Source organism: Leptospira barantonii (assembly GCF_002811925.1).
GTDB lineage: Bacteria > Spirochaetota > Leptospiria > Leptospirales > Leptospiraceae > Leptospira > Leptospira barantonii.
The window spans coordinates 57,672-115,342 of sequence record NZ_NPDS01000007.1 but is presented as its reverse complement, the minus strand read 5'-3'; the positions used below and the strand labels follow the sequence as shown (position 1 = coordinate 115,342).

46 protein-coding genes (2 of these 46 cut by a window edge) are annotated in these 57,671 nt (G+C 42.8%); 30 read left to right on the top strand and 16 right to left on the bottom strand.

The annotated features are described in order from the left end of the window. The 7 genes from acs to mtnP all read left to right on the top strand — a co-directional run. Positions 1–457, top strand: the 3' portion of a protein-coding gene (acs, locus tag CH367_RS15540; RefSeq protein ID WP_100763419.1) for an acetate--CoA ligase. Its footprint begins 1,508 nt before the window's first position; 457 of the gene's 1,965 nt are visible here — the last part of the coding sequence; its start codon lies off the left edge, out of view; it ends in the stop codon at positions 455–457. A 17-nt stretch (positions 458–474) separates the two neighbouring features. Then, positions 475–1,248, top strand: a complete 774-nt coding sequence (locus CH367_RS15535) for a cobalamin-binding protein (RefSeq protein WP_100763418.1) — start codon at positions 475–477, stop codon at positions 1,246–1,248. A 185-nt stretch (positions 1,249–1,433) separates the two neighbouring features. Then, complete coding sequence (locus CH367_RS15530) at positions 1,434–2,282, top strand: bifunctional helix-turn-helix domain-containing protein/methylated-DNA--[protein]-cysteine S-methyltransferase (protein ID WP_100763417.1); 849 nt, start codon at positions 1,434–1,436, stop codon at positions 2,280–2,282. Positions 2,283–2,296: 14 nt separating this feature from the next. Beyond that, on the top strand, positions 2,297–3,439 hold the full coding sequence (locus CH367_RS15525) for an alpha/beta hydrolase (protein ID WP_244284595.1): 1,143 nt from the start codon (positions 2,297–2,299) through the stop codon (positions 3,437–3,439). Positions 3,440–3,574: 135 nt separating this feature from the next. Beyond that, positions 3,575–5,143, top strand: coding sequence for a methyl-accepting chemotaxis protein (locus CH367_RS15520; RefSeq protein ID WP_100763416.1), 1,569 nt, complete (start codon positions 3,575–3,577; stop codon positions 5,141–5,143). A 141-nt stretch (positions 5,144–5,284) separates the two neighbouring features. Continuing rightward, positions 5,285–6,853 carry a methyl-accepting chemotaxis protein gene (locus CH367_RS15515; protein WP_100763415.1) on the top strand — a complete coding sequence of 523 codons (1,569 nt, stop codon included), beginning with the start codon at positions 5,285–5,287 and terminating at the stop codon, positions 6,851–6,853. Positions 6,854–6,948: 95 nt separating this feature from the next. Then, a complete protein-coding gene (gene mtnP, locus CH367_RS15510) occupies positions 6,949–7,812 on the top strand; it encodes an S-methyl-5'-thioadenosine phosphorylase (protein WP_010573223.1) in 864 nt (287 codons plus the stop codon). A 128-nt stretch (positions 7,813–7,940) separates the two neighbouring features. Here mtnP and CH367_RS15505 read toward each other — a convergent pair whose 3' ends face one another. The 4 genes from CH367_RS15505 to CH367_RS15490 all read right to left on the bottom strand — a co-directional run bounded on the left by CH367_RS15505 (position 7,941) and on the right by CH367_RS15490 (position 12,654). Continuing rightward, entirely contained in the window at positions 7,941–8,765 is an 825-nt protein-coding gene (locus tag CH367_RS15505; protein WP_165783310.1) for an alpha/beta hydrolase, read from the bottom strand. A gap of 3 nt (positions 8,766–8,768) precedes the next feature. Then, complete coding sequence (locus CH367_RS15500) at positions 8,769–10,097, bottom strand: alkaline phosphatase D family protein (RefSeq protein ID WP_100763414.1); 1,329 nt, start codon at positions 10,095–10,097, stop codon at positions 8,769–8,771. A gap of 105 nt (positions 10,098–10,202) precedes the next feature. Beyond that, positions 10,203–11,240 (bottom strand): alpha/beta hydrolase, encoded by a 1,038-nt coding sequence (locus tag CH367_RS15495; RefSeq protein ID WP_100763413.1) that lies wholly within the window; start codon positions 11,238–11,240, stop codon positions 10,203–10,205. After that, positions 11,221–12,654, bottom strand: a complete 1,434-nt coding sequence (locus tag CH367_RS15490; RefSeq protein WP_100763412.1) for a flavin-containing monooxygenase — start codon at positions 12,652–12,654, stop codon at positions 11,221–11,223. The genes CH367_RS15495 and CH367_RS15490 overlap by 20 nt, the downstream gene beginning before the upstream one ends. Before the next feature lie 119 nt (positions 12,655–12,773). On the opposite strand from CH367_RS15490, the gene CH367_RS15485 reads away from it, so the two are divergent. The 3 genes from CH367_RS15485 (at position 12,774) to CH367_RS15475 (ending at position 19,404) form a co-directional block, all read left to right on the top strand. After that, the gene (locus tag CH367_RS15485; protein WP_100763411.1) at positions 12,774–14,579 is read left to right on the top strand and encodes a GMC family oxidoreductase; all 1,806 of its coding nucleotides are present in this window, start codon (positions 12,774–12,776) and stop codon (positions 14,577–14,579) included. A 60-nt stretch (positions 14,580–14,639) separates the two neighbouring features. Then, positions 14,640–16,100, top strand: a complete 1,461-nt coding sequence (locus CH367_RS15480; RefSeq protein WP_100763410.1) for an NAD-dependent succinate-semialdehyde dehydrogenase — start codon at positions 14,640–14,642, stop codon at positions 16,098–16,100. Between the two features lie 133 nt (positions 16,101–16,233). Further along, positions 16,234–19,404 (top strand): SpoIIE family protein phosphatase, encoded by a 3,171-nt coding sequence (locus tag CH367_RS15475; RefSeq protein WP_100763598.1) that lies wholly within the window; start codon positions 16,234–16,236, stop codon positions 19,402–19,404. 15 nt (positions 19,405–19,419) lie between these two features. Here the strand turns inward: CH367_RS15475 and CH367_RS15470 are convergent, their stop codons facing one another. Then, positions 19,420–19,872, bottom strand: coding sequence for an OsmC family protein (locus CH367_RS15470; RefSeq protein WP_100763409.1), 453 nt, complete (start codon positions 19,870–19,872; stop codon positions 19,420–19,422). A 257-nt stretch (positions 19,873–20,129) separates the two neighbouring features. Here CH367_RS15470 and CH367_RS15465 point away from each other — a divergent pair, with 257 nt between their 5' ends. The 4 genes from CH367_RS15465 to CH367_RS15450 all read left to right on the top strand — a co-directional run bounded on the left by CH367_RS15465 (position 20,130) and on the right by CH367_RS15450 (position 25,989). Next, positions 20,130–21,719: a methyl-accepting chemotaxis protein gene (locus tag CH367_RS15465; protein WP_100763408.1), complete on the top strand. Its 1,590-nt coding sequence runs from the start codon at positions 20,130–20,132 to the stop codon at positions 21,717–21,719. Between the two features lie 107 nt (positions 21,720–21,826). After that, positions 21,827–22,828 carry a ketol-acid reductoisomerase gene (gene ilvC / locus CH367_RS15460; RefSeq protein ID WP_100763407.1) on the top strand — a complete coding sequence of 334 codons (1,002 nt, stop codon included), beginning with the start codon at positions 21,827–21,829 and terminating at the stop codon, positions 22,826–22,828. A gap of 409 nt (positions 22,829–23,237) precedes the next feature. Then, positions 23,238–24,134 carry a porin OmpL1 gene (locus CH367_RS15455; protein ID WP_100763406.1) on the top strand — a complete coding sequence of 299 codons (897 nt, stop codon included), beginning with the start codon at positions 23,238–23,240 and terminating at the stop codon, positions 24,132–24,134. A 232-nt stretch (positions 24,135–24,366) separates the two neighbouring features. Next, positions 24,367–25,989, top strand: coding sequence for a caspase family protein (locus CH367_RS15450; protein WP_100763405.1), 1,623 nt, complete (start codon positions 24,367–24,369; stop codon positions 25,987–25,989). 135 nt (positions 25,990–26,124) lie between these two features. Here the strand turns inward: CH367_RS15450 and CH367_RS15445 are convergent, their stop codons facing one another. Then, positions 26,125–26,331: a hypothetical protein gene (locus CH367_RS15445; RefSeq protein ID WP_100763404.1), complete on the bottom strand. Its 207-nt coding sequence runs from the start codon at positions 26,329–26,331 to the stop codon at positions 26,125–26,127. A 177-nt stretch (positions 26,332–26,508) separates the two neighbouring features. On the opposite strand from CH367_RS15445, the gene CH367_RS15440 reads away from it, so the two are divergent. Together CH367_RS15440 and CH367_RS15435 are read left to right on the top strand one after the other, a co-directional pair. Then, positions 26,509–26,745 (top strand): hypothetical protein, encoded by a 237-nt coding sequence (locus tag CH367_RS15440; protein WP_100763403.1) that lies wholly within the window; start codon positions 26,509–26,511, stop codon positions 26,743–26,745. Next, positions 26,742–28,580, top strand: a complete 1,839-nt coding sequence (locus tag CH367_RS15435) for a MutS family DNA mismatch repair protein (RefSeq protein WP_100763402.1) — start codon at positions 26,742–26,744, stop codon at positions 28,578–28,580. The genes CH367_RS15440 and CH367_RS15435 overlap by 4 nt, the downstream gene beginning before the upstream one ends. Before the next feature lie 214 nt (positions 28,581–28,794). Here the strand turns inward: CH367_RS15435 and CH367_RS15430 are convergent, their stop codons facing one another. The 7 genes from CH367_RS15430 to CH367_RS15400 all read right to left on the bottom strand — a co-directional run bounded on the left by CH367_RS15430 (position 28,795) and on the right by CH367_RS15400 (position 36,520). After that, on the bottom strand, positions 28,795–29,217 hold the full coding sequence (locus CH367_RS15430; RefSeq protein ID WP_100763597.1) for an LIC_13387 family protein: 423 nt from the start codon (positions 29,215–29,217) through the stop codon (positions 28,795–28,797). Between the two features lie 22 nt (positions 29,218–29,239). Beyond that, entirely contained in the window at positions 29,240–31,282 is a 2,043-nt protein-coding gene (locus CH367_RS15425) for an AsmA family protein (protein WP_100763401.1), read from the bottom strand. Positions 31,283–31,284: 2 nt separating this feature from the next. After that, on the bottom strand, positions 31,285–32,241 hold the full coding sequence (locus CH367_RS15420) for an ABC transporter ATP-binding protein (protein WP_100763400.1): 957 nt from the start codon (positions 32,239–32,241) through the stop codon (positions 31,285–31,287). 6 nt (positions 32,242–32,247) lie between these two features. After that, the gene (locus CH367_RS15415) at positions 32,248–33,243 is read right to left on the bottom strand and encodes an ABC transporter ATP-binding protein (RefSeq protein WP_100763399.1); all 996 of its coding nucleotides are present in this window, start codon (positions 33,241–33,243) and stop codon (positions 32,248–32,250) included. Further along, complete coding sequence (locus tag CH367_RS15410) at positions 33,240–34,283, bottom strand: ABC transporter permease (protein WP_100763398.1); 1,044 nt, start codon at positions 34,281–34,283, stop codon at positions 33,240–33,242. Before CH367_RS15410 ends, CH367_RS15415 begins: the two co-directional genes overlap by 4 nt. Next, positions 34,280–35,290 (bottom strand): ABC transporter permease subunit, encoded by a 1,011-nt coding sequence (locus CH367_RS15405; protein ID WP_100763397.1) that lies wholly within the window; start codon positions 35,288–35,290, stop codon positions 34,280–34,282. Before CH367_RS15405 ends, CH367_RS15410 begins: the two co-directional genes overlap by 4 nt. 111 nt (positions 35,291–35,401) lie before the next feature. Further along, the gene (locus CH367_RS15400; RefSeq protein WP_100763396.1) at positions 35,402–36,520 is read right to left on the bottom strand and encodes a lipocalin-like domain-containing protein; all 1,119 of its coding nucleotides are present in this window, start codon (positions 36,518–36,520) and stop codon (positions 35,402–35,404) included. Between CH367_RS15400 and CH367_RS15395 the strand changes: the two genes are divergently transcribed. Continuing rightward, a complete protein-coding gene (locus tag CH367_RS15395; RefSeq protein ID WP_100763395.1) occupies positions 36,519–38,459 on the top strand; it encodes a hypothetical protein in 1,941 nt (646 codons plus the stop codon). The two genes, CH367_RS15400 and CH367_RS15395, sit on opposite strands and share 2 nt — an antisense overlap. Positions 38,460–38,474: 15 nt before the next feature. Here the strand turns inward: CH367_RS15395 and CH367_RS15390 are convergent, their stop codons facing one another. Continuing rightward, positions 38,475–39,386 (bottom strand): CPBP family intramembrane glutamic endopeptidase, encoded by a 912-nt coding sequence (locus tag CH367_RS15390; RefSeq protein WP_100763596.1) that lies wholly within the window; start codon positions 39,384–39,386, stop codon positions 38,475–38,477. A 423-nt stretch (positions 39,387–39,809) separates the two neighbouring features. Between CH367_RS15390 and CH367_RS15385 the strand changes: the two genes are divergently transcribed. The 6 genes from CH367_RS15385 to CH367_RS15360 are packed head-to-tail and all read left to right on the top strand — an operon-like array spanning position 39,810 to position 45,845. Next, positions 39,810–40,547 (top strand): phosphoadenylyl-sulfate reductase, encoded by a 738-nt coding sequence (locus tag CH367_RS15385; protein ID WP_100763394.1) that lies wholly within the window; start codon positions 39,810–39,812, stop codon positions 40,545–40,547. 8 nt (positions 40,548–40,555) lie between these two features. After that, complete coding sequence (gene cysD, locus CH367_RS15380) at positions 40,556–41,461, top strand: sulfate adenylyltransferase subunit CysD (RefSeq protein WP_165783309.1); 906 nt, start codon at positions 40,556–40,558, stop codon at positions 41,459–41,461. Further along, positions 41,461–42,711 (top strand): sulfate adenylyltransferase subunit 1, encoded by a 1,251-nt coding sequence (locus CH367_RS15375; protein ID WP_100763392.1) that lies wholly within the window; start codon positions 41,461–41,463, stop codon positions 42,709–42,711. The genes cysD and CH367_RS15375 overlap by 1 nt, the downstream gene beginning before the upstream one ends. 3 nt (positions 42,712–42,714) lie before the next feature. Continuing rightward, complete coding sequence (cobA, locus tag CH367_RS15370; RefSeq protein WP_100763391.1) at positions 42,715–43,509, top strand: uroporphyrinogen-III C-methyltransferase; 795 nt, start codon at positions 42,715–42,717, stop codon at positions 43,507–43,509. After that, a complete protein-coding gene (locus CH367_RS15365; protein ID WP_100763390.1) occupies positions 43,506–44,117 on the top strand; it encodes a precorrin-2 dehydrogenase/sirohydrochlorin ferrochelatase family protein in 612 nt (203 codons plus the stop codon). The genes cobA and CH367_RS15365 overlap by 4 nt, the downstream gene beginning before the upstream one ends. Before the next feature lie 42 nt (positions 44,118–44,159). After that, positions 44,160–45,845, top strand: coding sequence for an NADPH-dependent assimilatory sulfite reductase hemoprotein subunit (locus CH367_RS15360; RefSeq protein ID WP_100763389.1), 1,686 nt, complete (start codon positions 44,160–44,162; stop codon positions 45,843–45,845). Positions 45,846–45,897: 52 nt separating this feature from the next. Here the strand turns inward: CH367_RS15360 and CH367_RS15355 are convergent, their stop codons facing one another. Both CH367_RS15355 and CH367_RS15350 read right to left on the bottom strand, forming a co-directional pair. Beyond that, the gene (locus CH367_RS15355; RefSeq protein ID WP_100763388.1) at positions 45,898–46,977 is read right to left on the bottom strand and encodes an SMP-30/gluconolactonase/LRE family protein; all 1,080 of its coding nucleotides are present in this window, start codon (positions 46,975–46,977) and stop codon (positions 45,898–45,900) included. Then, complete coding sequence (locus CH367_RS15350) at positions 46,970–47,890, bottom strand: LysM peptidoglycan-binding domain-containing M23 family metallopeptidase (RefSeq protein ID WP_100763387.1); 921 nt, start codon at positions 47,888–47,890, stop codon at positions 46,970–46,972. The genes CH367_RS15355 and CH367_RS15350 overlap by 8 nt, the downstream gene beginning before the upstream one ends. A 62-nt stretch (positions 47,891–47,952) precedes the next feature. Here CH367_RS15350 and CH367_RS15345 point away from each other — a divergent pair, with 62 nt between their 5' ends. The 7 genes from CH367_RS15345 to CH367_RS15315 all read left to right on the top strand — a co-directional run. Further along, positions 47,953–48,864: a CPBP family intramembrane glutamic endopeptidase gene (locus CH367_RS15345; protein WP_100763386.1), complete on the top strand. Its 912-nt coding sequence runs from the start codon at positions 47,953–47,955 to the stop codon at positions 48,862–48,864. Between the two features lie 41 nt (positions 48,865–48,905). Beyond that, positions 48,906–49,637, top strand: a complete 732-nt coding sequence (locus CH367_RS15340; protein ID WP_100763595.1) for a hypothetical protein — start codon at positions 48,906–48,908, stop codon at positions 49,635–49,637. A gap of 68 nt (positions 49,638–49,705) precedes the next feature. Then, the gene (locus CH367_RS15335; RefSeq protein WP_100763385.1) at positions 49,706–51,586 is read left to right on the top strand and encodes a chloride channel protein; all 1,881 of its coding nucleotides are present in this window, start codon (positions 49,706–49,708) and stop codon (positions 51,584–51,586) included. A 243-nt stretch (positions 51,587–51,829) separates the two neighbouring features. Further along, the gene (locus CH367_RS15330) at positions 51,830–53,275 is read left to right on the top strand and encodes an OmpP1/FadL family transporter (RefSeq protein ID WP_244284599.1); all 1,446 of its coding nucleotides are present in this window, start codon (positions 51,830–51,832) and stop codon (positions 53,273–53,275) included. Between the two features lie 214 nt (positions 53,276–53,489). After that, a complete protein-coding gene (locus CH367_RS15325; RefSeq protein WP_100763594.1) occupies positions 53,490–54,791 on the top strand; it encodes a sterol desaturase family protein in 1,302 nt (433 codons plus the stop codon). A 98-nt stretch (positions 54,792–54,889) separates the two neighbouring features. Further along, the gene (locus CH367_RS15320) at positions 54,890–57,022 is read left to right on the top strand and encodes a DUF4139 domain-containing protein (RefSeq protein WP_100763383.1); all 2,133 of its coding nucleotides are present in this window, start codon (positions 54,890–54,892) and stop codon (positions 57,020–57,022) included. 1 nt (position 57,023) lies between these two features. Further along, on the top strand, positions 57,024–57,671 hold the 5' portion of the coding sequence (locus CH367_RS15315) for a mucoidy inhibitor MuiA family protein (protein WP_244284593.1). It continues 990 nt past the right edge of the window; 648 of the gene's 1,638 nt are visible here — the first part of the coding sequence; it begins with the start codon at positions 57,024–57,026; the stop codon falls past the right edge of the window.

Sequence of the window (57,671 nt, the reverse complement as noted above, 5' to 3'; positions counted from 1 at the left end):
CGATGGCGCTCGAAGAGATAAGGACGGTTATTTTTGGATTACAGGTCGTGTCGACGATGTGATTAACGTTTCCGGTCATAGAATCGGAAGCGCCGAAGTGGAAAGCGCTCTTGTGGAAAACAAATCAGTAGCCGAGGCGGCCGTTGTCGGATTTCCGCACGACATCAAGGGTCAGGGAATCTATGCGTATGTCACCGTGAAAGAAGGCGTAACTACAAACGACGCGCTGAAGAAAGAATTGATTGCAACCGTTGAAAAGGTGATCGGCAAGATCGCAAGACCGGATGTGATTCATTGGGCGCCGGGTCTTCCGAAAACACGTTCGGGTAAAATCATGAGAAGAATTTTGAGAAAGATCGCTTCGGGAGAATTCGAAGGTCTCGGCGATACTTCCACGCTTGCCGATCCTTCCGTGGTTCAGAAACTGATCGATGATAAAAAGGAATTCCATAGCTGAGAATTTGAGGTAAGAATTTGATCGGTCCGAAAAGAATCATTTGTCTCACCGAGGAAACGACGGAACTTTTTTACTTATTGGGTGAAGAAGAACGGATCGTAGGAATTTCAGCGTATACGGTCCGACCTCTCAAAGCCAAAGAAGAAAAACCGAAAGTCTCCGCGTTTATCAACGGAAACGTAAAACGAATTAAAGAATTACAACCCGATCTTGTGATCGGGTTTTCGGACATTCAAGCGAACCTCGCCAAGGATCTGATCGCCGAAGGGTTGAACGTTCTTGTAACGAATCAAAGAACAATTCCCGAAATTTTCGAGACATTGCTTCTTTTAGGAAGTATCGTCGGAAGGGGAAACGAAACACAAACCCTGATCGACGGTTGGAAAAGAAAGTTAGACGAAATCGGAACGAAACATTCTTCAGGAAGTAGGCCTTCCGTTTTTTTCCAAGAATGGGACGAACCGATCATCACTGGAATCTCTTGGGTTTCGGAATTGATCGATCTCGCGGGCGGAAAAGATTGTTTTGATCATCTCAAAACAAAGTCTTTGGCGAAGGACAGAATCATTACTGCGAACGATGTTGCGGCGGCCAACCCGGACGTTTATATCGGATCTTGGTGTGGAAAACCGATGAATTTTGAATGGGTGCAAAAACATCCGGATTGGCAAAAGACCGGTGCGATTCAAAACGGAAAGGTTTATGAGTTGGATCCTTCGATCATTCTCCAGCCCGGACCGGCGCTTTTTGTGGAAGGAATCGATCAACTCGCGAAATTGATTCATTCTTAAGGATTTTTACGGAATTTTGAGAGAACTGGAAATTTTGTTTTGAAAAACAAGTTTTGTAGGAACTCATACAAATCAAAGTTTCACTCTAATTTTACGGATCAAAACAAAACAAAATTCTTCCAAAAAATGGGAAAATAGCAAGGATCGGGTTTTAAAAAAATAAAGATTCGATTAGCATTTCTGATATGGATCACTACAAAAAAATCGCCAACGCAATTCAATTCATACAACAACATGCGTTGTCCCAACCCGAATTGGATGAAATTGCGCAATCCGTTAACCTTAGCCCGTTTCACTTTCAAAGACTTTTTACGGAATGGGCCGGAGTCAGCCCGAAACAATTTCTTCAATACTTAACCTTACAAAGCGCAAAAGCGATTTTGAATAAACCCGAAGCGACGTTGTTCGACGCCGCGTATGAAACCGGACTTTCCGGAACTGGCCGTTTGCACGATTTATTCGTAAAGATCGAAGGAATGACTCCGGGAGAATTTAAGAACGGCGGAGAAAAACTCAAAATTCGATACAGCTTTCAAAAAAGTGTTTTCGGAGATTATTTGATCGCATCAACAGAAAAAGGAATTTGTAATTTATTCTTTTATGATATTTCAAAAGAACGAATCGTTTCCGAACTGAAGGAACAATGGAATCAAGCGGAACTCGTTTTGCAACTCGATGAGAATCAAGAACGCGTCGTGAAATTCTTCGATCAAACTTCTACAAAAAAGGAAAAGATCAGACTTCATCTTAAGGGAACCGATTTTCAGATTAAGGTTTGGGAAGCGCTCTTGAAAATTCCCGAAGGAAGATTGTTTTCCTATTTGGATATCGCCGATTCCATCGGACAGGAAAGCGCTTCGAGGGCGGTCGGAACTGCGATCGGTAAAAATCCGATCGGTTATCTGATTCCTTGTCATCGTGTGATCAAAAGTACGGGCGGTATTGGAGAATACCGTTGGGGCTCAGAAAGAAAGATTGCGATGATCGGTTGGGAAGCGAGCAGAAACGATCAATTAGTTTTGGACAAAGGATAAACACCGGATAAAGATTGACCGAAGGTAAGAATTCTTCGGGGGATTTTATGAAACGTATTTTGATCTTATTACTCGTTCTTACGATTGCGTTTTGTAAAACGGACTCGAAGGACAATCAGAAAGACGTCGTCGAACCCTTGGTCGAAACACTTCTGATTTTAAGTTATCCTTATTTGATCAATACGTGCGCGATCACACCCGTCGCTTACTACGGACCGATTGCTCCGATTTCACAAGGTTATGGAACCAGAGGTTCCCGTTCCGTTGCAGTCACTGCATTGCAAAATCCGAGTGCGCCTAGAAACGTTTGTGTTTATTACCCGAGCGATTTAACAACAAAGGCTCCCGTTCTATTTTTGATTCACGGATTCAGTTCTCCCTCTGCGGAAGCGTATTATCCTTTGATCGACTTCTATGTTTCAAAAGGATATGTGGTCGTGTTTCCGATTTATATCTCCGATACACGCAACCCGACGGAGAATTATAAATATATGTTGGATGGAATCAACTTTGCGGTGAGTCAGTTTTCAACGATCATCGATACTACTCGAGTCGGTTATATGGGACATTCTTACGGAGGAGGGGCGACTCCGTACTTGGCGCATCAAGGAATCGTTCAAAAAGGCTGGGGAGGAAACGGATCTTTTATCTTTCTCGTCGCACCTTGGTATTCTTTCTCGATTACAAACGCTCAGCTTGCACAATTTACGAACGCAACTAAGATGATCGCACAGATTTACGATAACGACGAAGTGGTCGATAACAGAATGGCCATCGACATTTTCAATCAGATCGGAATCGGAACTGCGGAAAAAGATTTTGAAATCGTATATTCCGAAACATACAACGGAAACGTTCTCAACGCGGATCATTATACTCCGATCAAAAACACCGTAATCGGCTTGGGCGCGTTAGACGTTTTGGACTACTTTGGAATTTGGAGACAACTCGACGCGCTTACGGATTATTCTTACACAGGTTCCGCAACGGCAAAGGATGTTGCTTTGGGAAACGGATCTACCAATCAAAAGAATATGGGCGTATATCCTGACGGACGTGCAGTGAAAACGATGACCGTGACCGATTCTCCATCACCATTACATCCTGAAAGTTTTTTCTCCCAACCGTTTTCTAACGCAAACAACCCAAGATTTTAAACAAACATTTCGAATGAATGTAAAAATTTCATTCTTCTGAAATAGCAAGCTGTCCTTTTATAATACGGCGATTGGATTTCAGTAAGAGATCCTACTTTTCATTTACTTAAATCAAAATCTGTACACGTTTGGTCTATGTCCAAGCAGTCAATAGAATCCATTCGTAAGAAAGGAGAAGCGCTCACTTATTATTCCAGAATGGGAATTATGATCCTGATGTTGCTTTCTCTGATAACGAGCTTTAAGACCCTTCATCCGGAAATTAAGATCATCCACTCGTCAGCCGCGATATTTATGCTTTTCTACACGGTTTTCGGATTTATACTTTATTATAAATACAATATGAAACCGTGGGTGCATCACGTATTTATTATATTCGACTCTCTTTTACTAAGCTCTACGATCTTTTTGGATAGTATGGTTTCCGCCGAAATGATCGCACCCGTCCTTAAAAACGCGATTCTTTATTCGGTATACTTTTTTATCATCGCCTATTCCGGTCTGCTTGGAAGACCCAATTTCGTGCTCGCGACCGGCTTGTGTTGTTCCATCGGATACGGCATCGGATTGACCAACGCATCGTTACACGGTCTTAAATTCTCCGAAGACAATTTGATCAACATGACTCCGGGTTATCTCAAGCTGAGCGCAGAGATCACTAAGATTATCTTTATGACGGGTGTGAGTTTTATTCTTTATCGTTTGATGAATCTATTTGATAGTCTTTATAAGGAAGCTTCTTCTTACTTTCAGGAAAATAAGAATTTTTTAAATAAGTTGGAGAGTAACAGAAAGGTGATTCATACTTCCGCGGAAACTTTGGAGGTATCGGTTACGAACTTTTCCGAGTTTACCAGTTTGACCAGTGCGAAGATGGAATCACAAGCCGCTTCCTTGGAAGAGGTGAACGCAGTGATCACTTCTCTTTCCCAATCCTCCGAAAACAACGTAAACTCGATTCGAATTCAAAACGAGAACCTGATCGAGTTGAATCAGAAAGCTCAGATTCTTTTGGACGTGATTCAAAAAATCTCCGAACATTCGAGAGGTTTGGATATCAATGCGAAAGAAAGTAGAATGGAAATGGAAGTCGTAAAGGAATCCGTTGAAAAGACGAGCGGGTATTTGAAGAACATTTCGAATTCATTTCAAAGAGTGGATGAAATCAATCGTATCTTAGGCGAGATCGCTGATAAAACCAATCTTCTTTCCCTGAACGCTTCGATCGAAGCCGCGCGTGCGGGAGCGGCAGGAAGAGGATTCGCCGTGGTCGCGCAAGAAGTGAGTAAACTCGCGGAATTCACCGCCACAAACGCGAAGATGATCTCCAAGGTTGTGGAAGAATCGCTCGAGTTTATCAAAGAAGCCAATTACGCTTCGACCGGGACAAGCCAATTGACCGAAAGTCAAGGAATCAAGATCAACGCGACCGTGTTTAAGATCGAGGAAATGAATCGTCTTTACGAACGAGGAACCGCGATCATAAACGATTTTGTGAAAAATCTTGAAAAAGTAAAAAGATTATCGGACGAGTTATTCTACTCCACGGAAGAACAGATGACCGGGCAAAAAGAAATGATGAAAGCAATGTTCGAACTGGAAAAGGAAGTCAACGAAATCACTCAGGAATCCGGAAAGATCCAAGACGGTGTATTACAAATCAAAACTCAGTCCAGAGATTTGAAGGCCTTAAGTATCGTTTAAAAGAGTATAAGAAATTCATTGTAAAGGAGAACGTTGTATCGTTTTACTTTGTGTCTTCCTGAAACAAATTTGATATACTAAAACTTATTTCCTAAATCGGTTTTTGTTTGAAAAACGAACTTTCAGACTTCTGATAGGAATATGAGTCAATCTTCCTTGGAACTAATTCAAAAGAATGGTGCGGTTCTAATCAATCGCATTCGTTTGGGTCTGGTCATCCTATTTACGCTTTCCATTCTCGGGGCTTATAAAACGTTCAATCCCGCGCAATTGATCATTCATTCCGGCGGAACGTTTGCGATGGCGGTTTATTGCACCGCTATCTTTATCTGGAATCGTTTCAGCGAAGTTCCGAAATGGGCTCATAAAACTTCGGTAATATTAGATTCTTTGATTTTAAGTTCCACATTGATTTTCGATGCGATGATTTCTCCCACGGTCGCGTCCGGCGTATTGAAGAACGTGATTCTATTCTTCATTTATTTTTACATAAACATCTACTCCGGTCTTTTGGGAGAAAAGAGATTCGTCATCTTCATCGGATTTTTGGGGGCCTTGGGTTCCGCGACCGCACTTTTTGTTGCGGTTCAATTCGGAGTGGTGTTAACCGAAGATCCCAATATCGCGAATAAACCGGGACTTTTAACCACAAGCGTTGAAGTGATCAAAATCATATTCGTTTTTACTGCGGGAATCATTCTCGCGCAATTGATGAATCTTTTTATGAAACTCGCCGATCAAGCCGGAAAACTTTCGGAAGAAAGCAAACGGTTTTTGGAAAAATTGGAAACGAATCAAAAGGCGATCCACGTATCCGCCGAAAGTTTGGAAGAGTCGATTCAAAACTTCGCCGAGTTCATCAACACGACCGGTGAAAAGATGGAATCACAAGCGGCCTCCTTGGAAGAAGTGAACGCGGTCATTGAAGAATTGTCCGCCGCTTCTCAAAGTACTGCGAGTTCGATCGAAACGCAAAATCGCAGTTTGGTGGATCTGGATGAGAAATCCAAAAGTCTCGGAGATATCGTGGAAAGTATCGCGCAATTTTCAAAAGACCTCGGGTCATACGCGAACGAAAATAGAAACGATATGGAGAATGTGACCGAGGCCGCAGGCAAGACGAATCACTTTCTTCAGAACATATCAAATTCTTTTAATAGAGTCGACGAGATCAATCAGATCATGGGAGAGATCGCGGATAAAACGAACCTACTTGCGCTCAACGCTTCGATCGAAGCGGCTCGCGCGGGAGCCGCGGGTCGAGGATTTGCGGTTGTGGCAAACGAGGTCAGTAAACTCGCCGAATTCACTTCCGAAAACGCGAAGAATATTTCCGATATCGTGAAACAGTCCAGGTCGTTTATCGAAGAAGCAAACAAAGCTTCCACGGATACGGGAGATCTTACAAGCAGACAAAAACATAAGATTTCCGAAACCGTAAATCGAATCGAAGAGATGGGAAAACTCTATCAGGAACAAAGGGGAATCATTCGCGATTTCGTTTCGGAAGTGGGAAGAATCAAACAGCTATCGAGCGAAATTTTCGAATCCACCAAAGAGCAGATGGTCGGTCAGGAAGAGATGGTCAAGACAATGGTCCATTTGGAAAAAGAAATCAACATCATCAATCAGGAATCCGGCAAACTCCAACACGAGGTGGAAAAAATCAGAACCCAATCCTCGGAGTTGAAAAATTTGAGCGTAGCTTAAATCGTTCCGTTTGAAACACTTCCGATTTACAATTTAGATCCGTTTTCCAAAACTGTCCTTGAAGAATTTAGATTTTCTTTTAGGAGAACGGAATCATGTCTCATAATGTAAAAGCGGCGATCATCGGAGGAACGGGCCTCTACAGCTTGGATGGAATGGAGCTGATCGAAGAAATTTATCCCGATACTCCTTGGGGAAAACCCTCCGATAAAATCAAAATCGGAAAGTATAAGGGAAAGTTAATCGCATTCTTACCAAGACACGGAATCGGACATTTTCTTTCTCCTCCCGAAGTTCCGAATCACGCGAACATCTGCGCGTTGAAACAACTCGGAGTGGAAGAAATCGTTGCGTTTAGTTCCGTTGGAAGTTTAAGAGAAGAAATCAAACCTCTCGATTTCGTTTTACCTTCTCAGATCATCGATCGTACTCGTTTTAGAAATTCAACATATTTCGGAAACGGAGTAGTCGCACACGCACCTTTCGCGGAACCTTTTTCTCATAACCTAGCGAAACGAATCGAACAAACCGCGAAGAAGATCGGTTTGGAAATTCACGTGGGCAAAACCCTTGTTTGTATGGAAGGTCCTTTGTTTTCCACAAAAGCGGAATCGCATTTGTATCGTTCTTGGGGCGCGGACATCATCAACATGACCGTTCTTCCCGAAGCGAAACTTGCGCGTGAAGCCGAGATCGCATATCAAATGATCTGTATGTCAACCGATTACGATTGTTGGAGAGAAGGGGAAGAATCCGTTACCGTCGAAATGGTGATCGCAAATCTTTCCAAGAATGCCGAAACCGCTAAAAAACTTCTTTCGGAACTCATTCACGTGATCGGAAACGGAGACGACGTTAGTTTGAAAAACAGCACGAAGTATTCTTTGATTACCGCTCCTGAAAAAAGAAATCCCGAGACGGTAAAAAAACTGAAGGTCCTTTTTCCCGAATATTTCTAATCATTAGAAACAAAGCGGGGTTAGAATTTTTTTTCAGCCCCGGCTTTTACTGTGAGTTTTCGTTTTCCATTCTTTCCATTTCTCAAAACTCGCACTTCGATTCTTGCAATTCGGTTTCACACGATATCTTATCGAATTTCATCCAAACTTTTTTTCAAAGCCTGATGATACTCGGGATAAGCCGTTAAATTGTTATGCGAACCGTTCGAAATCGTATAAAGAACCGCGTCTTTGTTGGCTTCTTTCAGTTTTCTGAATATACTTTGCGAGTGGAAATACGGAATGATTTCGTCGTCCGTTCCGTGAAAAATTCTGATCTTAGAATTCGTGTTTTCCAGTTTATCCGAATTCGGAAACCGAAACCGGAGCATCCAGGGCTTTAGAAAAGGATAATATTCTTTTGCGAGAGAGGGAAGATCGGTAAAAGGAGTTTCCAAAAATAGATTCAGATCGGGGTTTTTGGACGAAAGATCGCAAGCAACTCCGGTTCCGATCGAACGCCCGTAAATCACGATTCGATTTCTTGGAATCTTCAGTTTGTTTAAAACATGATCAAGCCACAACGACGCGTCCGCATTCATGGATTTTTCGGAAAGATTTCCCGAGTTTTTTCCGTAACCTCTGTAATCGGTCACAAGAATGTTCCAGCCCAAAGGAAGAAAGTCTTCGTAGATTCCTCCCCAGGTTCTTAAACTTCCCGCGTTTCCATGAAAGTATAAAATCGTTTTTTGAGATTCGTTTCCTTTCGCTTGAAAGTAAAGACCGTAAGCGGTTTCTCCGTCCGGTGTTTCCAATTTGATTTCCTGGAATTCATTCGGAAAATCGAATATAAAGTTTTCTGAAAGTTTCTCTGGGAAAAAAATCAATTTCTCCTGATTCCACCAAGCGAGAAATAAAATAAAAAGAACAAATGAAATAAGAAATGCAAGAATCAAGTTTATAAGCCTCTTCATAGTTTAAGGTACGGGAAGAATTTCCTTCTTCCAAACTTCTTTACCGTTTACGTCGAAAATTTGTAAGATGAGTTTTCTTTCTCCTCGTTTTCCACTTACCGAAACCATTCCGAAATTTCTTTTATCGACGAGAGTTCCTTCCACCCGCAAAGAATTTTTTTCGGTGATCGGAGAATAATAACCCGAGGTCAGCGGAGAAACGGTAAAGTCGTAGATCGGTTCGGTTCCGTCCTCCTTGAGAAGATTCAGTTCGGTATGATGACGATCGCCCGTTAAAAAAAACAGATTCTTAATTTTCAGATCTCGAATTGCCGAAAGAATTTTGTTTCTTTCCTCCGGATAAGTCGCGTAATTTTCAAAGACCGCATTCGGATTTAAGAATTGGCCACCGATCGCGACGAACTTAAAAGTCGCTTTGGAAAACGCCAAAGAATTTACGAGCCACTGAAATTGTTTTTCGCCGAGAATTTGTCTCGGACCAACCGCCTTATTGCCGTTAGCTGTTCTAAAGGTTCGATCATCCAAAAGAAAAAACTGAGAATCGCCCCAAGTAAAGGAACCGTAGATTCCTTCTTTTGCATAATTCGGATTTCCCCAATGAAGTTTGAACATTTCTTCGGCTGTATCTTTCATCCAAAAGGAAGAATCCCCGTCGTTCGGACCGAAATCGTGATCGTCCCAAATCGCGTAGTGATGAACGGAAGCAAAGAATGGAGCAAGTTCCGCGATTCCTCGTTGATGTTTATAGCGATGTAAGAAACCCGTTCTCGAATCCCAATCCGTTTCTCTTAAATAAATATTATCGCCGAGCCAGAGCATAAAGTCCGGTTTTTTGGAAAGAATGGAATTGTAGATAAAGTATTCTCCTCCATACGGTTTTCCGGGAACGTCGAACTCGGTTTCGTTTACGTAAGCGCAACTCCCGAGTGCAAAAGAAAAAGAAGGAGGATCTTGACCGGCCGCAAAGAAAGACTGAGCTTGAAAGACCTGTGAATGTTTCGCTTCGATCTTCTTCCCATCTATAAGAATATTATAATTGTATTTTTTACCGGGATGAACTCGGTTCGCGATTAACTTCGCTATAAAACCCGTCTTGGAATCCGTTTTGATTTCTTCGGAAGTAAATCGATTTTTAGGATTTTCAATTTCAGAATATTCTAATATTACTTGGGCTTTTCGGTCGGTCTGAACCCAGACTAAAACTTCTTTTAACGTGGAATATCCGAGGATCGGACCTGACACGAGATTTGCCGATTCGGCCTGGAGTTGAAAACCGGAAACTAAAAGAAAAGAACAAAGAAGAATTCTTTTTGTAAGAACTTGAAATATCATACGGATTACCTTTCAGAATCCATAACGTTGATTTCTTGCTTTAAAAATTCAAGAGAAAGTTTCAGTAAATCGGATCAATTCTTCCCTGAAATTCCGATTAAAAAACTATTTTGTAACGAATCCGTCTTTGATAAACGAAACGATTTCGTTCAGTGCCTTCTTCGCTTCGGGAATCACTCCTGCAAAATTAAAATAACCGTGCACTAAACTTTCATACAGATTGAACGTAACGGGAATTTTCGCTTTCTTCAAAGAATCGATGAATTCCATCGCTTCATCTTGAAGAGGATCGAAACCGGCTAACTGTAAGTACGTTCTCGGAAAGTCGGTCGCTTTTTTATGAAGAATCGGAGAAGCCGAAACATTCTTCCCTTCTATCGGAGAATTCAAGTAATGAAGATTGAAATAGTCCAACATTTTATTCGTGAGCGCATATCCTCTTCCAAATTCGTTTCTGCTTTGACTCATTCTGAAAAGATCTAAGTACGGATAGATCAACAATTGGAATAAGGGAGAACTTACTTTTTTCTTCTTGGAAAGAATACAAACGTTCGCCGCTAAATTTCCGCCGGCGCTGTCTCCAGCGACCGCGATTTTTTTGGGAAGAATGCCCAACGTTTTCGAGTTCTGAACGACATATTGATAAGCGACAAATGCGTCTTCGACAGCGGTTGGAAATTTATGTTCGGGTCCGAGTCTATAATCCACGGATACGATGATCGCTCCTGTTTGTTTCGAAAGATAACGAAGCGGACGATCGTGTGTGTCTATGTCACCGATTACGAAGCCGCCCCCGTGAAAGTAAACAATCGCCGGTAAAGCTTCTTCCGTTTCAACGGGACGATACAGTCTTAAATCGATTCTTCCATCGGAAACCGGAATCGAAAAGTTTTCGACCTTGTAAAGAGACTCGGGTTCGAGATCAAAAAGAAGCATGGAATTTTTGAACATAATCCTTGCGTCTTTCGGCGAAAGCGATTCGATTCTCGGCTTGGTTCTCGCAAGATACAAAGACATCTGCAACTTTGCGTCCAATATTCTTCCGCGTTTGGAGATGACTCCACCGGAAGTTCTTCGTAAAAGACTTTCCGGTAAAGTAAGAATCAGCCGTAAAAGAATTCTTTCAAACTTTTGCAAGAGCACGCGTTTTCTTTTTGAATCCGTTCGCGGAAAAACCGTTTTTAGAAATCGTTTTGTTTTGTGCGATCGCCGGTACGGAAGGTTTGTTCCCGTTTTTAGAGGCGCGTTTTTTTCCGTTTTTGAGTTCGGACTTCATATCGTAGAGAAAATCTTCGAAGTCGACTTGCATCGTATGTCTTGTTGATGACACATAACGTTTCTTCATCTTCGATTCGTATTTTTCGATGGAACGATTCATTTCATCTTCCGAAGGCATTTGATAGTTTCCGGTTAAATATTCGGAGATCCATTTTCCTTGGAACTCGGCGAGAGGCATGATGGCTCCCAAAGGCTGATACAAACCGACGAAGAATAAGTTATTATATTCCGGTTTGATCATACGATGGAACAAAGGAAGATGATTGTCTTTTGCGGAGATAAAATTCTCCTCAAAGAAAGGAAACTTCACGTCGTATCCGGTGCAATAGATGACCGCGTCGATTTCCTCTTCGGTTCCGTCCGTAAATCTCACCTTATTCCCGTTAAACGATTCGATGTTCGGTTTTGGAGTGACATCACCGCGTCCCAAACGGACTAAAATATCCTGAGAGATCGTCGGATGCGCGGCTCCCGGTTTATGATCCGGTTTTTGAAGACCGAAGTCTTGAACGTTTCCGACTCCGAATTTTAACACAAGACCCATGATAAAACTTTTTAACCAGAACGGAGTGTGAACCGGAATCATTTCCGTGGATTTGTCCAAAGGTTTCCCGAAAAGATAATTCGGGATGATATACGCGCCTCTTCGAGCCGCTAAAAAAACTTTGGAAGCGACTCCGGGACGACAAAGTTCAACGGTGATATCCATTGCGCTGTTTCCCATACCCAAAACTACAACCCGTTTTCCCGTTAATTTAATCGGATTTTCCGGATCCACATAAGAATGAGAATGAATTATCTTACCGGTAAACTTGCCAGGGAATGCGGGATTGGGCCATCTTTGAGACCAGTGATGACCGTTCGATACTACAAGAGCGTCGTAGTATTTTTGTTTTCCGTCTCCGGTTTGAACGAGCCAGGTTCCGTCTTGTTGACGTTCAACGTGAACGACAGGATTTTTAAAATGAATGTTCTTGCGAAATCCGAAATGATTCACGTAGTCTATGAAGTATTCCAAAATTTTTTGATGCCCCGGATAATCGGCATAACTCTTGGGCATCGGATAGTCTCTGTATTCCATTCTATCTCTATGAGTGTTGATATGAAGAGACTTATAGATGTTACTCATCTTATTATCGTTATTGAATCTCCAATTGCCTCCGACTTCGCTACCCGCTTCGTAACAATCGAACGGAAATCCCTTATCTTTAAGAGCCTTACATACTGCGATCCCACTCGATCCGGCTCCAATCACACAAACACTCGGTAACGAAGACATATCTCACTCCTATTTTTATAAACGATACGTTAGGAAATATGATACAGCGTTTAAATTATAACACAGTCAATTAAAAAAAGTTTTGAATTTATAAATCATCGGATTATTACTGAATACTTATGGAACAAAAAAAAAGAACAAATGTTCACTATGATTTCGATTTCATCGTAGTTGGTAGCGGCTTTGGTGGAAGCGTATCCGCGATGCGTTTGAGTCAAAAGGGTTATTCCGTTGCTGTGATCGAATCCGGTAAACGATGGAAGTCCGAAGATTTTCCGAAATCGAATTGGTCGCTTAACAAATATCTATGGATGCCTCGTATCGGTTTTTACGGAATTCAAAGATTGAATCTTTTGAAGGATTTTTTTCTCGTAAGCGGCGCGGGAGTGGGTGGTGGAAGTTTGGTTTATGCGAATACGCTTTATGTTCCGGGCGATAAGGTTCTCAATTCCAATACTTTTAAGAAACTGGGAGGAAAAGACAAGATTCTTCCCTTTTATTCCATCGCCTCAAGAATGTTAGGCGTTACACAAAACCCTCAATTGTACGAATCCGATTTTATACTCAAGGAAATCGCGGAGGATATGAATCGAGGAGATACGTTTCGTCCCACACCGGTCGGTGTTTTTTTCGGAGAGAAGCCCGGTAAACTTACGAAAGATCCGTTCTTTTTGGGCGAAGGGCCGGATCGTGTTACTTGCAATCACTGCGGTGGTTGTATGGTCGGTTGCAGATTCAATTCTAAAAACACATTGGATAAGAATTATCTTTTCTTTGCTGAAAAACTGGGAGCCGAGATTATTCCAGAAAACAAAGTCGTTTCTTTGATTCCTCTGAACAAAAACGGAAAACCCGATTCTTCTTCCACTGGAGAATTCGGTTATCAAATAAAAACACGTTCCACAACGGGCTTTTTCGGTTTTCCGAAACGAACCTTGTATGCAAAAAACGTAATTCTTTCCGCCGCGGTGATGGGAACCGTAGGGCTTCTTTTAAAGATGAAACAAAAAGGAAAGATGCCCCGTGTTTCGGAAACTTTGGGGGACAGCGTTCGAACGAACAGCGAAACCGTATTAGCAATTACTAATTTTAAAAAGGACGTGGATTATTCGAGGGGTGTTGCGATTACTTCTTCGATTCATCCCGACGAACATACGCATATGGAACCGGTTCGTTATCCGAAAGGCTCCGATTTTTTCGGAACGATCGCATCGGTTCTTACGGACGGTGGGGGTAAGTTTCCAAGGCCTTTGAAATACTTTTTGACCCTGTTCACAGATCCGATTTATTTCTTTAAGGCTTCTTGGCCCTTCGGATTTGCGCAGAAGTCTTTGATTCTTTTGGTGATGCAGACCTTGGACAATAAGATCCGTTTGGTTCGTACGAGAAGATTCGCTTGGCCTTTCGAGAAAACCATGAGTTCTGCTTTGACCGAAGGAGAAAAAACTCCTTCTTACATTCCGATCGCAAACGAAACCGCTCGTAAGATCGCGGAAAAAACCGGAGGAGTTCCGAGAAGTTCGATCAACGACGTTCTGTTAAACGCTCCGATTACGGGCCATATCATGGGCGGTTGTATCATGGGTGACACCGAAAAAGAAGGTGTGATCGATTTTCAAAACCGAGTCTTCGGTTATCAAAATCTGAGAGTTTGCGATAGTTCGATGATCACGGTCAATTTAGGAGTCAATCCGAGTCTTTCGATTACGGCTTTGACGGAAAGGGCGATGTCCTTGATTCCTACGAAAGAAGGATTCAAACCGATTGAATTTCAGTTCGAAAAAAAATTCGGAATCTCTTCGATTCTTAAATTTCAAAACGGAAAGAAGGATACGAAGAAAATCGAAGATACAAAAAGTTTAAAAAAGAAATCCGCAAAAACCGGAAAACAAAGTTCGGTTCGAGCAAAAAAATCTTCTCGTTAAAACGGATTCTTCTTTCTTTTCCTAATATGGAGGCTAAACAGGAGGGCGAGGTTCGTTCTCTTGAGTTTAGAATTACTTCATAGAAAAGAATTATTTAAACAAGACGCCTTTTGGGGAGGCTTTTGGAAATCCACAAACTCGGATCAAAGAATTTCAGTTTCCGATCCCGCAACGTTGAAGGTCATAGGTTCCGTTCCTTCCTTGGGTCAAAAAGAAACCTTGGAAGCGATTCAAACTTCCGTAAATGCGTTTCAAGATTGGTCGAGAAGAACTGCGAAGGAACGTTCGATTCTCATCCGAAAATGGGCGGACCTCATGCAAAAGAATCGAGAAGACCTTGCGATTCTCATGACCTTGGAACAAGGAAAACCTTTGAACGAATCCAGAGGAGAAATCGATTATGCATCCTCTTTTTTAGATTGGTTTTCGGAAGAATCGAAACGTACGTACGGAGATATCATTCCCAGTCATAGAAAAGATACGAAGATAGAAGTTTTAAAACAACCCGTGGGAGTTTGCGGGATTTTGACTCCTTGGAATTTTCCATCTTCGATGATCACTCGTAAGGCGGGTGCGGCTCTGGCCGCGGGTTGTACGGTGATCAGCAAACCTTCGGAGTTGACCCCATTCTCAGCTTTAGCGTTAGTCGCGCTTGCTCTGGAAGCCGGAATTCCGGAAGGAGTGTTTCAAGTTCTTACCGGTTATCCCGAAGAAATCGCAAACACTTTGATCGATCATCCCGATGTTCGCAAGATCAGTTTTACGGGTTCTACTCGAGTCGGAAAACTCATCATGGAAAGAAGTTCTAAAACGTTAAAACGATTGTCCCTCGAACTGGGAGGCAACGCGCCGTTTTTGATCTTCGATGACGCAGACTTGGAAGCCGCGGTGCGCGGAGCCATTCTTTCCAAGTTTAGAAATGCAGGACAAACCTGCGTTTGTGCGAATCGATTTTTGGTTCAGAAAGGAATTTATAACGAGTTTATAAGTTTGTTTTCAGAGGCAGTCTTACAATTAAAAGTTGGCAACGGTTTTGATCAGGACGTAAACATCGGGCCTTTGATCAACGAACCTGCGATTCATAAAATGGAAGCCCATATCGAAAACGCAAAATCGACCGGAGCCAAGGCGGTCGTCGGTGGGAGCAGAATCGAAGCCGGGAAATTATTTTTTTCGCCGACCGTTCTTTCGGATATAAAAGAAGAATCGCTTTCGATGAAAGAGGAAGTTTTCGGTCCGATCGCACCCGTCTTCGCGTTCGATTCGATCGAAGATGGGATTCGAGTGGCGAATTCTACACCTTCCGGGTTAGCGTCCTACGTTTATACGCAGGATTATCGAAAGATTCGAACGCTTTCGGAAAGAATCGAATCGGGAATTTTGGGAATCAACGAGGGTCTTATTTCAAGCGAACAAGTTCCCTTTGGAGGTGTTAAGGAATCCGGTTTCGGAAGAGAAGGATCGAAGTACGGGATTCAGGAATATCTTAACGTCAAATATGTCTGTATCGGTGGTTTTTAAGTAGCAAACAATCACAGTTAGCTTATTTGAATTTTTCAATCGTTTGTAACGTATAACAGTCGATACATTCCTCAGATTTCCTTTTTGCTTGACGATAATGATTTTAAGAAGTTTATAGAGCGCCTGCGTTATGATGGATTTAATTTATCTGAATTATTTTTCCTTAGCTTCGTTGATCGGAGTTTTGTTTATCGGGTTCACTACGTTCTTTTTCTTTTCGATTCAAGAAAAAGCATCGGGCACGATCTATCTTAGCATCGGACTCTTTTGTCTCGGAATATTCCATCTCGGTTACATGGTGGGATTTCCTTTTTACGGACCCTGGTCCGTGTTTCACAGATGGATCGTAATTCCTTCTCCGTTTTTAGGCTTCTTATTTTTGATCATGTTCTTTCTTCACTACCCGGAACCCGTTTCCAAAAAGGTGGTGATCCCGGTTTTCTCGACGGCGCTTTTCGGAGTTCTTCTGATCTGCGTTTGGTATTTTTACGAATCACTTTCCGCTAAACGGGTTTTTTACTTTTCCGGTCACTATTGGGACTTTCAAATAAATCTTTTTTATAAGATTTATTCGGCGATCATTCTTCTTTATACGGCTTTCTTCATGCTGATCGGCTTATGGAGAATGATCAAACTCAAAGGCAAGGAGAGAATCATCACCGGAATCATTCTCATTCCGTTGACGTTAGTCACTCTTATTCCCGGAATTTTCAACGCAATGAGCCGAGACGGAGCGGTTTCAAGAGAATTGTATCAAACGGTTTTGGACATTTCTCTCGTGATCGGTTTGTTCGTGATTCTCGTGGGTTATATCAACTACACGAGCGAGAAAACTTCCATTCTTTCCAGAATCACCGGGATTACCTTAGCCACTTTCTTTTTGATATTACAGATCGTGAGTATATTCATCTTTAACAAGTATGAAGAATCATACGATTTAATCAAAAGAAAAGAGGTTCGTTTATCCGTTGCGGGTTTGGAGATATCCAAGGATGCGGAATACGTATTCGAATACGATCCCGACGAGGACTCGATCCGAACTCAATTCTCAAAAAATTCGGAACAACCGAACGAGTTCGTTTTGAGAGAATTCCGTTTTTTTAAAGTAGCTCATAATCTTTTCGAACTTCCCGTTCTTTCCAACCGCGAACTCGTAGACAAAACGGAAAGTATATTAAAGAATTCTCCCGCGGGTTTTGAAGCCTATAAGGCCGGTGTGAAGGAATATCTTTCTTCTCGTAAAGAAGAACGTCTTTCAGGTAAGGAGATCGAATCGTATTTCGACGATTTGGAAAAGAAGCTGGTCGTACTCAGAAATAAATACTTTCATTTGCCGCCCAAGGAGAAGAACGATCCGGTTTCCCTTGAAAAGTTTTTTCACTCCGAGGTCCCCGGAATCGCAGGATATCTAAAGGAATTAAAAAAATCCGCTTTAAATCCCAATGTCACGGATTCCGTAAAGAGAGAAAAGATCATCAATACTCTTCTCACTCAGGTAAGAAGGCTCGATGAAAGAACTTACAAAGGCGAACGTATCTACGAAATCGGGGGCCAAGTTCCTAAACATTATATTTCCTACTTTTACGTTTCCGAATCCGGAACAAAAATTTACGAAGTAGGTTTTCGTTACGAATCCTTACGCGAATATCTTCATTCCACGGGAAAGATTCTTTACATATCGGCGATTTGTATTTTGCTTCTGGTTCTATTCGGATTTCGTTTTTTCTTTCAAGGCGCCTTGCTCAATCCTCTCGACGAGGTCGTGATCGGTTTGAGAGAAGCCAATTCGGGCAACTTGGAATATCGTCTTCAGGTTAAAGTAGAGGACGAAATCGGTTTTATCGCTCGTTCGTTTAACAGAATGGCGAGATCGATCCAAGCCGCGAAAAAACGTCTGGAACAATACGCCGACGAACTCGAGGAGAAAGTAAAGGAAAGAACGAAGGAACTTCAACAAACCCTCGAAGAAGTCCAAGAGTTAAAACAACAACAGGATGGGGATTATTTCTTAACTTCACTTTTGATTAAACCACTCGGTTCCAACAAGGCTCGTCAGGAAAACGTAAAAGTGGATTTTCTGATCGAACAAAAAAAGAAATTCTCCTTTAGAAGATTCAACGATGAGATCGGCGGGGATATCAATATCTCCAACGGAATCGAATTACAGGATCGTTATTATACCGTATTCTTAAACGCGGACGCGATGGGAAAATCCATGCAAGGCGCGGGAGGTGCTCTCGTACTCGGAGCCGTTTTCGAATCGATCATTGAAAGAACGCGTATGGCCGCGACTATGAAGGAACAATCTCCGGAACGATGGTTGAAGAACGCGTTCTTGGAATTGCACAAAGTGTTCGAAAGTTTCGACGGTTCCATGCTCGTATCACTCGTGTTAGGCGTCGTAGACGACGAAGCTGGTTTGTTGTATTTTATCAACGCAGAACATCCTTGGACCGTTTTATACCGTGACGGAATCGCAAGTTTTATCGAAGACGATCTCATGTTTAGAAAATTGGGAACGACCGGAATGGAAGGAACCGTTTTTATCAAAACCTTTCAGATGGAACCGGGAGATATCATCATCGCCGGATCGGACGGAAGAGACGATCTTCTTGTGGGAACGGATCGGGACGGCGGAAGAATCATCAACGACGACGAAAAATTATTCCTAAGACAGGTGGAAGAAGCGAACGGAGAACTCCAATCGATCTATGAAGGAATTCATAAACACGGTGCTCTAACGGACGACCTTTCCTTGGTTCGTGTTTCGTTTAAGGAGAATCTGAGCCAGTCGAAGATCGCGCTTGCGCACGAGCGCGAACAGATCCGCGAACTTTTGAAAAAAGCGAAAGAAGGCGCGGGCAATAAGGAGATCGAAGAAGCGATTTCCTATTTGGAACAAGCGGAAACTTTGAACGATCAGATTCCCGAAGTGAAGAAATTATTCGTAAGTCTATTCTTGAAAAAGAAGGATTACAAAAACGCCGCCATTTACGCGGAAGATTATTTAAACTTAAAACCGGTCGATAAGGAAATTCTTTACATCGCTTCGACCGCGGCCCGTAAGTCCGGAAGTTTTCAAAAGGCTTTGGATTTTGGAGAACGACTGAAGCTAAGGGAACCGAATCATATAAAGAATCTTGTGAATCTCGCCCAGATTTATATCGCGTTGAAAAATTACAAACGCGCTATGGAAATGGTCGATGTCGCATTATCGGTGGATCCTAAACACGAAGTGATCTTAAAGATCCAAGACGTGCTTAGGAAATATTCTCACAATATGGCCGAAACGACGGAATCGTGACGACCAAGATAGTAATCAAGATTGTGGATGAATCGTAACCTCCGATCGGATCGAGTTTGAAATAAAACAATTTCTATGGGATTTTTCGTGAAGACCAACTAACGTTTCCGCATCGGGGATTTTTTCGCCTTCAAATGTTACTTTAGGGTAGAGATCGATTTTCGTTACGACCATCTTTCCTTCCGCGTTTTTTTCCAAGGTCGCGATCGCATTATCGCTGTAATCCGAAACCGTAAAACGGCTTTTGGCCGCCACTGCGAGAAAGGTCAAAAAGTGACAACTGCACACCGAAGAAGCCAATAGTTCCTCCGGATTTGCGTGTTCCGCTTTTCCGTACGTATCCGGAGTGGACGAACCGAATAATTTTTGACCACCCCCATATTGAATCGTGTGGGTCCTGTCATAAGAGTCATATTTGAAATCTTCGGGTCCTTTTTTCCAATATAAGCCAATTTTATGTTCAGACATGTTCATTCCTTCTAATTATAAAAAATTAATGTAGTTTGAATCGGAGAAATCTTTCATCCATTGTTTCATTATAATTCAACAGGATAATCCGATCAAAATCAAGAATATTAGTAAAATCAAAAATCGAAATATACGCGAAGTCGAAACGTACGTGATTTCGAATCGTAAAATTCTTAAGAATCAAGACTTGGAAATTATAAATTTCTTATTTTGGAAAAACCATTGCTTTTTCGAACTAATCGCTCGTCATTAGTTACATGTCCTCAAAGAAAGAATCCAAAAGAAAAACAGACGAAGAAATCATAGCGTCCGGTCCCGCCTACATCAACTGGATTCGTCTCGGTTTGATTTTACTTTATTATTCTTCGATCGCGATCGGTTGGAAGCGGAGTAACGTGATTCAGAATACGTTGTATCTGAGCGGCACGACCATTATGCTTTTTTATTTTTTATATAGCTTTTTTCAGATTCGAAGAACGGGAAATCTTTCCTATACCTTAAGTAAGATTTTCATCATGACGGACGTTGTCGTTTTATTTTTGGTGATGGTGGGCGCCGCCATGGATCATCCCGATTATACTTCTGGAATGGTTAAAAGTCCCGTGTTGTACGGAATCAGTTATCTTTATATCATATCCGCAGGACTTTTACTCGCTCCGAATTTCGTTCTTTGGGTTGGAATATCCTCGGCGATCGCGCAAACCCTCGTCGTTTATACGGCGACCTTATACGGTTTGGTTTTAGCGGAAGAACCGAAACTCGCAAATTCTTTGGGGCACGCGGCCTTCTCGGAACAGGTTACCAAAATTCTTTTTATCTTCGCTTGCGCATTTATCGTGAGAATTCTCGTGAATCTTTTTATAAGACTTAGGGAAAACTCCGCGTATCGTCAGGAGGAATTGGAAGAATCCCATAAGATGATCGCACAAAGAAGCAATAAGATGAGAGAATCCGCTCAGTATTTGAAAGATTCTTCCAAAGACCTGAAAAACTTTATGGATGATTTTTCCCTTTTGGTTTCGACACACGCTTCTTCTTTCGAAGAGATCAGTTCGACGATGGAGGAGTTTCAATCACAAACGGAGAATTCTTCCGATAACGTAAAAAATCAGTTTAGCAATATTGAAAGTTTAATCGGACACAGCAGTAGTCTCAAATCGATCATCGAAAAGATTTCCATATTCAACGAGGCTTTGGATCAAAGTATCGATAAGGTTCGAAAGTCCGGATCCATGGTTACCGGATTTGTGGAAGAACTTTCAGGATCTCTTTCGTCCTTGGGGGATTCTTTCCGAAGTGTGGGAGAAGTGAATCGGATCATGTCCGAGGTCGCGGATCGAACCAATCTGCTTTCCTTAAACGCGTCCATCGAAGCCGCGAGAGCCGGAGACGCCGGAAAAGGTTTTGCCGTGGTTGCACAAGAAGTTTCCAAACTGGCCGAAAGTAGCGCGGGGAATGCCGATCTGATTTCCAAGATCATTCGCGATTCTTCCAATCACGTAGTGACCGGACAAAAATCCGCCGAAACAACCGCGGGTCACGTGAAGGAACAGGACGTTCTTTTTCAGGATCTGTTTTTGAGATTCGACGAGTTCTCGAAGTTGTTCGAGGAACAGAAGAAGATCAATTCTCAATTCTTTTCAACTCTCGATCGTTTGCGTGCGTTATCGTCGGAGATCGAACTCGCTTCTTCGGAACAAAGCATCGGTTTAAAAGGAATCGTTCAGGCGATCGCCTCCCTTCAAAATTCCATGGAATCCCTCGTGGAAAAAAGCGATACCTTAAGCGAGATCGTGAGAGAACTCGAAACCCAATCGGACACTCTGATTAAAGCAGAATCGATTTAATTCTAAATGTTACATAATCCTCGGGTCATAAGCGTGATGTTTATTTCAGTTGTCATTCTACCCTTTTTCAAATGTTTAGTAAAAAGGAACACTCGAGGAAAGGGAAAATGGCAAACATCTATTACGACGCCGACTGTGATTTGAATTCGCTCAAAGGTAAGACCATTGCAGTGATCGGCTACGGAAGCCAGGGACATGCCCAGGCTCAAAACATGAAGGATTCCGGACTCAAAGTTATCATCGGTCTGAAAGAAGGATCCAAATCAGTTCAAGACGCTAAGAATGCGGGTTTCGAAGTGTACAGCGTCGCTGAAGCTTCACAAAAAGCAGACATCATTCAAATTCTTGCACCCGATACGATTCAAGCGGATCTTTACAAAAAAGATATCGAACCGAATCTTAAAAAAGGCGACGCGCTCGTTTTTTCTCACGGGTTCAACATTCATTATGATTTTATCCAACCTCCGAAAGATGTGGACGTTTATATGGTCGCTCCAAAAGGACCGGGCCATCTCGTTCGCAGAGTTTATACAGAAGGCGGCGGGGTTCCATGTTTGATCGCGATCTATCAAGATTCAACCGGCGAAGCTAAAAAAAGAGCCCTTGCTCACGCGGCCGGAGTAGGCGGAGGACGTGCGGGTATTCTGGAAACTTCTTTCCGTGAAGAAACCGAAACGGATCTTTTCGGAGAACAAGTCGTTCTTTGCGGCGGTCTTTCCAACCTGATCATGGCCGGTTTCGAAACATTAACCGAAGCTGGTTACGATCCTGAGATCGCTTACTTCGAATGTCTTCACGAAGTGAAACTCATCACCGATCTTATCTACGAAGGTGGATTGGCGAGAATGAGATTCTCCATTTCCGACACTGCGGAATACGGCGACTACGTAAGCGGTCCTCGTGTGATCGATCCGGGTGTTAAACAAAGAATGAAAGAAGTTCTAAACGACATCCAAAAGGATAAGGGAGCGAAATTCGCGAACAACTGGATGGCGGAAACAAAAGCCGGATATCCGAACTTCAAAAATATGAGAGAAAAGAATGCGGCTCACCCGATCGAATCGGTCGGTAAAAAACTGAGAAGCATGATGAAATGGTTATCTAAGTAATCGATAAACTTTTTCAAATTTTTTCAGAATGAAGAACCCGGCCGATGAAAGTCTTCCGGGTTTTTTATTTTATCTGGAAGCGGCGCTTAACACAAACTTTTCAAAGTATAAAATCACGTAGTCTAATTTTGTTTTCCATTCTTTTGTCTTATCAGTTTATAAACGAAAATGTAATTAGTCGTTTATTACGAGATTCTTTGCCGAACGCAAGTTATTTATAACACATTAAGTTTTTATAATATAATAAAAATTCTTTCTAAAGAAACGAATAAACTTTCGTTTTCTTAAATCCGATTTGACAATGTCTGATTCATTTCTTTATCTTCAACTCAGTTTGGAATTTTAAGAAAGCGGTGAATATCACTTACCTTTAAACTCCGAACATCCAAATCGAAAATCGAGGTTAATCATGTTTCGTAAGGTACTCTCAATTATCTTTGTCGCTTCCACGTTTCTTTCGCTGAATTCAATCGGTGCAAAGTCGTACGCGTTCGGTAGTCTTGGTCTTCAATTCGATCTCGCTCAAATGGGCGGAACGATTACGAAAGACGGATTGGATTCGGCAAATTATTACGATATCGCCGCCAATGGAACCGGTGGAAACACGAATGCGGGCGTCGCTCCTAGAAGAGCGATTATTCCGGAAAACCGTTTGCAAACTCTTGAGAATACGACCGCAGGAATGATCAATGTAAAAGCGAACGGAGCGATGTCCGGGATCGTCATTTCAGCCGGTTACGAAAAAGAATTCGGTAAATATTATTTTGCGAGAATCGCCGCGAACTATACGAGAAAATATTTCGGCGGGGATACGGAAGCGAAAGCTTTAGGATTCAAGTTTTATGATATTGTTTGGGATTATAACGCGATTCAAATTCCGATCAACATAGGAATGAAGGTTTCCGTTTCCGAAGACAATGCACTTTATATCGGAGGCGGGATTCATTATTTTAAAGGTGGATGGAGTTTGTCCGGTTCCAGTCTTTCCAATCTTGTCCATGACGCGGTAATGCCTTTGAGTCCTGCGGTTGCCGGGTTGATTTCTGACGGAACCAATCCTCCTGCGATGTGGGAAGACGTAAGATTCTCCGTATCCGGTGTCGCTCCAAACTGGATCGTAGGCGCTCAATCCAGAATCACGGAAAAAGGTTTTATCTATATGGAAGCGGAAACACTTTTTTCTTATAAACTAGGAACTGGTCACACGCAATCTGCGGGCGGAATTTTAGGATTATCTCCCGCTCCTTCCTATCCGGTTGTATTGGGCGGAACACAATATCGAGTTGGATACAAACACGAAATCTGATTTAAGATTGATTCTAAATTTTTTTGATAAAAAGGCTTTCTTATGAAGGCCTTTTTTGTTTTTAAAGATCGAACGCTAAATAGTATCCGTTTCCTCAAGAACACGGACAAATAAAGTTTCGGAAAATTCTTTCCTAAATTCTGAACTCTCGATTCTTCCGACAAAAAAATAATGACAAAAGGATTTCTTTTGTTACCCTGATTCCATTCTGAATCATCCTAGGAGGCCAGGTTTGAAAACCAAACTATCGGCAATCAGCGTCTGTTTGATTTTATTTTTTGCAACAGATGCATTTGCACAAAAGAGATACGGGCTTATCTTCGGTTCCAATTATACCGGTAATAAAGCCGGAATTCCGGAACTGAATCTTTGCGAAGCGGACGCAACTTATTTGAACGACGAAATTCGAAGAGTCGGAAACTTCGATGAAGTCAAGATCGTCCTCGGAAAAGAGGTAACAAAAGATAACATAGAAAAAGAGATTAAAGCCTTAGCGAAAAAAGCGGGTGATAACGATACTGTGTTACTTTACTTTTCCGGTCACGGTGCGTTTCAGAGAGACGCTTCAGCAAAGAATGGAATGAGAAACCTGATCATTTGTTATGATAGACCTCACCTTCCGGACGACGAACTGAATAAGTATTTGGAAAAAGTAAAATCGCCTAAAACGGTTTTCATCTTTGACTGTTGTTTTTCAGGCGGTATCGCTAAGAAAGGAAAGTCGACTCGCGGTTCTGCGGACGTTCCGATTCCTGAAGGAAGCGACGGAACCGTTAAACAGGATTCCGAAGATTTTTTCTTTCAAGACAAAGCCATCATTTCTTCCGCGGACGATAACCAAACCGCGATCGAAGTCGGCGGCAGTATCAATCACGGTATTTTTACGTATAACTTCGGTAAGGCGCTCAGCACAGCCGACTTAAACAAGGACAACGTAGTAACCGCTTTGGAAGCGTTCTTCAAGTCCAGAGAAGAAACCGTTCAGATGGCTAAGAAGTTTCAGCATGAGCAGGTTCCTCAAATTTCGGGAAACGCTTCCGGAATCTTTTTATCCGGTAAGAAAAATCCGGAACCACCGAAACCGGTAGATCCTCCGAAACCTCCGGCTCCATCCGTGGATCCTGAACCCGATCCGGTAAAACCCGATCCAGTTCAACCCGTTGTGACTCCTCAAGAACCTCCGGTCGTTCCTACGAACGAAAGAGGGGATCTTGTTTTGAAAACTACGATCATTCAAGATCGAGCTTATGGACTTTCGGATCTTCCTCCTGATATTCTTATCTTTGCCAAAAAGAAAAGAAAGGGAAATCGGAACGTTAAAGTTTATATCGACGATCAAGAATTTACTTCTTCGGTTAGTGCATCGTCTTCCAATTTCTGGGGCGCGGTGAAAAGACAGGGTCAGTTGATTCCGGGAAATATCTACACGATCACATTGAGCAAGGTTCCTGCCGGGGTTCATAAGATTACGATCAAGGCGGACGATTATCCCGAAATTCAGGAAACGTTTGCGGTTCTTCCAAACAAAAAGAACGAACTTCCGATCAACGTTTCTATGAGCGGATTCGGAGCGATTCAAGGAAAAGTTTTTTACAAAACCTTGGATAACCCCGTGATCAATCAGCCGATCTTCATGCCGACGATTTCCAGCGTAACCGGAATTCAGAAATTGAATACGGACAGCGAAGGAAACTTCTGGTTTACGAATCTCAAGCCGGGTGATTACGAAATTAAGGCTTCTTTTGCGGAGGATTTGAATCTCAACAATTCGATGATCAACGTAAGAGAAGGGGATGTAACGAAAGTGGACGTTATCCTCAACGTGAAGATGCCTTCCACAAAAACGAAATACTGAAATCGTATTTCTGTTTAACAAGTTAAACGAAAAAGCCTGCTAATTTAGCAGGCTTTTTTATTTCTAAGAATTCTTTTGAAAGTAAGAATTCAAAAAATTCGTGGATGTTCTTTTAAGATTTAATTTAAGAGAGGTTTAGTCTTTCAGAAAATTCTTCCATTCGCTCGATCTAAATCTGCGTTTGCGAATTTCTTTTAGTTTTTTCATTTGTTCGGGGTTGAGAAGGGCGCCGGCTTTAAGGCCCGATTGAGGAAGAATCGTGTTGTTTACGAGGTTTGCGACGGTTTTGTCGATCGAAAGAAAGGAACTTTTTAAGTCCGGATCCATTTCTGGGTAAAACATTTTGCGCCTCCATGCGACTTTCTGGTTTGGTTCGAGATCTGTTTATTAGGAATCCTGCTCCGTTCTCATCCTTGAGAAAGCAATTGACTCCCTGAACTTACTATCGAAGAAATTGGAAAATCCTTGAGTATTTTTTTTCTTGTACGAATTTTCCCAAAACGGTAAAATTGCAAAAAAATGCAGATCCGGCTCATCAACAACACGGGTAAAAGAACGGGAAGATTCGTCGCGTACGAGTACGGCACGGATCTGTTCGGTTACGTGTACGTGGATAAAATCAAAGGTAAGGAACGCGGAAAATTGGTTTCACGCTGGGTCATGCCTGATCTCGGATCCTTGGTTCGTTTGTTGGATTTTGAGATTTATAAACGCGAAAACGAACACTACGAAAATGTAAACTCCCTCGCAGGATGACTTCCTCCCTTCGGATCGATCGGCTTCGGAACAGAGCCGAGAAATTAAAACGATTTCACGATCGAATTTCAGTTCTTCTTTCCAGACTTTCCTTGTTTCGTCTTATTTTCTTTTCCGCATTCATACTTTGGGTTTCGGTTTTTTACTACTTACGTTCCCAAGCGCTTTCTTATCTTCCGTCTTTGATTCTTCTTTCGATTTTTTTCTTTTTCGTGGGACGTTATAAAAAGACGGTCTTAACAAGAGAAAGAATTCGACTTTGGCTTTTCGTTTTGGAAAGGGAATCCGCGAGAATCGGAATCAAAGGATTCGGAAAAAAATTCGGAACCCGCGTTTCTATGGAAACGATTTCCCCTTTGGCGAGAGATTTGGATCTGTTTCGAGACAACGGATTGTTTCCCTGGTTGGATGCGACGTTTATGTCGAACGCCGAACAAAAATTGATTTCGCTCATAGACCCGAAAGACGAGGATTTTTCATCGGATTTTAAAAGGGAGAATGTGCTTTTCCGTCAATCCGTGGTTCGTTCGATTTCCGGAAAAACATTAGCAATTCCTAAAATACAAAGACTTGCTTCTTATATCGGAGAAAATCGCGATTCTTCCGTTTTAAAAACGAAAACGGAGATGAAACTGATTCAAAACGACGACACTTCCGTACTTTGGAATCGTTATCCTTGGTTGAAAAAAATTTACAGACCCGTCACAATTCTCGTTTTAGCGTTTATACCCGCGAATATTCTTTTGGGTCTTCCGTTTCCGGCCTCGGTTCTATTTTTAAATTTGATTCTTTTCGGGTTGTATCGTTCCAGCTCATTGGAAATTTTTCGACAATACTATTCCCTTTCCGGTAGCATCGGGGGACTTCAAAAAATTCTAATATACTTAAAGGGTTTGAACGTTCAGGGAAAGGACGGAGGATTTCTTTTACAAGACACTTCCAAGGAAGAATTAAAATCCGCTTATCAGGATTTGGATCGGATTCTCAAGCGTGTCGCATTAACCGAAGCGCCGCTTTTACATTTGATCTTAAACAATCTGTTTCTTTACGATCTTTGGATCTTACAAAGAATTTCCAAGTGGAGAGAAAAACATTCCGTTCTTTTGGAAAAATCGATCGAGGATCTGACGATTTTCGATTCCTTGTTTTCTTTTGCGAATTTGAAGTGGATGTTCCCCGAATATTGTTTTCCGGAAATTCTTCCCGAAAATTCCAAGAACGGAGTTTCCGGAAAAGATATTTTTCATCCTTTAATTTCAACCGAATCCAGAATCTCTAACCCTTTGGATCGGATTGAAGAAAGCGATGTCGTATTGATTACCGGTTCGAACATGTCCGGTAAGACGACGTATTTAAGAACCATCGGAGTCGCTTCTATTCTTTCTTTGGCCGGTGGTCCGGCGCCTGCGTCCGGTTTTTCCTTACCGGTTCTAAAAGTTCATACGAGTATGAGGAACGAGGACAACTTAGAAGAGGGGATTTCTTTCTTTTATGCGGAAGTGAGAAGGCTTTCCGAAATCGTTCAAAAAATCAAGAATCCGGATCTACCACATCTTGTTTTACTCGATGAGATTTTAAAAGGAACGAATACACGAGAACGTTCTCTTGCATGCAAAGGGATTTTAAAAGAGCTCAAGAAGAATCGTGCGATCGGCTTGGTGACGAGCCATGATCTCGAACTTGCAAAAGTTCCCGGAGTGATTCTGAAACATTTTCAAGAGGAAGTTTTAAACGGAACCATGCACTTCGATTATAAGATCCGCGAGGGTTTGGTGGAAACGAGCAACGCTTTGAGAATTCTAATCCAAGAAGGAATGGATTTGGATTTTAGCTGAAGAACCGCGCGGTCAGCGTTCGGGATCGATACAAGGCTTTTTAGAACCGTTGTCGGAACTACGACAACGGAAATTTTTTCTTGAGAATATTCGATTCTTCTGATATGTGAGAATTTCGGAATTTTCTCCCTCCACCACTCCCCGCCACCCTAACGCGGGTGGGACCGAAATCAGTTCACGAAAAATTGTCGGAGCTACGACGGATTTTTCCCGACTAATTCTTTCGTAAAAGAAAAATACCGATCATAATAGAAAGGGCGCCTAACGTAGAAATTGCGGCGGGAGCGATGAAAAAATAAATAAAACCGGTGACCGCGAAACAAGAAATACAAAAGAATACCGGAATCAAAAGTTTTAAAGCGGCTCGCGGATTCGATTCGGAAAGATCGGATAAGAACCAAAGAAGCGCAACTAAAGAAATCAAAACGATGCTTAGGTTCAGGCTCATTCCGGTATAAAACTGATCGTAAGAACGATTGACTCCTTCCATAGGAATTTTCGTTTGTTGCATAGCGGAGATCGTATTCAGAGCCTGAGGATCGACCGTATTGTATCTCGTAAAATGTCCGGTGGAATGTCCTACAACGAACACGATCATCAACACCGATGCGATTCGGATGAATAACTTCGCTTTCATATTTTCTCCTGAAACGTTTTCCTCATTTCTTTTTGTTATCGTCTTTCGATGAAAATAACCCTTTGAAGCCTTCCCAAGCATCCCTAACGTATTCGGAAACAACCGAGCCTGCGATTCCTCCGCCGTAAGGTCCGCCCACCGGAGTGAAAAAAGGAGCGAGAATCGTACTTCCGGCAAAAACGGAACCGAGCCAGATCGGATCTATATAAGGAATCGATTGTTTAAAAACTCCCTTATAAATGATCGGAATTTTCAATGCACGACCTACGATGTTTCCGCCTAATCTTAAGTTTAAAAGAACATCCACATTCTTTTCAAAACTGATACTGCCTTTTCCGTCGGCTTCCAATCCGTTGCCTTGTACTTTTAGATTTTGAAAATAGAAACGATTGTTTTCGATTTTAAAATCCGATTTTAAGGAAGAGAATTCCACTTTTCGTCCATCGATTCCGTTTAAGGAAAGAATCTTACCAAGGGTATTCAAAACCGGAATCATAAAGTTCGCGTAACCAAGCAGTTCACCGTTGATGATTTGAAGATTGCCCGAACCTTCCATGTTCCTAAAAAAGTCCCCTACAAAATCCGTGGATCGTTCGGAAACGTCCGTAACGAAATTGAACTTACTGAACATATTTCCGTTGATGATCTGATCCGTTACATACGGCATAAGAATCCGATCCGATTGAATTCTATATGCTTCTCCTTGAACTTCGAAACGAGGTTTAAACGGATTAATTTTAGATTTTCCTAATATTTCTCCGTTGTATATATAGGCGTGAAAACTCGGAATATGAATCCAAGGATACGTGTATTTTGCTTCGGCTCTTAAAACCGGAAATCTGTGTTTTAGAGCGTAGACGTTTTTGAGATCGGCGCTGAAATAAAAAACCCCGTCGGGTCGGGTCGGGTCGTCGAACTTCTTCGTGAACTCGAAAAGTTTTCCCAACCGAAGTACGCTGTGATAATCCAGATAATTCGAAGTGATCTGAAAGGAGGCGTTGGTTTTGTAATTCCAAAGTACCGTTCCCTTTGCGTTTCCTTCCGCAACTCCGGGCCAAATCGCGGTAATATACGGAAACTCCAGTTTTTTATTCGGAATATCCAATCTCATTTCCATATTGATCTTGAGATCTCCGAACGGGTTGCCGCCCTTATACGCGAAGTTCTTCGCTTGCGCAATCACGTTGAAATTGATCGTGCTATTGACTGCTTTGTTGATCTTAACCGTTCCGTTAAAGATCGTTTTGGAAAAATCGGCATTCGGAAATATAAACAAAAGATCCCTGAAAATCGAAAGAGAACAATTGTCGAAGATGACCGTGAGTTGAAATTGCAGTTTTTCAAGAGTGGTCGGGAATTCATCCAAACCTGCGTTGCCGTAAATTTGAAAACTCTGTCCGTCGAGTTTTCCTTGCAAGGTTAGATCTAAAGTATCTCCATAAAAAGAAATACCAAGCGAAGAATTCCAAAGATAAATTCCGTACGTGCGATCGTGTACGTCGTCTTGATAGTGAACGTAAAAATTCTCAACTTGAACGTTCTTCAATCCTATCTTCAGAATTTCTTTCGGGTTCAGGGCGGTGCCGTCCGAAGGAGAATCGGGATCAAAAATTCGAATCGTTTGCGACTTGTGTTCTTCCGTAGTTTCCTTTTGAAGAAACTCGATCACATCGATGGAACCGTCTTTGTGTTTGTGAAGATTGATTTTTCCGCCCGAGATATAAATATCTCGGATCTCCACTTTTTGTCCGAGTAAACCGAACCAGGAAATATCGATCTTAATTTGATCGCTGATGCCGACGATTAAATCCCCTTTTTGAACTTGAACCTGATTGAGTTCGATGCCCGGAAACGGAAATAGAATGAGATCCGAAGATTCCACCTTAACTTCAAGACCGGTTTCCTTTTCGATTTCTGTAAGAATGAAGTCTTTGTAAAAATCCTGACGGGAAAGAATCGGAAGCAAAGTAAAAAGCGCGAGAGCAAGAACCTGGAACAACAGGATCGCAAGAAACTTGATGCGATTGCTATATAAGAATTCTTGAATGCGTTTTAGGAATTTCATTTTTACCGATCCAACGGAAAATGGCAAAGAACCTTTTGACCGGTTCCGACTTCTTTCCAAACGGGAACCTGAGATTTACAAAGATCCTGAGCGATCGGACATCGTGTATGAAAATGACAACCGGAAGGTTTGTTTACAACGCTTGGAATTTCCCCCTTGAGGGGAATTCTGACCTTCTTTCTGTCATAGACGTCGAACGTGGATTGAAAAAGGGCTTTCGTATACGGGTGAGCCGGCTTGGAAATAATTTCTTTAGTATTGCCGAGTTCGACGATTTTACCCAAATACATAACGGCGATCCTATCCGAGATAGATTTTACCACACCCAGATCGTGCGAGATAAACAAATATGAAAGACCGAATTCGTTTTTTAATTCGACCAAAAGTTTTAAAACTTGAGTCCCCGTGGAAACGTCGAGAGCGGAAACCGATTCGTCGCAGATGACGAACTTAGGCTTCAAGATCAAGGCTCGCGCGATCGCGATTCTTTGTCTTTGCCCTCCTGAGAATTCGTGCGGAAAACGGGTAAGAATATCCGATGACAAATTCACTCGTTCCAAAATTTCTTTGATCTTTGTTTCCGCTTCTTCCCCGGAAAGATTTTCGTGAATTTCCAATCCTTCCATAAGAATTTCGGCGATCGTCATTCTCGGGTTCAAAGAAGAATACGGATCTTGAAAGATGATCTGAAGATTCTTCCTAAACGGAAAAAATTCGGAGGAAGAAAGCGAAGTGATTTCTCGATCTTCAAAATGAATCGAACCGGATTCGGGTTTTAATAATTTTACGAGACCTCTTCCTAATGTGGATTTACCACAACCGGATTCTCCCACTAAACCGAGAATCTCGTTGCTTCCGATTTCAAGATTGATTCCGTCCACGGCGGCGATCCGATTCTTTTTAAATCCGAATCCGGACTTCGTATAATAACTGATTGTTAAATCTTGAATGCGGATCATGTCGTATTAAATTGAATCCCGATTTTTTGCGAGGAAACAAGCCGAAAGATGCGGTTCTCCTTCGGATCTTATAGTCAACAATTCCGGTTTGTTTTCTTTGCACGAATTGAAGACGGATTTACATCGAGTCGAATAATGACATCCGATCGGATATTGATCGGGAGAAGGCACGATTCCGTGAATCGGTTGCAAGTCCTCCACGGTTTTTGCGAGAGAAGGAATGGATCGAAGTAAATCTTCCGTATAAGGATGATTTGGCGAATCGATCACCGAATCCGTATCTCCGAGTTCCGCGATTCTTCCCGCATACATCACCGCGATTCTATCCGCGATCGTTCCCACTAATCCGAAGTCGTGCGATATGAAAAGAATGGACATTCCGTTTTGTTTTTGAAGATTCAAAAGAAGTTCGACCAACTGAGCTTGAATCGTTACGTCGATCGCGCTCGTAGGTTCGTCCGCGATCAGAAGACTCGGATCGCACATCAACGCCATCGCGATGCTGATTCTTTGCAGAATTCCCCCGCTCATCTGATTCGGATAAGAATATAATCTTTCTTTAATATCCGTAATTCCGACCGAGGAAAGAAGATATTCCGCTTTTTCGATCGCCTCTTTGCGGTTTTGAGAAACGTGCATCAAATACGCTTCGATCATTTGTTCCTGAATTTTCAACAATGGATTCAGGGCCGCGAACGGTTCTTGAAAGATATAAGCGATTTCTTTTCCTCTGATTTTTCTCAATTCTTCGGAGGAAAGTTTTAGTAGATCCTTTCCTTGATACAATATTTCGCCGGATTTTACTTTGGATATGTTCGAAGGAATCAATCTTGTCAACGCGAGGGAAGTAAGTGATTTACCACATCCCGATTCTCCGATCAAAGAAAGAATTTCACCCTTTCTGATTTCGAAGTTTAGTTCCTGTAAGACGGGAAGCCATTTACTTTCGGAATGAAGATCCAATGAAAAATTCTTAACTTGAAGAAGGGGCGTGGAATTCATTCGTACACCGCCTTTTCTCTGGAATCAAAGGAATCGCGCAAACCTTCACCGATAAACGAACTGAGTAGAATCGTTAAGAACAACGCACTCGATGGAAACGTGATCAACCACCATGCGCTGAGTCTTTCTCTTCCTTGTCCGATCATTTCTCCCCAAGACGGATTCGGCGCGGGAATTCCGTAACCAAGAAAGTCTAACGCACTTAGAATGGAAATCGATCCGATCAAGGTAAAAGGTAAGAATGTAACAAGCGGAGTAATCGCGTTGGGAAGAATATGACGAAGCATGATTCGAAACGAACTTACTCCTAAGGCCTTTGCGGAATCGACGTAGGTAAGTTGTTTGAGTTTGTAGAATTCTCCGCGCATATAATACGAAATTCCGATCCAACTCAAAGCGCCGTATGTGATCAAAAGAACCGTAAATCCTCTTCCGAAAAAGGCGCCCACGATCAGGATCAAATATAAAAACGGAATCGCGGAAAGAATTTCTATGATTCTCTGCATGAGAATATCCGTCTTTCCCCCGAAATAACCTTGAACTCCTCCGATCAAGGTTCCCATTGCTAATTCAAGAAAAACTAATATAAGCCCGAAGCTCAGAGCGTTTCGATACGCGTAAAAAACCCTCGTGAAAACGTCGCGACCTCGATCGTCCGTGCCCAGCCAATGTCTTCGATTGGGGGAAGAAGGAGGGGTTTCGCCTTCTTCCAAACTTTCGAGATTGTCCTCGTTGTATCCGTACGGAACCGGAGCGAAAAGAATCCAATTGGAACCGGAGACAAAGTCTTCTCTCTGCGCTAATTTTTTGTAATTTGGAGGAGTTAGATTCTCCCCTCCGAACTCGGCCTCCGGATAAAACGAAAATATGGGAAGTTTCCATTTGCCCTGGTAACTTACGATCAAAGGTTGATTGGTCGCGATCAAAGGAGCGAATAGGGAAATTACATAAGAAATCAATAATATATTTAAGGAATACCAGGCCCTTTTGTTGGCTCTGAATTTTTGAAAACGTTTTTTGAGTATCGGACTGAGAATCATTCGAATTGAATCCTCGGATCGATGAGAACGTAACAAAAATCGGAAAGGATATTTCCTGTTAACGACAAAAGACTTTGTACGAGTAAGAGACCCATCATCAAATCCGTATCTCTTTCCGTCACCGCTTGAAAACTCAAAAGTCCCATTCCATCGATGTTGAATACGAGTTCTATCACGAGCGATCCCGCAAAGATCAAACTTAGATTGCTACCGAAACCGGTGGCGATCGGAATCAAAGAATTTCGAAACGCGTGTTTGAAGATCGCTTCTTTAAAACTGAATCCTTTGGAAAGAGCGGTACGAACATATTCTTTCGAGATCTGATCCAAGAGAGAATTTTTCATCAACAACGTAAGAACCGCGAAAGAACCCGAAACATAACAGATAACGGGAAGAAACATGTGTTCGATTCGATCCGCGACTTTTTCCCAGGAAGATAGGGATTCGTATTCGTCCGAAACCTCGTGACCCAACGGAAAGATCGAAAGTAATTCTCCCGAAGCGAACGTATAAAGAAGTAAAACGGACAGCGCGAATACCGGAATGGAATACGTGATCAAGATGATTCCGCTGGAAGCGATGTCGAACCGTTCTCCGTTTTTCAATGCCTTTGAAATTCCGAGCGGAATACAAATCAGATAAGAAAGTAAAAAGCCAGAAAGTCCGAATGTCAACGATACCGGAAGTTTTTCCACGATTAGATCGGATACTTCTCTTGTATGAAGTCTGGATTCTCCCAAATTAAAGGTGAGAATTTCTTTGAGCCAATAGAGATACGCGATTCCTACCGGCTTGTCCAAGTGTAATCTTTTTCGGATGATATCGATTTCTTCTTCCGAAATCGTTTTTGCGCTTCCGCCTTGGGAATTTGCGTAACCTCGGATCTTTGCGATCTCGGTTTCAAGCGGACCGCCCGGTGCAAAGTGGGAAATCAAAAAAACGATGAAGGTCATTCCCAATAACGTAGGGATGATGAGAAGAAATCGTTTTAGGAAATATTTTTTCATCTCGTTCGGAGTTCCCGGGAAACAGTTTCAAGGAATCGAATCCTAAGACAAAGTCTTTTTCAAAAAAGAATCTCAATTGTTAAGAGAATTGAATCGAATCGTTCTTAAAATTCAATTTCGATTTCCCTTCAATTCTAAATACCCGGTTCCTTGAACCGTTTTACCGGCGCGTGTTCCGCGGACCTTTACGGCTCCTTCCCAATAACTGAATCCGGTTGTGGGTCTTGAATCGAATTCTTGATCTTCAAAAAACGGTTCGATGATAAGTTGAAGTTCGGATTCTTTTTGCGATGATTTGAGGCCCAGATTCCAAACGAGCGGATATTTTTTATTCGTCTTCTCGCTTTTCCAAAAGGAAGAATCATGAACGAAATTCACTTCTCCCTCTTTCTCAAAGATCGTTTTTTGCCCCGATGATAAACTAAGTGTTCCGAAACTTTCAGAAATAGATTCGGGCGATTCTCGAAAATTAAAAACCATGATATTGCTTCCGTCTTCGAGTTGAATGCAGATCCAATCCCAAGAATTGGAACTGTCGGAAAGTTCGGCTTGTCGCGTGGAACCGAAGGGGCTACTCCATTCGTGATCCATCCAAGAACTTCCGTTTTCGATTTTGATTTTTTTTCCGTTTAAGGTGATTTCACCCTTCGTGGAAAGTCCGGGGATGCTGTAATAATAAGAATAGAAATCCGGATTCTTTCTACTCTTGATCGATCTGCCTCGATCTCCGTGCAAGAGTAGGTCCGATTCTTTTCCGCTTAAAAATAAATCCAAAGAAAGTTCGGGAGAATGTTTCGTCTTTGCCACAAGATGGAACTTGGATTTGCCTTCTATGTGCAGAATGAAATCGCCGCTGAAGATTTTTTTGGAATCGTATCCCGCCATTCCGCCTAACTTACGTTCTACGGTTTGCGCCGTGACGTGTTTTTTCGTTTCCAAATCCGAGATCGCAAAATGAACCGGAAACGCCTCCCTGTTTTTTCCGAAAACTCCCTTAAAAAAACTCAGTTCGTATCCGTATTTTTTTCCTTCGGAAGATTGTATGATTCCGACGAAGTAACACCATTCCACTTTGTGTTCCGGATGAAAGGAATGGTCTTTCGGAAACGTGAACGGTCTTTCGTCCGCGTGTAAAGAGAATGCGAAAAAAAGCGGGAATAAAAAACGGATTCCGATTAGAAGATTGACCTTGAGTCGAAAGAAGTTGTACTGATTCATCTGAGAGATCATGCGATTTTTTGATAACACCCGCTCTTCCCTTTTATTTTTTCTGGGACTTTTTTTACCGCAACTCGTTATTTTAGGAATCTATTTCCATAAGCTTTATTTGAAATTTATATCCTTTTGTCCCAATCAAAACTTTTTAACCTGGGACCCGGACGCAAGATTGATCACATCGATTCGGCTTGCGGAAGCGTTTCGATCTTTCGATCCGATCACCGTTTTACGACTGACCTTCGATTCTCCCACTTGGCCCGTGCTTAGAAATTTTCCGGAAGCTTTGATCGTTTTGGTTTTCGGCGCAGGAGGAACTCCGGTTTCGCTTTTTACGTTCGCCGAATTGATCGTTTTGTTTTTGATCGTTCCTTGGATTCTATTTCGGTTTAACGAATCGAAAAATCGGATCGTTCCTTTGTTTTTGTTTCCGCCGATCTGGGCCGGTTTATTGCAAAACCCCGGGTTTATGCACTATTCGTTTTCGGGAATGTTGGAAATTCAAGGAGGTCTTTTTTATCTGCCCGCGATTCTTTCTTTCTGGGAATTACAACGTAGTTCCGTCGAAGGGAAGAATTCTTACTCGCCTTGGTTTTTATGTATCAGCGTGAATCTTTTGTTTCACACCAAATATCCGTACGGCTATATTTTTATCTTCTTCGGATGTTTGTTTTTAGCCGTTTTTCGTTTTGGAGAAACAAAAAACATAATATTCAAAATATTGAATTCGTATGGATTGTTTCAAAACGATTTTTTTTCCCAAAATGAGAAACCTTTTAAGAGTCGACTTTCGTTGTCCTTGATTCCGATTTTTATTTCGATCGTATTCGTGATTCTTTCGTTTGTTCTTTCCAAAGAAACGTTGCCCGGTAAGTCCAAGGCATTTTTAAGATATGCGGGCGCTCTTATTTTTTGGATCAGCATCAGCGTTACACTTTGGAAGATTTTTTATACATTGAAACCCGCGGACGACGACAGTGAAAGCCCTTCGAAAGAAATCCTTTCTTCGGACGGAAGTCTTTTCGTATGGAAAAATTTTTGGACGTATGTGATTCTCCCCATCGGTTCTTGGGTGTTGTTGCATCCCGATCGTTTTTCAAGTTCGAGCAGTACGATTCAACACGCGCAAGGCGCCGGTTTGTTCCCGGGTCAAGGCGACGATTCGATTTTTAGTCTTACTTATTTTTACGAGATTGTGGAGAATTCTTCTTACGCGCCGTTCGGCGGTTGGATTCTTTGTATCGCTTTGATTTTAGGAATTTTATTCGGAACGTTTCGTTATAAACAAACAAAGAGGATCACGGCTTCCTTTTTTATATTTTTATCCGTTTTGATTTCCATTTTTGGTCTAACCTTGATGACCCCGAATCATCAACCGAGACATATCTATCATTTATATCCCGCTTTGTCGATTGCGATCGTTTTGTTTTGTTACGAAGAATTCTTTGCCGAGAAAAATCGGATCTTTTCGGTTTCATTATATTCTATATTTTTAATGTTCACTTTGGGTCATTGGTCTTGGTACAATCATTCGCTTTGGGAAAGGACGAATCTTTGTTTTTCAGGCGTGGATCGAAGTTTGTTTTTTACCGCCGATGACGCCGAAGAAGTGTTTCAGAAATCCGTAAATCGTCCTTCGATTTTGTGGAATCAACTTCCCCTGGAACATCACAACCGACCCGATGTGACCCTTTCTTTTTATCGCGCCGGCTTTGAAAATCGTCAGGAAGTTCGGGAGAAACGGAAAAAAGAGGAATTAGAATTTCTGAATGCTGATTCTTCCCAAACAACTTTATCTTCGAAATTACGACCGGATTGGTTTTTAGTCGCGAAAACTTGCGAAGAAATCGAGGGCGGATCTTATAAAAATTCTTCCGAAAGAGAATCTAAGTTTTCCAAGGAAGTCATTTCTTTTCCGATTCGAGGCGCTTGTATCGTGAAATTCATTCGATGAATTGGATGAGCCGAATCACAGCAGTTGTTTCCAAAGATAAATTCCCGTAAAAATTTCCATTCCGGCCGCGAGCGCGATATGAGCGTAAAGTCCGCCTTTGATGGAATGTGTTCTTATGCTGAGTGCGCCCATAAGCAAGCCGCCGAAAAAAGAACTGAGAATTTCTCCTCTCGGTTTTTCAAAGTGGACCATTCCGTAAATCAAAGCGCTCATACCGACCGCGTGATATTTTCCGGCTTCGCTCAAATATCGAATCGTAAACTTTCTAAAAAAGAATTCCGTAAAGTAGAATGTACTTAAGTAGAAGATTTCAAATCCCAGAGTTGTGTACCAGGTCGCCTTATAGATCAATTCTTCGTTTGTAAGCGGAGCTCTTGGATAGAATTCTTGAAAGCCGGGAACCATAGAACCGATCCCCGCGATTAATAAACCTAAAATAAGAATCGGAACGTAGGACGGATTCTTTTTTGTTTCAAACGGAATCGGATTCGTTTTGTTTCTATAAAAATTGTATAACAATGGTATAACGAGCAGAGGAAGCGCGTGAATCAGTTGTTGAGAGATTCTCCAGGTCCAAAAAATCCATTCTCTCGGAAGATAGATGAGAAAATTTTCGAAAGGAAGTTTCTGTAAGTGTAATACGATCATACAAATCCAAAAAACGAAAAGAAAGCCGATCAGTTTTTGTTTTTTGAATCGATTCTTTCTTCTTTCAGAAAGTTGAATGTAGAATAGGAACATTGGAATTCCATACAACACGCAGGACGAGATGGCTTTGATCGAAAACGTTTTGGATGTGAGAAGTGGAAATCCGAATTCTTCGTTTAAAAATAGGATTAGAAAAAGGCTTCCGTAAAATCCGAAAAGGAGAATGTAGATTTTCAGTTTCTTTCTGAAAAATCCTTTTAGGATTTTGATGATTTCCATTGGAAATGCGATTGGATCGGGATCGAGTAAAAGTTTCAATTCTTTCCGAGGTAGGATGATTTTTCTGGGTTTTGTATGAGATCCTACATTTTTCAGGACATAAGTAGGGGGTTGTAAGAGTTCCCACAAATTTCTAAAAGAACCGATTCTTCCCCGTTTGCTTTCGCGAACGTCCGATTCGGATTTGTTGCAGTTCCTACAAATTCAAAAAATCTCAAATGGAATCGTCAAATTTCCAGTAAGACTGAGAAAATGCCGTCTGACAAGACTCTATATCAAATATAGTTTACAAAAAATCCAATATATAGAACTTTGGCAAATAAATAGCTCCACTTTTTCTTAAATCTGGACTATTTCTTGGATAAATAATAAAATCAAGGTGGATGCGTAAGCCTCCAATTCAAGACTTAGATTATCACGAACATGAACCCGCAAGAGTTGGAACAAAAACTTGCGCCTTTGAACCTGGAAGACGCTTTAGAATGGATCAGCAACGAGTACGGGGAAACTGCGGCTTTCTCCACGAGCTTGGGTCTGGAAGACCAAGTCATTACTCACGTTATATTCTCCCGAAATCTTAAAATTAGAGTTTTTACTTTGGACACGGGTCGTCTTTTCAACGAGACTTACGACCTTCATAAACTTACCAACGCAAGTTACGGTAAAAAAATCGAAACGTATTTTCCGGAAACGACCGCGATTCAAAATCTCATCAATACAAAAGGTCCCGACAGCTTTTACGATTCAGTTGAGAACAGAAAAGAATGTTGTTACATTCGTAAAGTCGAACCTTTGAACCGCGCCCTTGTCGGAACAAAACTTTGGATCACCGGAATCCGGTCGGAACAATCGGATTCCAGACATGAACTTACAAAAGTGGAACTCGATTCTTCCCGAAACATTTTAAAGTATCATCCGATTTTGGATTGGTCCTTGGAAAAAACTCAGGACTACATCGATACGTATCGGATTCCGACTAACGTGCTTCATAAGAAAGGATTTCCTTCCATCGGATGCGCTCCTTGCACAAGAGCTATTCAACCCGGCGAAGACATTCGCGCAGGAAGATGGTGGTGGGAAGAATCCAATCAAGAATGCGGACTTCACGTAGTGGACGGCAAGTTGGTCCGTCAAAAAGCCGGCCCTAAAAGAGCAATATGAATTCAACTATGAATAGATCTAGACTTACACATCTCGAACAACTGGAAGCGGAATCGATTTATATTCTTCGAGAAACCGCGTCTCAGTTTGAAAGACCCGCTCTTCTTTTTTCAGGCGGGAAAGATTCGATCACGCTTGTTCATCTTGCGTTGAAGGCGTTTCGTCCCGGGAAATTTCCGTTTCCTTTGGTTCACATCGATACGGGTCATAACTTTCAAGAAGCGCTTGATTTCAGAGACGAACTCGCTTCCAAAATCGGCGAGAAGTTGATCGTTCGTTACGTTCAAGATTCCATCGATCAAGGGAAAGCCGTAGAAGAAAAAGGAAAGTTCCCGAGCAGAAACGGAATTCAAACCGTGACACTTTTGGATACGATCGCAGAATTCAAATTCGACGCTTGTATCGGAGGCGCTCGCAGAGACGAAGAAAAAGCTAGAGCAAAAGAACGCGTCTTTTCCGTTCGCGATGAATTCGGTCAATGGGATCCGAAACTGCAAAGACCGGAACTTTGGAATATTTATAACGGTAAAATCGGTCCGGGGGAGAATGTTCGCGTTTTCCCGATTTCCAATTGGACCGAACTTGACGTTTGGGAATACATTCGTAAGGAAAACATCGCACTTCCTTCCTTATATTTTTCTCATAAAAGAGAAATCATCTATCGCGAGAATCTTCTCTTTCCTGTTTCGAAATTCATCACGATCGACTCGAATGATCGCGTGGAAGACAAGATCGTTCGTTTCCGCACCGTAGGAGATATGACTTGTACTGCGGCGGTGGATTCTCAAGCGGATAACATAGACGATATCATCCTCGAAATCCAAACGACTCGGACTACGGAAAGAGGTTCCAGACTCGACGACAAACGTTCCGAAGCCGCTATGGAAGACAGAAAAAGAGGAGGATACTTCTGATGGATTTATTACGTTTTATCACCGCCGGAAGTGTGGACGACGGAAAGTCCACTTTGATCGGAAGACTTCTTTACGATAGCAAATCGATCTTCGAGGATCAACTCGAAGCGATCGAAAAAACCGGTCGCGGCAATAACGGTCAGATCAACCTCGCTCTTCTTACCGACGGTCTCAAGGCCGAAAGAGAACAAGGGATCACGATCGACGTGGCTTATAAGTATTTTTCGACTCCGAAACGGAAGTTCATCATCGCCGACGCTCCGGGACACGTTCAATATACTCGGAACATGGTTACGGGTGCGTCTAACTCTAATTTGGCGATCATTCTCATCGACGCTCGTAAGGGTGTAATCGAACAAACCTACCGTCATTCTTACATCACTTCGATGCTTAGAATTCCTCACCTTGTCGTTTGTATCAATAAGATGGACTTGGTTGAATTCTCCCAAGCTCGTTACGAAGAAATCAAAGCGGAGTATTTGAACTTCGCTTCAAGATTGGATATTAAGGATATTGAATTTATTCCGATCAGCGCGCTCAACGGAGACAACGTAGTCGATAAGTCCGAAAACCTTTCCTGGTACGACGGACGTACGTTGTTGAATCATCTCGAAGAAGTTTATATCGAAAGCGACGAGAACATAGACGACGCTCGTTTCCCGGTTCAATACGTGATTCGACCGCTTTCGGACGAACATCACGATTATAGAGGTTATGCCGGTCAGGTTCGTAGCGGTATTTTTAAAAAAGGCGATTCGATCACCGTTCTTCCGAGCGGTTTTACCAGTTCCATCGAAGCAATCGATACTTTTAGCGGAGAAGTGGAAGAAGCATTCCCGCCTATGTCCGTAACGATCCGTTTGAAGGACGAGATCGACATTTCCCGCGGCGATATGATCGTGAAGTCCGAAAATCTTCCGGTCGTTTCTCAGGACTTGGAAGCGAATATCTGTTGGATGGATTCCAAAGCTCTTTTATCCGGAAATAAATATCTTCTGCGTCAAACCACGAATTCGGTAAAGGCCATCGTAAAAGAAATCGAATTTAAGGTCGCGCCCGATACTCATGAAAAACAAGACGCTTCCAAAGGTCTTACGTTAAACGAAATCGGAAAGATCAAAATTCGCACCGCAAAACCAGTAAGCTTCGACGAATATCGACTCAATCGTTCGACCGGAAGTTTTATTCTCGTGGACGAAGGAACCAATTCCACCGTCGGCGCGGGAATGATCACCGGAGTCGGAGCCTAATCGATGTTAAACGCTGACGCAAAAAAAGATCTTCGCCCCGGCAAGGTATATCTTGTCGGCGCGGGTCCGGGAAATCCGGAAGATCTGACTTTGCGTGCGTATCGCATTCTTAACAAAGCGGAAGTCATCTTATATGACGCGCTTTTGGATCCTTCTTTTCTGGAGATTTTTCCAAAAGACGCGATCGTTCACTACGTGGGCAAACGATCCGGCGCTCACTCCGCGACTCAGGAAGAGATCAACGAGCTGATTCTTTCCTACGCTCTTCAAGGGAAGAATGTGGTCCGTCTGAAAGGCGGAGATCCTTTTGTTTTCGGAAGGGGCGGCGAAGAATTAATCGCATTAATCAATCATAATGTAGAATACGAAATCGTTCCGGGAGTCAGTTCCTTGAACGCGGGTTCTTCCTTTGCGGGATTTCCCCTGACCCATAGAGGATTGTCTCGTCAGGTTTTGATTATGGACGGTCACACCGTTCTGAACGAAGCGACCGATTGGGAATGGTTTTCCAAGTTTAAGGGAACGATCGCGCTTTTTATGGGAACTTCTTCTCTTCCGAAGATCGCGGATCTTCTTTTAAAACACGGAAGTCCCGCAGACTTGCCCGTTGCGCTTGTCGAAAATGCTTCTTTAGAAAATTGTAATGTTCAAACCTGCACGTTGAAGGAAGCGGCCGATTCTTATTTTGAAAAAAAGACGAAAGGTCCCGGAATTATCTATATCGGAAAGGTCGTTCAGTTTTTGGAAAAGACCCGTTTCGCGCAAACCTCCTCCGAAATTGAAGGAGGGGAAGAATGATTCGAAAATACCCCGCCTTTTTGAATTTAGAAAATAAGAATATTCTGTTGATCGGCGGCGGAAAAGTCGCTCTTGAAAAACTTCCTCATCTGATCGAGTCCGGCGCAAAGATAACGTTGATCGCGTTGGAAACCTGCGGTGAAGTCGCTCGGATTTTGGAACAACATCCCGAAATCAAAACGGAATACAGATCCGTTGAATTTTCGGATCTTCAAGGAAGGGCCCTCGTTTTTTCCGCAACCAACGATTCCGATTTGAATCGAAGACTCAGCGATTACGCGCATTCTTGGAAGATATGGATCAATTGTGCGGACGATCCTTCCAACTGCGATTTTTATTCGGCGGCCGTTTTAGATCGAGGCCCGATTCGAGTTGCGATTTCCACGGAAGGAAGTTTTGCGGGACTTTCCGGAATCGTTAAAACGACATTGGAAGAATTGATCCCGGACGAACACGAAGACGAGTTTCAGGATTTGATGCTCATCCGAAAAGAATTGAAATCTATATTACCCGATCCCGAAAAAAGAAGAAAGGTTCTCAAGGATCTGTTACAGACTCTTAAAGAGAATTATTTCAAAATCCCGAACGATTCTTCAAAAAGAATTTAGAATATAACGAAATCATAAACCGAAAAGGAAAAGATCCAGGCTATGTCAGAAACAAAAGAACTATCACCCGTTGAAGAAATAAAACTGAACTCGAACAACCTCAGGGGAAAAATCGCCGAAGGGATCGATCAGAACATCGATTCCTACGAAGAGGACGAGAAACAACTTCTTAAGTTTCACGGGCTTTATCAGCAAAAGGATAGAGATCGTAAGAAAGACGAAAACGGAAACGATATCGAAGCTCCGACCAGCTTTATGATTCGGGGAAGAATTCCGGGAGGAAGACTTACCGCCGAACAATACTTGGTTTGGGACGCTTTGGGAGATAAGTTCGGGGGCGGAGCGATTCGCTTAACAACGAGACAATCGGTTCAGCTTCATACATTGAGAATCTTTCATCTACGCGACGTGATGAAGGCGATTCACGAAGTGAATCTTTCCAGCATGGGAGCTTGCGGTGACGTTGTGCGTAACGTAACTCAAGCGGTAAACCCTCTCGGAAAAAGCGAACTTCAACTTCTCGACGGAGTTTCCCAGGTTTTATCCGATCATTTTAAGTATAAGACGAACGCTTACGCCGAAGTATGGTTAGGCGATAAACAACTCAACAAGGACGACGAGGATCCGATTTACGGAAAAACATATCTTCCTAGAAAGTTTAAAATCGCTGTGACTCTTGCAGGAAATAACACCGTGGATCTTTACGCAAACGACATGGGTTTTGCGGCGACTCTTTCCGCCGATGGAAGCAAGATCGACGGATATTTCGTGTTTGCGGGCGGCGGTTTTGGGATGACTCACAATAAACCCGAAACATTCGCGCGTGCGGCGAGCTTGCTCGGTTGGATTCCTGAGAACGCTTTGATCCCGGTTGCAGAAGCGATCGTAACGGCTCACCGCGATTTCGGTGATAGAACGAATCGTAAACACGCTCGTTTGAAATATGTTCTCGCGGACAAAGGTGTGGAGTGGTTTCGTTCCGAAGTCGAGTCCCGTTCCAATGTCAAACTCGACGTAAACAAACCTCTTCCAAATTGGGAAACACCTTCTTACTTAGGTTGGAAAGAAAGAGTGGACGGAACCTTGTCTCTAGGTTTCCACACGCTTGCGGGAAGAATCAAAGACTTTCCCGGAAAACCTTTGAAATCAGCTCTTAGAGAAATCATCGGAGTTTATAAACTTGGCGTTCAGGTAACTGCGGATCAGGATTTGATTCTGATCGGAGTTCAAAAGTCCGATCGCGAAAAAATCGAAAGTAGATTAAAAGAATTGAATGTAGCTTGGGAAAGCCCTTCCCCTCTTTTTGATCGCGCTCTTGCTTGTCCCGCGCTTCCAACTTGCGCGTTGGCTTTGACCGAATCCGAAAGATCCTTTCCGGAACTTCTAAACGGAATTCAAAAAGTTTTAGACAAGCTCGGATTGAGCGACAGAGCTCCCGTGATCCGTATGACCGGATGTCCGAACGGATGTGCAAGACCATATTCAGCGGAAGTCGGAATCGTAGGTCAGATGGCGGGTGGAAAGTATTCCATATTCTTCGGAGCGGATTCGGAAGGAACCAAAGTCGGGGAATACGTTGCTAAAAAAGTTCCGTTTGCTGAAATTCCGAACCAGCTTGAAAAGGCTTTTGTTCTCTGGAAAAACGAAGGAAATGAGGGGGAAAAATTCGGAGATTTCGTAAACCGATTCCCTCTTGAAAGATTCAGAGAAACATTAGGATCTATGTAAGAATCCGCGGCGCGGTCTGGAACGACGCGCCCCGAGTTAAACTTCTCGAATATTAGAAAAACTGAATTTCTTCGACTATAGGTCTCATCTTTGCGATTTTTCCGATAGTCGAGGAAACTAAGTAGATATTCCCGCCGTGATTCAAAACGGCGGTGATTCCGCCGATCGAAGAACCCGAAAAATCCTGATAGTTCGCGGTTATATCCCCGAAATCGTTCAACGCAAAGACCAAACCTCTCGGAGTGTTTCTCGCAAAAAGAAAACCGGGTAAACCGGTGAGAAGATTTTTGATCTCCGGATATTCCTGGACCTTATCCAAAATTTCGTTTCTATGATACGGAACTCCGATCCAAAAAGAACCGCCCTTTCCGGAAATCAAAGCGGGAAGTCCCGGAATGTTCGTAAGAAAGAATTTTTCTACTCCCTTTTTAGGACCGAATAACGGAACCGAAGAGACTCTGTGACGGAACGGTTCGGATACGAGAAGGAATTGTTCGTTGGATGAAAGCGCTAAGCCCGTGGGATAAAACAAATCTTCATTCAAAATTTCTAATGAATTCAGATTCTTATCGAATACGAGAATCATTCCCTCGGGTGTGGAGGAAAGTTCCTCTAAAAAGGAATTCTTAAGCGAATGAGATTTGCTGGAAACGGTGAAGAAGATTCTTCCGTTTTTGGTCACGTCGATCGCATGAGGAAAACGTAATGTAGTTTCGTCCGGAAGTTTGGAAACGAGAATCTTTTGAGATCCGTCTTTGCGGATTTCTACGATTCCCACTTCCTCCACACAAACCAAAAGATTTCCCGCGGAATCAAAAACCATTCCCAAGGGTCTTCCTTCAACGGTCGCGAACGTTTCGACTTTTTCGTTGGTTCTGATTCTTACGATTTTACGATCCACGGTTCCGGTATAAACGTAACCGGAAGTGTCGATCGCGATTCCGTAAGGTTGGTTTAGACTTTCCTTATGAATCCATTCGGATTCCAAGAGAAAATTATTCTTACCCGGATCAAAGGGAGAATCGGCTAAATATTCTTCCGTGTTCTTGCTTGAGCGCAAAAATAAAAAGCCGAGGAAGATCGCAGAAATCGAAATGAATACAACGATAAAGAGGGAGATTTTTTTAAGCATGATCTTTAAAGACCGGTCTTTGTCTTTGATTGAATCTTCTGACCTCGAAGTGCAAATGATTTCCGGTGGCTCTTCCGGTTTGACCGACTTCTCCGATCTTCTGACCCTTGCGGACTTTTTCACCGGGACGTACGGAGATAGAACTCAGATGTCCGTATAAAGTTTCATAACCGAGTCGATGACCGATGACGATTAAGTTTCCGTAGCCGCCCTTCTTATCCGAAAAGGAAACTTCTCCGTCCGCAGAAGCGTAAACCGGAGTTCCTTCGTCGGCGGCGATATCCAATCCACCGTGAAAGGTTTCCTTTCTCGTAAAAGGATCTTTTCTTTTTCCGAAACGAGAAGAGACGATTCCTTCTTCACCTAAGGGGCGATAGAAAGCCATTCCGTAAAAGAAGGATCGTTCTTCTTTTGGAAGTCCCTTGCCGGGGATAAACCAGAAACCTTTGCCTTCGTCGAAGGAAATAAATTTCTCCGCGAGATTGTATTTTTTGGAAAGTTTTTTCTGAACGGATGGAGAATTCTCCCTTTCATCCGAATCGTAAACGCCGCGCATGTTCGGAATCAAAAGTTCCATTCCGGGATAAATGTCATACGGAGAAGAAAGGCTGTTGATCGAGGAGATCGTGTCGATGTCCATTCCGGTTCGGGCCATGATCTTGAAGAAGTTGTCCTCTTTTTTGACCACGTAACGATAGAATTCGAGAGAAGTGAGTTCCGATCTTTCCAAATTGGAAACGGATACTTTCAGATTATTTTTCACATCCTCTCTGAGACGTTTTACGGATTGATTGTTGTAATCTAGGTTTTTCAGAAGTTCCGGTTTTTGACGGGAATCGATCGGACTTTTAAAAAAAAGAACCGAGAAAAGTACGGTGAAGATTCCGATTGGATACCTGAGAGAACGTTTCATGGTCTTATACCTGTAGAATCGGCCGATTCTAAAAAAACAATGACGCAAAAAAAGAGACAGAAATGCTTGTAACCGAGACTCCCGATCCGATGGAATCCTTAGAAAATACTGGTAATCCGCAAAAGAAGCCGTTCGAACCGATCTTTATCGCGTTTCAACAGCTTTTGGTTTTGATACTCGGAACTTATATTCTTCTTCCCTTAATCGCCACTTCGATCGTTCTTACGGTTTTGATTTCTAAGGAACTTCCGAGTGACTTTCCGTACTTGGACGGAGATACAAGAGCGCAGATTTACAAGGAAACAACGGAGAAATTTCAGAAGGAAATTCAATCCGATACGAAGCAGATCTATCAGCGTTATATCGAAGTTATGGTAAAAGAAAAACCTTGGCTTCTGATCGTGGATCGATTGATCTGGGCGCTTTGTTTTATTCTTCCAGCCTATTTTATATTGGTGAAATTCTTCAAGGCGGAATACGCCAATCTCAGCGATCCATTCGAATTAAAGACTATGTTCACGGGCGCGGGGCTCGGAGCGTTGGTGTTTTTGTTCGTGATCGTATTCGGTTTTTTTCTCACTAAAATTTTCGGAAAACAAACTCCGAACGAATTTCAAGACGCGCTCTTTAAGGAGATGAAAGGGAACCGTTCTTTATTGCTCTGGGCTCTTTACAGCGTGGGTTTAATAACGGGAATCGTCGAAGAGGTTTTCTTTCGAGGATTTTGTCTGAAACAGTTTCAGGCGAAGGGTTTGGAAATGCCCGGACTTCTTTTTACATCGGTGGTTTTCGGATTGGTGCATTACAGCGGTCAAACTTCGGTCAGCGTTCCGATTCTGTTGAGTTTTGTGGGAATGTTTTTCGGACTTTTTTATCTGAGAACCGGAAATATCTGGTATTCCATTTCGGCTCACGTTAGTTACAATTCCATCATGCTTTTGATCGCCTATCTCAAAGGGGGAGAGATTCAGTGAGCCGCGTTTACAAACTCCTTACGATCGTCATTCCGTTTCTCATGACGTTTCATTCCTTGTCCGCATCCGAAGTGATCGAACTGGACGGAAACATCGAAGAGAATAATATGAAAGTTTCCGCGGCCTTAAACAAGTTTGCGGAAGGTTCGGTAAAGTTCAGTAAGAAGACAAAAGGATTCAAATATCATTATACGAATCCCTGGTATTCCAGATATACTTTCAATATTTATTTGGGAGAATTCGCAAAGCGTGATAACGTAAGTATCATGCGAATCGAAGCGCCTAAAAGTGGTATGGAAAAAGCGTTTCGAAATTACTTTAAGGACGAATTACAAAGGAAAGACGCGACCGGGGTAGGTTCCGCTTCCGGCACAACTCCGGACGAGAGAATTGAAAAGCTCGAAAAAAAATCCCATCTTGTATCTCAGGGATTGAACTTAATCTCGCCTGCGTTTTCCGTACTTTATAATTCCCGCAAGTCGCCGGTTTATACTCCGTCGGATACGTTCTCGAGAACCTCTTTTTATCTTCTGAGCGATTTGTTGATCGGAGGACTTGCGTATTACTTTGCGATGAACAGCATTCATAAAAAGAGCACGATTGACAATCTTCTGAATAAGGAAGGTCCGAGTGGAAACGTGTTCGATACGCAGTACGGCGGTGTTGTGATCGCGGCGCTCGTAATCCCGAGGCTTTATCGGATGACCGGGGCCATCGAGGATACGACTACCCACAACCGTCTTGTAGAATTGTCTTATACGTATAAATATTAATAATTTAGAATATAGATTTCGAAAATAAGATCGCTCCGTTTCGAAACGGCGATTCGATCGACGCGGCCATGAAAACGGAAACAGTGAAACAACCGATTTTTCGAATCAGCGGAAGAAGATCCTTATACTTCTATTGTATTCTAACGGGAATCGTTTCGGGCTTGGGTGCATTCGTATTCTCGAGAATTCTTGCCGTCTGCGAATATCTATTCTTAGATCGAGCCGCGGGTCTTTCGCTTCCTCATGCTTCGGGAGAATTTTTGATCGATTCGAACGACGCGATTCACTGGGGAATTCCTTTCTCGGACGAGTATCGACCTTGGATCCTGTTCTTCCTTCCGGTCGTGGGCGGACTTCTTACGGGTTGGATCGTGAATCGTTTTTCACCGGAGTCGGGTGGAACGGGTTCGGATGCGATGATCGATTCCTTTCACAATCAAGAAGGAAAGATGAACCCAGTCGTTTCGCTCGTTAAATCCATTGCTACGATCTTTACGTTGGCGAGCGGAGGAAGCGGCGGTAAAGAAGGGCCAATCTCACAAATCGGTGCGGGTTTCGGTTCCTTGCTTGCTACGATTTTAAAAGCGGGGGCAAGAGCGCGTCGAACTCTTTTGTTGGCCGGAACTGCCGGAGGATTGGGCGCGATCTTTCACGCACCTCTTGGTGGCGCTCTTACCTCGGTGGAAATGATCTACCGCGAAGACATCGAAAGTGATTCTTTGATTCCTTGTATTATCTCATCGGTTTCGGCTTACTTGGTTTATTGTTCCCTCAACGGATTCAACACCGTGTATCGAGTCGCAGATACGGAGTTTTCCAGATATACGGATTTGATTTTTTATTTGGGCTTGGGCGTTCTCTGTTTCGTTTGCGGAGACGTGTTCATCCGAATTTTTAGAAAGGTTCAGAATTTTTCAGCGCGGTTGAGAATTTCTCCGATCGTTAAACCTGCGTTAGGCGGAATTTTGATCGGAACGATCGGACTTTTTTTGCCGGAGACGATCGGAACCGGGGCCGGGGTTCTTCAAGTCGCTTTGGACGGCAAGGACCCGGTGGGAACTCAAGGTTTATTATCCGCTTCGTTTCAAACGAGAGGACTTTGGCTGGTCGCAATATTTTTTATCTTAGCGGGAGTTAAAATTCTTACCACTTCATTTACGATCGGAACCGGCGGCTCCGCGGGTATGTTCGGTCCGTCTCTTTTTATCGGAGGAATGTTGGGTGGAGGGGTGGGGACTCTTGCAAAGGTTCTCGTTTATCCGGATCTTTCCGTTGCATCTTTTATCTTGGTAGGAATGGGCGCGTTTTACGCCGGGGTTGCAAGCGCTCCGATCGCAGGAATGATTATGATCTGCGAGATGATCGGAAGTTATTCTCTTTTGCCTCCGTTGATGGTTGTTTCGATTTTAACGTTTGTGCTCAGTCATAGGTTGAGTTTGTATCAAGCTCAAAAAGAAACCAGATTTCAATCGCCTGCGCATTTCTGGGATATGAACCGCGACTTTCTGGAAGAGATTCAGGTTAAGACCTGGAAGAATCGATTGAGAACGATTGCGGTTGCCAGAGAAGATCAATTGCTTTCTAGGTTGGAAGAAGAGGCCTTAAAAATTCAGGCGAGCGATTACGTGATCCTGGATCGGGAAAATAAATATCTGGGAATTCTTTCTCTGCGAAAAGCGAGGCATACTCTTGAGTCCAGAAACGTCGCAGGAAATCTCATAACGGTCGGAGACGTTACGGACACTTCGGCTCCTTTTGGAAAACCAGAGGATTCCCTCGCGAGTTTGTTGAAGATCCTTATAGATCAGGATTTGGATAAAATTGCGATTGTGGAGAAGGATCAGTTTATCGGTTATCTCAGATTCGCGGACCTCATGAAGATCTATTTCGAGAATACGTTTCCAAAAAGCGTCAAATCGACCCTTTCCCCACCGAAAAACGGAACATAACCTACGGCCTGTAGCGTACGCTCCAATTTTTTTCTCGACTTTTTAAGCATCGACCTATAAAATAATCCGAACTTTTTAAAAATAACTGATATTTAATAATAATATCAGTAAGCGATATAAGTCAAAATGTATCTTTATGTCCTTGGAGAGGGACGTAGAAGAGGGCAGGCGAAATTGAAAATTCTCAAGTTGAAAAGAACATTCGGGATAGGATTACTCATCGGGATCGGCTTTGCAAAAGAAATGCAGGCCGGAAGTTACGGGGACATTTACGGGGCGCATCCGGCGGCCGCGGGAATGGGAAGCGCGGTAACTGCAATCGTCAATAATTCTTCAGCGGTATTTTATAACCCAGCGGGACTCGGAAGACTTTCCGAAGGAGATTTGATTCTTGCTTCGATTGAAAAAGAAGCGAGAACCAACGGAGTGGAAAATCCAGAGAATAAGGATGCCGCTCCTCCACCTCCACCCGCGGATCCGAACGATCCGGCAACCCAACAGCCCGCGGTTGTGGGGCCTTGGTACAAACGTTTTTGGGCCGATACAAAAGAAGGTTTCACGAAGGAAGTCTTTAAATACAAACCGGCCAATCGCCCGGAAAGAAGCGTTCACGAAGTAAGTTTCCAATATCACTATGCGAATCCGGATTCGCATACGACCGCACCACGAAATCAGAATATTACAAAAATAAGAGATAGTTTCGTAGGTCTCGGTCTGACTCTCAATTTGAACGATATGTTCGATATGGGAAGAGGTCTTCGTTTCGGGATCAACGCCCTCGTTCCCGGAAGCGGAAATCTTCTTACTCTCAACGATCAGAATCCAACGGTTCCACGTTATCTGCAACAGGGAATCAGCAACGAAAGACCTACGATCATGGGCGGTCTCGGTTTGGAAATCTGGAAGGATCGTTTGTTTGCCGGGGTCGGCTTTACGGCGACCGCGGGTGGAACCGGAAGTATTTTGATGAAGGACGTTCCGATTTCCCCCGATCCGGTTTCGGCGAACTCACAAGTGATTCTTACCGTGAAGCCGTTGATCAATCCTACCTACGGTCTTCAGTTTTCTTACGGAAAACTCAGCTTAGGGGCTTCTTACAAAAGGGAAACCGTCACTCAGATCGATCCCGTTCCAGCGAGAGCGCAGACAACCCTTCTGGGGATTCAATTGGATTTCGATTTGGCGATTTTGGACGGATTCAACCCGAGAGTTTTTTCATACGGACTCGCGTTCAGACCGAACGACAGATTGGTTCTCAGTTTGGATATGAACCGCGAACTTTGGAGTCAGTTTAAGATGTCCCGTATCAAGGAAAAATATTCGGAAGCGTTTTATCTTCACGATACTACGAACTTTCGGATCGGAGCGGAATATTCCTTGTTTAAATTCTTAAAAACGAGAGTCGGATTCGCGACAAGACCGACTCCGTTACCGGTAATGGCGGGGGCAAACAACTGGATGGATTCGGACCGAAACATCTATAGTTTAGGATTTTCTTATATATTCAGCCCGACCACGTTTAAATTTATGAACCGTCTTAGAAAGCCGGTGATCTTCGACATAGTTTTTGAAAACCACCAGTTGAAGGCTATGGAAGTTCATAAATACAATCCTACGGAAAGAAATCCGAATTATTCTTACGGCGGATATATCTGGACCGTGGGTGTTTCGATGACCATCTTCTTCTGAAATACGACGGTTGAGTCGTTTGATAACTTCTATCCATAACACGTGTTATCTTACGGTCGGAACTCCGATTTCGACCGTTTTCCTTTTTTCTTGACAATAGCGATCGCTACAGAGTTCACTTTGAGCTGAAACTCACATAGAATGAACCGCGTTCGTTTTGAATTCGGTTTCTTTGTGGGTTCATAGTGAAGAAGAAAAAGGAAGCGAACCGATTATGGAAAAGAATCTCATCGAGTTGATCACTCCCGTATTTTTTGTTCTGCTGGTTGTGGAACTGATCGTAGGATACGCGGTAAAAAAGCCAGTATATCGATTTAAGGATTCCGTGAGCAATCTAACCGCAGGAATTTATATGCAGGTTTTTACGGTGTTTGTCACCGTCGGCCTCTTGTCTATTTACGCTTGGGTATATAAGAATTTTGGAATTTTCCAAATCTCTGATACTTCCGTTTGGGGATGGATCGCTTGTTACGTATTGGCGGATTTTTGCTACTACTGGTATCATCGTCTCGGTCATGAAATCAACGTATTCTGGGCGTCTCACGTCGCGCATCATCAAAGTGAAGACTACAATTACACGGTCGCTTTAAGACAGGGGATCTTTCAGAATTTATTCTCCCTTCCGTTTTATCTTCCGCTCGCCGTGATCGGATTTTCTCCGATGATGTTCGTGATTTGTATCCAAGTGAACTTCGCTTATCAATTTTGGATTCATACTCGATTGATCGGGAAATTGGGAATTCTCGAATACATACTCAACACACCTTCTCAACACAGAGTTCATCACGCCCGCAATCCCAAATACATCGATAAAAATTATGCGGGAACCTTTGCGATTTGGGACAGAATGCTCGGAACTTATATCGAAGAGGAAGACGAGCCGATTTTCGGAATCGTAAAACCTCTTCAGACTTGGAGTCCGGTTCACGCGCAGATTCATCACTTCGAAGATCTTTTTAAAATGGCTTGGAAAACCAAAAACTGGAAGGATAAATTTCTGGTTTGGTTCAAACCACCGGGTTGGCAACCTTCCGATATCGGAGAATTTATTTCCCCTCCGGAAATCGATAAGAAGACATACAAAAAGTTTAATACTCATATTCCCGCGACTCTGATGACCTATTCCGCGGTTCAATTCGCGTTGGGAATCGGCGGTTCCATGACCTACATAGAATTCAAAAAGGAACTTCCTTTGTTCGAGATGTTGGTTCTTGGTTTTTATATTCTTTGGACTTTCTGGAATATCAGCGCGATTTTCGAAACCAAAACGAGTGGAATGATTTCCGAAATCGTAAGAATGAGTTCGATCGTCGCAATTTCTTTCCTATTTCCGATGGATTTTACCGGAGTGGAAAAACTAAAAATGTTATTAAGCGAAGAATGGATTCTCGCTTTACCGAGAATTCTCCAGATCGGATCTCTCGTTTCCTTAACCGTACTCGGAAGTTTTTTAATCAGTCAGAAACGATTCTTTTCGGTCGGAGGTCAAAAGACCCAGGCCCAAAGTACTTTCTGAAACCTACCTTCTCCCCTTAGGGAAAACGGTTGACCCGTCTCGGGAACCGGTGTTTCTTTTCGTGAAGAAGAAACACTGGTTTCTCGGAGAAAAACCGTATGCGACAATCCTTTCTACCGTTGCGGATTGAAAAAAAGTTATTTCCAATTTTGATTCTTATCTTTCTGATTTTAACGGCTCCGCCGGTTAAAGGTCAGGATGAAGTCGATTCTTCGGAGACCGACGAACGGTCCGTAGGCGAACGAATCGCGGCCACGACGCCGGAGAAAGTCGATTTGTCTCGAATTCAATCCGTCGTGTTGTATTCCAGCTTTGCGTATGTTACGAGAAATCTAAGAACCAAGATCAAAGCGGGAAGTTCCGAAATTTATCTCGGTGAAATTCCGGATCACGTTTCGGAAAGAACGATCTCGGTTCGTTTTCCGGATTCTTCCAAGAAGATTAAGATCCGGGGAATTCGAGCGAGAATTCGCGTGGAACGAAAAGCCAGAACGAAAGAAATCGCTTCTTTGTTAAAGCGACAAGAAGCCCTCAACGATCAGATAGAACTTTTGAGTTCCGAAATTCAGGAATTGATCGAAGAAGAGAAGACGATCGTAAAAATTTCTCCGGCGATTAAAAAAGATCCGGCTCCACAAGAAGAGATCGCGGATCCCGAATTCTTATCCGGTTTTCAAAAACAATATCAGGAACATCTCAATCAATTGTCTTTGATTCGTCAGAAAAAACTCGAAACTCTCGATCAAGTTCGAGAAGAAGGGTTGGTTGCGGACGCACGTTTGGATCATCTCGGAAGACTCGAGGCGAAACAAAAAAAGGAAATCTATCTTGAAACGGAAACCTCCGATGATTCGGAAACGTTTATCGAATATAAATATTTGATTCCGGGTGCGAGTTGGTTTCCTCGATATTCTCTCCAGCTTACGGACGAATCCAGAAGCGGAGATCTCAGTTGGTTTGCGCTTGTTCGAAACGATACGGGAGAAGATTGGGACAAGGTAAAACTTTTTTTCACCGCTTCCAATCCCGACTTGGATATAGATCTTCCGATCGTAAGAGAATGGAGAATTCAAACTCAGTCTTCCATCGACGACGTGAAACAACAAGCGTATAACGATTACGAAGAAAGTGTCGCCTTTGAAGCGAGGGACGAGGCTCCTTCACCTTCCGCCGGAGCCGCAAGGGAAAAGAAAAAAGAAGAATATAAGGTCTCCGGAAAAATCAGCAAACGCGCCGCTTCGAAATCGGACGGTTATGCGCAGAGCAACGCACCTGCAAAGAATGCACCGGCTCCGATGGAACAATCTCGTCAGATCATTCAACAGAATTATTCCAATCGAGCGAATTCTCTTCGAACCGAAGACAATCTCAATCAACTGAAGAATGATTTAGCAAATCAGCAATACAACTTCAACAACGGTCAATACGATCAGGCGAATTATTACGGGCAGGAAGCTCTGAAAAAATTCTCCAAACTTTCGGATTTTTCCCGTAAGGAATTGAATTCCATCGAAACGTATACGGAAGACCTACTTCGTAAAGGAAGTCTGATTCTTTCTTCTCAAAAAGTTCCGGGTGGTTTGATTCCGCCTTCACCTTTGGAAGGTTTTGATTATCAATACGCTTCCGGGATTTCGGAAACGATTCCTTCGGATCGTTCTCTCAATAAGGTTTTTCTAAAGAAGAAAAACTTATCCTTAACACCCGGCTATTCCACTTCTCCTCTCGCGGGTCCGGGCGCTTATCTTACCGTAGAAGCTTCAAATTCGGAAGGAGAACCTTTACTCGCCGGTCCGATGGAAGTTTTTTCGGGGAATACACTTTTAGGCAATACGGTTCTCAGCGTAAGCAAACCCGGTGAGGCGATTCGAATGGAACTCGGTCAAGATCGGGACATTCTCGTAAATAGAAGGGAAACTTCTTTTGAACAAAAGGAAGGTGTGATTTCGTCGCGCACAAAGATCAAATACAAGGTCAGCATAGAAATCAGAAATCGTAAAAAAAGAAACGCGGTGATCACTCTGATCGATCGTGTTCCTTATACGGTGGACGACAGCGTGGAAATCAAATTCGATTTCGGTAAGGACGTTCCTTCTAAAAACGAGGAAGGAATTTTAACTTACAAAATGGAACTTCCTTCGGGCGGAAAGAGAATTATAGAATTTGAATATTCTGTAAGTCACCCGACCGATAACCGTCTGATCCGAACTCCAGGTTCCGGAGGATACTAAGATGAAAAATTCAAATTTTGGAATATTCTTACTTGCGATTGCGTTTTTATTCTCCCCTTTGAGCGGGAGAGAAGTGGAACTCAAGGTTCAGGACGTAACTCTTTACGAATCGTCCGCCGGAGTTTTGAGAAGCGGAAGAATCAATTTGGAACCGGGGCTCAACGAACTTCTCATTCGAAATCTTCCGGTCGCTCTTCAAGACGAATCTTTGGTCGCGTCCGTGGAAGCTCCCGGAGCTTCCGTGGTCGGTTCGAGCACTTGGATCGAAACCGGGGCCATCATTCACAACGAAGAGGCTTTGGAACTGCAAAAGAAAATCAGAGTTCTGGAAAAGGAAATCGAAGGTCACGAAGGAAAGGATTCGAATCTAAAAAATCTGAAAAGAATTCTCGTGGATACGAGACTGAAACTTTCGGAAATGATCTCCAAAAATCTTTTCTACAAAAAGAACGAAGCCGATTCTAAGAAATGGTTTCAATCCCTTTCCGGAAATCGTCAGGCCATTCAAGCCGCATTGAATTCCAATCAGGAAGTCACTCGTTCGATTCGAGATCTTCGTAAAAAACTTTCAGAGTTAAGAGATAAACTCGGAGTGATTCTTTCTTTATCCGAAAAATCCTCGCGAATTACGAAAGTTCTGATCAGTTTC

Bases quoted from the DNA above. Each gene is read 5' to 3' on its own strand.
- CH367_RS15520 (WP_100763416.1), top strand. From the start codon at position 3,575: ATGTCCAAGCAGTCAATAGAATCCATTCGTAAGAAAGGAGAAGCGCTC.
- CH367_RS15500 (WP_100763414.1), bottom strand. From the start codon at position 10,097: ATGATATTTCAAGTTCTTACAAAAAGAATTCTTCTTTGTTCTTTTCTT.
- CH367_RS15470 (WP_100763409.1), bottom strand. From the start codon at position 19,872: ATGTCTGAACATAAAATTGGCTTATATTGGAAAAAAGGACCCGAAGAT.
- CH367_RS15435 (WP_100763402.1), top strand. From the start codon at position 26,742: ATGACTTCCTCCCTTCGGATCGATCGGCTTCGGAACAGAGCCGAGAAA.
- CH367_RS15425 (WP_100763401.1), bottom strand. From the start codon at position 31,282: ATGAAATTCCTAAAACGCATTCAAGAATTCTTATATAGCAATCGCATC.
- CH367_RS15330 (WP_244284599.1), top strand. From the start codon at position 51,830: ATGCAGGCCGGAAGTTACGGGGACATTTACGGGGCGCATCCGGCGGCC.
- CH367_RS15410 (WP_100763398.1), bottom strand. From the start codon at position 34,283: ATGATTCTCAGTCCGATACTCAAAAAACGTTTTCAAAAATTCAGAGCC.
- CH367_RS15420 (WP_100763400.1), bottom strand. From the start codon at position 32,241: ATGATCCGCATTCAAGATTTAACAATCAGTTATTATACGAAGTCCGGA.
- CH367_RS15350 (WP_100763387.1), bottom strand. From the start codon at position 47,890: ATGAAACGTTCTCTCAGGTATCCAATCGGAATCTTCACCGTACTTTTC.
- CH367_RS15430 (WP_100763597.1), bottom strand. From the start codon at position 29,217: ATGAAAGCGAAGTTATTCATCCGAATCGCATCGGTGTTGATGATCGTG.
- CH367_RS15415 (WP_100763399.1), bottom strand. From the start codon at position 33,243: ATGAATTCCACGCCCCTTCTTCAAGTTAAGAATTTTTCATTGGATCTT.
- CH367_RS15475 (WP_100763598.1), top strand. From the start codon at position 16,234: ATGGATTTAATTTATCTGAATTATTTTTCCTTAGCTTCGTTGATCGGA.
- CH367_RS15405 (WP_100763397.1), bottom strand. From the start codon at position 35,290: ATGAAAAAATATTTCCTAAAACGATTTCTTCTCATCATCCCTACGTTA.
- CH367_RS15465 (WP_100763408.1), top strand. From the start codon at position 20,130: ATGTCCTCAAAGAAAGAATCCAAAAGAAAAACAGACGAAGAAATCATA.
- CH367_RS15390 (WP_100763596.1), bottom strand. From the start codon at position 39,386: ATGGAAATCATCAAAATCCTAAAAGGATTTTTCAGAAAGAAACTGAAA.
- CH367_RS15440 (WP_100763403.1), top strand. From the start codon at position 26,509: ATGCAGATCCGGCTCATCAACAACACGGGTAAAAGAACGGGAAGATTC.
- CH367_RS15530 (WP_100763417.1), top strand. From the start codon at position 1,434: ATGGATCACTACAAAAAAATCGCCAACGCAATTCAATTCATACAACAA.
- CH367_RS15485 (WP_100763411.1), top strand. From the start codon at position 12,774: ATGGAACAAAAAAAAAGAACAAATGTTCACTATGATTTCGATTTCATC.
- CH367_RS15365 (WP_100763390.1), top strand. From the start codon at position 43,506: ATGATTCGAAAATACCCCGCCTTTTTGAATTTAGAAAATAAGAATATT.
- CH367_RS15515 (WP_100763415.1), top strand. From the start codon at position 5,285: ATGAGTCAATCTTCCTTGGAACTAATTCAAAAGAATGGTGCGGTTCTA.
- mtnP (WP_010573223.1), top strand. From the start codon at position 6,949: ATGTCTCATAATGTAAAAGCGGCGATCATCGGAGGAACGGGCCTCTAC.
- CH367_RS15320 (WP_100763383.1), top strand. From the start codon at position 54,890: ATGCGACAATCCTTTCTACCGTTGCGGATTGAAAAAAAGTTATTTCCA.
- CH367_RS15355 (WP_100763388.1), bottom strand. From the start codon at position 46,977: ATGCTTAAAAAAATCTCCCTCTTTATCGTTGTATTCATTTCGATTTCT.
- CH367_RS15325 (WP_100763594.1), top strand. From the start codon at position 53,490: ATGGAAAAGAATCTCATCGAGTTGATCACTCCCGTATTTTTTGTTCTG.
- CH367_RS15360 (WP_100763389.1), top strand. From the start codon at position 44,160: ATGTCAGAAACAAAAGAACTATCACCCGTTGAAGAAATAAAACTGAAC.
- CH367_RS15445 (WP_100763404.1), bottom strand. From the start codon at position 26,331: ATGTTTTACCCAGAAATGGATCCGGACTTAAAAAGTTCCTTTCTTTCG.
- CH367_RS15335 (WP_100763385.1), top strand. From the start codon at position 49,706: ATGAAAACGGAAACAGTGAAACAACCGATTTTTCGAATCAGCGGAAGA.
- cysD (WP_165783309.1), top strand. From the start codon at position 40,556: ATGAATAGATCTAGACTTACACATCTCGAACAACTGGAAGCGGAATCG.
- CH367_RS15385 (WP_100763394.1), top strand. From the start codon at position 39,810: ATGAACCCGCAAGAGTTGGAACAAAAACTTGCGCCTTTGAACCTGGAA.
- CH367_RS15400 (WP_100763396.1), bottom strand. From the start codon at position 36,520: ATGATCTCTCAGATGAATCAGTACAACTTCTTTCGACTCAAGGTCAAT.
- CH367_RS15395 (WP_100763395.1), top strand. From the start codon at position 36,519: ATGCGATTTTTTGATAACACCCGCTCTTCCCTTTTATTTTTTCTGGGA.
- CH367_RS15375 (WP_100763392.1), top strand. From the start codon at position 41,461: ATGGATTTATTACGTTTTATCACCGCCGGAAGTGTGGACGACGGAAAG.
- CH367_RS15490 (WP_100763412.1), bottom strand. From the start codon at position 12,654: ATGTCTTCGTTACCGAGTGTTTGTGTGATTGGAGCCGGATCGAGTGGG.
- CH367_RS15345 (WP_100763386.1), top strand. From the start codon at position 47,953: ATGCTTGTAACCGAGACTCCCGATCCGATGGAATCCTTAGAAAATACT.
- CH367_RS15340 (WP_100763595.1), top strand. From the start codon at position 48,906: ATGACGTTTCATTCCTTGTCCGCATCCGAAGTGATCGAACTGGACGGA.
- ilvC (WP_100763407.1), top strand. From the start codon at position 21,827: ATGGCAAACATCTATTACGACGCCGACTGTGATTTGAATTCGCTCAAA.
- CH367_RS15455 (WP_100763406.1), top strand. From the start codon at position 23,238: ATGTTTCGTAAGGTACTCTCAATTATCTTTGTCGCTTCCACGTTTCTT.
- CH367_RS15505 (WP_165783310.1), bottom strand. From the start codon at position 8,765: ATGAAGAGGCTTATAAACTTGATTCTTGCATTTCTTATTTCATTTGTT.
- cobA (WP_100763391.1), top strand. From the start codon at position 42,715: ATGTTAAACGCTGACGCAAAAAAAGATCTTCGCCCCGGCAAGGTATAT.